Origin of the sequence: Arenibacter lacus (genome assembly GCF_008711145.1) — a bacterium.
GTDB classification, from domain to species: domain Bacteria; phylum Bacteroidota; class Bacteroidia; order Flavobacteriales; family Flavobacteriaceae; genus Arenibacter; species Arenibacter amylolyticus.
This window is the reverse complement of the sequence record NZ_VVIN01000025.1, coordinates 1-51,806: the sequence shown is the minus strand read 5'-3', so window position 1 is coordinate 51,806 and position 51,806 is coordinate 1. Positions and strand designations below refer to the sequence as shown.

The window sequence follows — 51,806 nt, the reverse complement described above, 5'->3', positions numbered from 1 at the left end:
TAATGTAAAACACTGATTATCTGTATTTTATGTTGGGTGTTGCAAAAAAGTGACGAAGACAGGAAAAAAGGCCCTAACCAACTGTCAGGACCTTTTGTTGTATATTTAATTGCTACTCAGCTTTTTTTTTTGACGTTCAACCCCTTCGGAAAGGGAAAAACAGATTGGCTTTTTAGCCCAATAGAAAGCTGGCGTACCATTAAGGACCTCCAGCCTGTTATTGTTTAACTGATTCCCATCAGCTCTACATCAAAAATAAGGGTAGCGTTAGGAGGAATTACCCCACCGGCTCCGGCACTTCCGTAAGCCAAGTTGGAAGGGATTACAAACCTTGCCTTATCACCTACCTTTAATAGTTGGATACCTTCATCCCAGCCTGGGATAACCTGTCCTACGCCCAATTGAAAGGTAATAGGTTCTTTTCTCTTATAGGAAGAATCAAAGACCTGACCGTTTAACAAAGCACCTTCATAATGCACTGAAACGTTCTCACCACTCTCTGGTTTTGCTCCATCGCCATTTTGAATAATCTTATATCTAAGTCCACTGTCAGTTTCCTCAAAACCGGCAGCTACCTTATCCATTTCAGCGGCCATTCGCTTTTTTTCCTCGGCCAATCTTTTTTCCCTAGAGCCTTCAAAAGTTCTAAAAGCCTCTACGGCGTTCCAATTTTCCGCATCGGCCCCTACTCGCTCTATGCTTAGCTTTTCTATCTTATCACCTTGTGCAATAGTATCAACTACCTCTTGTCCTTCTACAACGTGTCCAAAAACAGTATGCTTATTGTCTAACCAAGGGGTTGCAACATGCGTAATAAAAAATTGTGTTCCATTTGTTCCTGGTCCGGCATTTGCCATGGAAAGTACTCCTGGGCCATTATGGGTAAGCTCTGGATGAAACTCATCGTCAAACTTATATCCACCGTCGCCAGTTCCAGTACCTAGAGGACATCCTCCTTGGATCATAAAATCTGGAATTACCCTATGAAACTTTAATCCGTCATAGTAGGGTTTCCCTTGCGGTTTAACACTGTTTTCCAAGTTACCTTCTGCCAAAGCCACGAAGTTCCCTACGGTGCCAGGGGTTTTATCGTGGGTAAGTTTTACCAATATCTCTCCCTTAGAGGTATTGAATCTTGCATATATTCCGTCTTGCATATCGCTGTTTTTTGTGAGGAACAAAGGTAGTATTTTGTTTTGGAGTATAAAACAATTGCTTTTTTTCAAAAGCGACCGTATTTGAAGCAACAAAAAAGGGAGCTTAAAAAGCTCCCTTTATCATTCTAATCTTATGGTTTATTACCAAATTCGCACCCGCTCCTCTGGATCCAAATACATGGGATCACCAGGCTGAATATTGAAAGCTTCGTAAAAAGCATCTATATTTTGCAAGGGTTGGGTTGCCCTATACCTACCTGGGGAATGTGGATCAGTTCTCACTTGTGTCCGTAGGGCCTCATCTCTGGAAAGGGTTCTCCAGATAGTTGCCCAAGACATAAAGAAACGTTGTTCTGGGGTAAATCCGTCAATATTTTCTGGTCTCCCATTATTCTCAAAATATTGTTGAAGTCCGTCATAGGCAGCCAACACCCCGCCAAGGTCACCAATATTTTCTCCTAGGGTGAATTTTCCATTTATAAATACACTGTCTAACACTTCAATTTTATCATACTGATCTGCAAGGGCAGCACTGCGCTCGGTAAATCTGGCCAGATCCTCCTCTGTCCACCAGTTCACCAAATTTCCATTGGCATCAAATCTAGAACCGCTATCGTCAAAGGCATGCGAAATTTCATGGCCAATTACCGCTCCAATTCCTCCATAATTCACAGCCTCATCTGCCAAATAATCATAGAATGGGGGCTGTAGTATGGCAGCAGGAAAAACTATTTCGTTGTTTAAGGGGTGAAAGTAGGCGTTCACAGTCTGTGGAGACATCCCCCATTTAGTCTTGTCTACTGGCTCTCCAATTTCCGACATGTTCTTTTCCTTTCTCCATGTTTGCACTGCCATTACATTGTCAAAATAGCCGTTGTTTTCTGTGACCTTCATGTTAGAGTAATCTTCCCACTTGTCTGGATAACCAATCTTAACCGTAAATTTATCCAATTTCTCGATGGCTTTCTGCTTGGTTTCCTCGCCCATCCAATCTAACTTATTGATTCGCACTTGAAAAGCCGAAATAACATTGGCAATCATCGCTTCCGCTTTTTCCTTGGCTTCTGGGGGAAACATTTCATCTACATATAATTGTCCCAAGGCTTCACCAATAGATCCATTTACCATGGCCAATGCCCGCTCATCAGCAGGACGCTGCTCTTTATCCCCTCTTAGATAATTACTATAAAACCCCCAACTAGTATCCTCTATGTCTGTACTCAGCATAGAAGCCGCATTATTGAACGTGCTCCAACGCACCAAGGTCTTGATATCCTCCAGGGAGTTGCTTTGTAAAAACTGGTTAAGTTCCTTTGTGTATTTTGGCTGGGTCACAAGAAGGGTGTCTACTGGCTTGTTTATCCCCAAATCCGCTATAAATTTCTTAATATCCAAAGCGGGAATCAAAGCTTGGGTCTCTGCTATTGTTTTGGGATTGTTAAAGTTTCTAGCATCCCTGCTTTCCACCTTATCTAGGCGTGGCTTCGCCAGGGCAGTTTCCATGGCCAATATTTTCCTTGCGGAATTTTGGGCCGATGTTTCGTCATCCCCCAAAAACTGAAGCATTTTTACCATATAATTCACATACTCTTCGCGAATTTCCTTGGATTTAGCATCTTGATCCAAATAGTAATCACGATCTGGCAGCCCCAATCTGCTTGGAGAAAAATATGCAGCGTTCATGGTGCTGTTGTTTAGATCTGCTGATGCGTACAAGCTAATAAAAGGTGCGCTGGCTGCAGGATCTTTAACCAGTAAGGTTTGTAGTTCTAACATGTTCGCAGCCTTATCTATAGCATTTAAGGTAGGCTGAAGAGGGCTTATTCCCAATTGATTACGCGAGGTGGTATCCATTTTGGAATCGAATAAGAATAAGGCTTTTGCTTGATCTGTATCGGCTCCATATTTATTGCTTTCCTTAGCTCTGGCGATAATCCCTAATACATTTTCATCGGTCGACTTCCTAAGTACGCTAAAGCCACCCCAACTAGATCGGTCATCAGGAATTTGGGTTTCCTTCATCCAAGTCCCATTTACATAATCGTAGAAGTTTGTTCTAGGACTCACTGTAGTGTCCATATTTGCCAAGATAATACCTCTTGGCTCGGGGTCATTTTTGGGAGCGTTCTCCTTACAGGAGTTCATCACCGCAAGTCCCAGTAATGCAATTACAAATTTGTTTTTCATTGAGTTGTTTTTAAAGATCGATAAAATTAAGTAAAAAGCTGATACTAGAAATAAATGTGTTAATTGTTAGGACTTTCCAGCCCATAGGAATCAAATAAATAAACTAGACTCGCCATGGCAGCGGCTCCAAGTTCCAGTTCCCGTTTATTGATATGCTCAAAAGTATCATTGTCCGAATTGTGGTGATCAAAAATGCGGTGGGTATCGGGTTTTAAGCTGGCGAACACCATATCTCCATTATTTAACAGATTTATATCCAGTTTATTACTCCCTTCCTCAAAAAGATGAATCATATACGGCAGAAATAGCTGCTTCCAACCAAGCACTTGGTTAAAATTAGCCTGATTGGCCGCTAAGGAAAATCCCCTAGGCGAAAATCCGCCTGCAGTATTTTCCAAGGCCAAAATGTGGTTTTCCTTTTTCTGCACAGCATTTTTGGCATAGGCAGTGGTTCCGCCAAGTCCATCTTGTCCATTCATAAATAAAACCACCCGAACGGTCCGCTTTGGTCGGTACCCTGTAGCTTTTAATAAACGTAACACCTCCATACTCTGCACTACTCCTGCACCATTGAAATGGGAACCATCCCCTAGATCCCAGGAGTCCAATTGTCCGCCTACCATTACAATCTCATCAGGATATGTATTTCCCTTAATTTCACCAATTACATTATAGGATTTCACATCGAGCAATATTTTACAGTTTTGCCTAAAAGAGAATTGAATTTCGGGGTTCAATTTTAAAGAGGCACTCAGTAGCTCTGCACCATTGGTACTGATGGCCGCAGCCGGAATCCTTTTCTCCATAGGAGTATCTCCATAACTCATGGCAGCCGTATGTGGGTAGTCGTCCAATCGCAGATTTAACGACCTTACAATAACCCCAACGGCCCCATACTTGCCTGCTTCCACTGCACCGGAATAGTATTGATCCACGGCTTCCTTATAGGCTTCAAAAGTATCTATAATGGTAGGATCCATGGGTTTGTTGAAAAAAACAATCTTTCCTTGTATTTTGTCTTTCCCCATGGTTTTTAAGCCTTCTATACCATGTACCTCCACCACCTTGGCCTTTATTCCGCCCAATGGAGTAGCAACAGATCCTACCAAGGCTCTAACGGGCACATTGTTGGTAAATCCGGAACTACTCTCTAAATAGGCGAATTCTGGTAAACCCCTCACCCATTTCTGCACCGTGACCGGCTGCAGCCAAACTTTATCTAACCCCATGGAATCTAAGACAGATTTGGTATAGTTCACTGCTTTTTCCGCTTGTAGGGAGCCTGGGAGTCGCGCTCCAATTTGGTTGGATAGATAGTTGAGCCAAGTATATCCCTGGCCATTAGACAGTGCCTGGTGGTAAATGTCCCTAAGCTGTTCCTTGTCTTGTTGTTGCCGCGCCTGGATAGGCATACTAATTAACAGTACTGCTAACCAAAAATATTTCATTCGCTTTCCAATTGTTTTTTATAGATTTCTAAATTGGCCTTAATTTTATCGTCAAGTTCAGGCTCTTTAATTTCTTTATATTTTGTTAATTCTTCCAATAATATAGACGCTACAATTACCCTTGCCGCCTTCTTATTATCTGCAGGGATTATAAACCAAGGAGCATGCGGTTTAGAGGTTTTATTGATTGCTTCCTCATAACAAACTTGATACTTACCCCATAAAAGACGCTCCTTTAAATCTCCAGGGGAGAATTTCCAGTTTTTTCTTTTTAGTGCCAAGCGTCTTAATAGTCGCTGCCGTTGCTCTTCCTTGGATAAATGAAGAAAGAATTTAAAGATAATGGTTCCATTTTGGGCAAGATGTCGTTCAAAGTTATTGATTTGTTCAAAGCGTGTATCCCAAAACTCTTGATCTAGGTCCGACACCTTATCAATTCCCGGAATATTTTCATTTAGGATGTATTCTGGATGCACCCGTGTTACCAATACATTCTCGTAATGAGTACGATTAAATACGCCGAATTTTCCCTTGGCTGGCAAAGCTATATAATGACGCCAAAGGTAATCGTGTTTTAACTCTAGTGCGGTAGGTACTTTAAAACTATGTACTACTACCCCGCGTGCGTTGAAATCTTTAAACACTTCCCGGATTAAACTATCCTTCCCTGCGGTATCCATGCCTTGGATACAAATGAGTACACTGTATTTAGAATGGGCATATAGGGTATCCTGAAACGCCCCTAGCATTATTCTAATCTCCTTTAATGACTTTCGAAGTTTTTTATTGGAAGTTCCAAAATCATTATAGGTTGCAATGGATTCCAGGTCTATCTTCTCGGTTACCTTATAATTGGCAGATGTTATATTTTTCATATGTTGATGGTAATTAGTTTTACGACTGTACAACCACTTCGCCTAGTTCCATTCGTATATGCAACGGGTTTTCTGTCATACTCAATTCATAAACTATAGTTAGGTCCAGAAAAAAAGGAGTAGTTACAAGGGTAAAATATAAGAAATTATAGTGATGTACTCTTTATTCCTTGTTAACAAAACGATTACCCACCTTAAATGGTGGTTCTATTAAATCTTACAACCAGGTGAATTACCCAATAACCATTTTTTGGAAGCAGCTAACTTTCCAATCAGCATCTATATCCTCCCATTAACCTTTACATAATGGTAACTTATCTACAAAATCCCAATAAAGCATGAACAACACCCACCCAAATACTAATTATTTTACGAAACATACACCATAAAACACCCCTTATCGAATAAATAAGGCATTATATTGGGGTAAGACTATATTTATGGCGTTGTTTCCCCAGATATAACCAATAATAAACCTACGGTATGAAAACTCTTTTTCACCTACTTTGTGGATTAGTCGTCCTGGTTTTTGCTTCCTTCACCACCAGCAAACCATGTGACTATGCCGGGTCTAACATGGGCTACATCCTTACACAGACCAAAAAGGCTATATCTGCCGAAGACCATAAAATGACCAAATTCTTCACCTATAGGGCCCTGAATGCCCTAGAAAAATCCAAACCCAGTTTAGCTGAATGCGGTTGTGAACAAGGGACCCAATTAATTATTGAAGGCTTAGACAATCTTAAGAATGCTACTAAGGCAAGCACTCTTGCCAGTTCTAGAATCCTGTTAAATAAGGCACTGACTAATATAGAAGACGGAACAGAATCATTGGAGCAGCACGACACCCATAACTCGCAATTCAACAGTGACCTCTTAACTTTAAATACGTCCGAATCCATAGCGAATAACAAGGTATTAAAGAAATTGAACAATACGGAATTGCAGAAAAAGATAGACCAATCCTTGAAGCGCTTTAAGGCATCTTTAAATGAAGTGGTCCAATCTGTAGATTGCGAGATGGCCTACAATTATGCTAAGTCGGTCCAAAACCTTTCCGACAAAGAACTTGCGCTACCCAGTCTCAGTGAAGGAAAACGATATTACCATCTAAAAACCAGGGAAATAGTCACCCAAGCCCTGAAAGACCTTGGGGATTGTGCCAAGCTGGCACAGAGCTCAAAGAATCAGCCTGATGATTGATTTCCGCAGTCTAGCCCGCTAAGTTAAAGTGTCGCTTACACCCCCTACAATAGCGGTATAAAGACATTCTTTTTCATTCACCTACTGCCATGGGTCCTTGCTATTTACTGGCAAACATCTTTACATTTTCCTCGGTGACTTCTTTCCCACCTAGAATAATAAGTCTTTCCACTACATTTCGCAATTCACGGATGTTTCCAGTCCAATCGTAGCTTTGCAATAGCGAAATAGCTTTTTTAGAAAATGTTTTTTCCGCTGTCCCCTGTTCCTCTGCAATTTTTTTTGCGAAATGGGATATCAGTAAGGGGATGTCTTCCCGTCTTTCATTTAAGGATGGCACTTCTATAAGTATTACCGCCAACCGATGGTAAAGGTCTTCCCTGAATCTCTTTTCGGCAATTTCTTTTTTCAAATCTTTGTTGGTTGCGGCCACTACCCTTACGTCTACTTTTATATCCTTATCCGATCCTACTCTAGAAATTTTATTTTCCTGCAGTGCCCTCAGCACTTTTGCCTGTGCAGATAGGCTCATATCCCCAATTTCATCTAGGAAAATAGTTCCTTTTTGGGCGGCTTCAAATTTTCCGGCCCTATCTTTCACAGCAGAGGTAAAAGCGCCTTTAACATGACCGAATAGCTCACTCTCAATTAACTCTGACGGAATTGCAGCACAGTTAACCTCTATCATGGGAAAGGAACTGCGTTCACTTTTTTCATGGATCCAATGGGCCACCAGTTCTTTTCCGGTACCGTTGGCTCCGGTAATAAGTACCCTGGCGTCTGTGGGAGCAACTTTCTCTAGGATCTCTTTCACCTTTTCTATCTCCTTGCTCTCCCCGATCATTTCATAGTTCTTACTTACTTTTTTCTTAAGAATCTTATTCTCCACTACAAGTTCCTTACGGTCCAAGGCATTGCGCACCGTAGTCAGGAGGCGGTTTAAATCTGGTGGTTTGGAAATATAATCAAAAGCGCCCAAGCGCATCGTATTCACTGCGGTATCTAAATCGCCGTGACCCGAAATCATAATAAACGGAATTTCGGGCTTCAACTTTTTTGCAGTTTCCAATACTTCCACCCCATCTATTTTTGGCATTTTTATGTCGCAGAGCACAAGGTCGAACTCGCCCTTTTTAATGGCCTCTAGCCCTTGTTGCCCGTTTTCAGCCTCTTCTACCGTATACTTATCATTTTCCTCCGATAGAATTTTCACCAAAACCCTTCTAATAGCGGGTTCATCTTCAATAACCAAAATTTTTGCCATCGTTGTAATTTAAATTCCTATTCTAAAACCAGTCCTAAAATAAAAACTTGGCTCGTCATTCAAAGTAAAAATATCATTTCTTTCTTTATCCCTTAGCACACCATCCTGAAATAGGGTATGTCCAAAATAGCCATAAAGGAACATATTTTTTGCCAAGGTATATTGGTACCCCAAGGTTACCAAGGCTGCAGAACTGGAAATAGAGGAGCCTAGCCCAGAATCTGAACTGATCACCGAACTCTGGAGGTTTACATAATAACCATCTAAAATAAATTCTGTCTGCAACATATGGTTTTCACCTAAGTGATATTTCATTCCACTTTTTGGCGCCCCTACCACATAGGTCCAATTGGGATGAAACCGCTTTTCAAAATATATAACAGGTAGTGGTATCCTTAGGGCAACGGTAGAATTGTACGCTATTCCCAATACCAAGCGTGTTGGTTTGTCGGCCAAGGGCCTATCCATAATAGCCCCCACAGTTGCGTTTATAGAAACATCTCCCTTTTCCAACGGCTGTACAAGGGTAGAGGCGATACGAGGAGTAAGGACCCCCACAAAACGCCAATCTGATCGAAACTGATAGATATAGGCCATATTTATGTCCATCACATGAAAATTATTCAGAATTTGGTCGTTATAGGGCTCACCCCTCATTAAATCGAACGTAATCCTATTGTATTCCGCTCCCACAATAATATTATCTTCCTCTCCTACCTTTATGGGTAGGTTAGCTACGAGTTTTATTCTAGAAAGCTTGGCGTCCGCATTATTTCTGGGCATCAACATATACTCCAACCTAAATATATCTGGAGTCTGTGCCATTGCCATTTGGCTAATTATGCCCATTGCAAGGATAGCAACTATCCTTATCGATCTTTTATTCATTTTTGTAGTAGTGTAAAAAACTGGAAGAAATCTGGTGTCAATCCATTTTAGTATTTCAGCCATTTAAACAATTCCTTATAGGAAGGCTTTTTCCCGTACATAAGAATACCTACCCTATAAATTTTTGCGGCCACCCAAACAATGCCAATAAAGGTAACAATAAGCAAGGTAATGGACACCAATAACTCCCAAAGGGGAACTCCGCCTTCGCCAATGCCACCAGGAAGACGCATAAGCATCACAATGGGGGACGTAAGTGGAAATAAGGAAAACCCTACTGCGATAGGACCATGCGGATTATTAAATACGGAAAAGAACCCCACATAGATTGCCAGCATCAAGGGCATAATTATAGGAAATATAAACTGCTGTGTATCGGTCTCATTGTCTACCGCTGCCCCTATTGCAGCATATATGGAGCTATAGATTAAATACCCCAGGATAAAATAAATCATGAAAAAGGTGATCAGCAAAACCCATGGAATCCTAAGAAGCTCATTGGCGTACAATTGCATCGTAGTATCCGAATTGGCCATAGATGCTGCTCCACCTATGAGTCCGGGGGTATTTTCTGTTCCTCCGTTCAGCGCCGCAAGATCAATCCCAAAAATCAAGGTAAGAATTCCCAACAACAAGCTGGCAGAAATAATCCAAATTATAAACTGGGTGATACCCGCCAAGGAAGTTCCTATAATTTTACCCAACATCAATTGAAATGGCTTAACAGAAGATATAATAACCTCTACTATTCTACTCGTCTTCTCTTCGATGACGCTTCGCATTACAAACCCACCGTATATGATGATAAACATCATGATTAGGTATCCAAATCCTCCCCCGATAAAAGCTTTAATCTCATTGATTCCTTTTAGGTTTCGTTCTCCGGAAAAGGTGGCGGTATTAATTTCGAATTGCAGCTCCAATCGCTTAAAATCTGAGGCCGAAACCCCCAGTTCCTGTAGCCTTTCCATGCGCAGTCTATTTTCAAAAACCGACTCCAGACTAGCTACTACGGAAGATCCCGGAGCATCTTTGGTGAAAAACACGGCTTGCTCTGCTACCTGTTCTACGTCTGGATGATCTGGGAGGTATAATAGTCCGTACAAACCCATTTTAACAATAGAATCCTTTGCGGCCTCCAGTTCCACATTTCTAAAAGAAACATAGGAGGTATGGTCTGTACCTTGAAAGTCGTTGGAGAAATACCCACTTTCGTTCAATATCCCGATAACCCGTGTTTCATTGTCATTCACCTTGGCAAGATACACGATCAGGGCTACCATGGCTACCATAAGAATAGGACTCAAGAAGGTCATTACCACAAAGGATTTATTCCGCACCTTGGCCAAATATTCTCGTTTTATAATGAGTGCTAACTTACTCATGACACCTGTTGATTTTGGACTGTTCTTATAAATATATCATTTGCCGAAGGAATGGTTTCCGTAAAATTATTCACATTCGCCTTCCCAGAAACATGGGTTAAAAAGGCTCCTGTATCCCCCGAAGGCAGTTGTACGGTAAAATTTAATTGCTGCCCGTTATCCACATATTCAAAGGACAGTATCTGAAACTTCTCTTGAAGCTCTTCTAAGACCCCATTGGCATGCGGCACCCCCAAGCCTACCTGAAAAACATTGTTTTTATAGGCATTCTTTATATCGCTTAGCTTTCCATCCAACAATTTTTCCGATTTATGGATTAACGCGATATACTCGCACAGTTCCTCTACAGACTCCATCCGGTGGGTTGAGAATATAATAGAAGTACCATTTTCTTTTAGGCGTAGAATCTCATCTTTGATAAGGTTGGCATTAATAGGATCGAATCCACTGAAGGGCTCATCAAAAATAAGGAGTTTGGGTTGGTGAAGTACGGTAACTATAAATTGGATCTTTTGGGCCATCCCTTTGGAGAGCTCTTGTATTTTTTTGTTCCACCAATCCCCAATATCCAACCGCTTAAACCAATAGTCTAATTTAGCCTTAGCCTCTGTTTTGGACATTCCTTTCAATTGAGCCAAATAGAGGGCTTGTTCTCCCACCTTCATACTTTTATAAAGACCTCTTTCTTCTGGCAAATAACCAATCATGGCAATGTGTTTTGCCTCCAAGGGTTGGCCATCAAATAGTATGGTGCCTTGATCTGGATAGGTAATTTGATTGATTATTCGGATAAGGGTAGTCTTTCCTGCCCCATTGGGTCCCAATAAGCCATAGATGCTATTCCTAGGAATTTCCAATGATAGGTTGTTGAGTGCCAAATGATCACCATACCTTTTGGTAACCTTATCAGCGATCAAAATATTGTTCATTTTCACAATTTCCTCAAAGATATATAATTGCCACAGAAGAGGGTGGTAGGAAAATTATAAAATCTCTTTTCCCTGGTATTTTTTGGAACAATTAATACAGGGCGGGGTAAGATTAGCAGTGGCCAAAAAAAACAAAACCCACCCTTAACGAATCAAGGATGGGAAAAAAATTGCTATGAAAAAGAAGATATTGGTTACCCAACATCTTCTCAAATATACATTTTTATTTTAAATCCCCTTTAAGAAAACATATCCTTTACTTTTTCAAAAAAGGATTTATCCGATCTTGCAGGGTTAGGCACAAAATTCTCGTGTTCTTGCATACGCTCAAAAAACTCCCTTTGCTCCTTATTAAGTTCTTGGGGGGTCCACACATTTACGTGTACCAAAAGATCCCCACTTCCATAACCATTAAGGCTAGAAATACCTTTACCACGCAATCTTAGGATTTTACCTGACTGGATACCAGCCTCCAATTTTATCCTAACCTTACCGCCTACGGTATCTATTTCCTTAGAGGTACCTAATACCGCGTCCGAATAACTAATATACAGGTCGTAGTGTAGGTTATCCCCTTCCCTTTTTAGGGTTTCGTGCTCTTCTGTTTCAATAGCTACCAAAAGATCACCTGGGATACCATCCCCTGGGGCCTCGTTTCCTTTATTGGGAACTTTTAGCTGCATACCGTCCTCAACTCCCGCAGGAATATTGATACTTACGGTTTCCTCGGAAATTTTTAATCCGTGGGCATCCGCATCACTAGGTCGCTTATCGATGATTTGTCCGCTACCACCACAAGCGCTGCAGGTGGCTGCCGTTTGCATCCTTCCCAAAATAGTATTGGTAATTTTGGTTACCTGCCCTCTACCTCCACAGGTATCACAGGTTTTATAGGTTACCCCTTCGGCTTGGACTTTACGTTTTACTTTTACTGTTTTTTCTACGCCATTGGCAATTTCCTCTAAGGTAAGTTTAACTCGTATTCTTAAGTTGCTCCCCTTAACTCTTCTTTGGCCACCGCCTCCGAAACCGGAAAAACCGCTAAAGCCACCGCCGCCAAAAGCACCGCCGAAAATATCACCGAACTGACTGAAAATGTCGTCCATGTTCATTCCGCCGCCACCGAATCCGCCGCCGCCTTCAAAGGCTGCATGACCATATTGGTCGTAACGTGCCTTCTTATTAGGGTCACTGAGTACCTCATAAGCTTCGGCCGCTTTTTTAAACATATCCTCCGCCTTGGAATCCCCCGGATTCTTATCTGGGTGATACTTAATGGCTTTTTTACGATATGCTTTTTTTATTTCAGCTGCGCTGGCATTTTTTCCAATGCCTAAAATGTCATAATAATCCTCCTTCATACTCTATTTTTAGTTTCCTACGACCACTTTTGGATGACGAATGATTTTATCGCCCAATTGGTAACCCTTTTGGACCACGTCTATAATTTTTCCCTTTAATTTTTTCTCTGGGGCGGGTATTTGTGTTACAGCATCATGTATTTCAGCATCAAAAGCATCCCCTTCCTTCACCTCAACATTCAAAAGCCCTTTGCTCTTAAGTGTTTCCACCAATTTGTTATTGATGAGTTCTACACCTTTAAACATCGCTTCATCCCCAGATTTGGAAATTTCCGCCATGGCTCTGTCAAAATCGTCCAAAACCGGCAATAATGACAAAATCACCTCTTGTCCGGCCGTTTTAAACAATTCCATTCTTTCTTTGGAGGTACGTCTTTTATAGTTTTCGAACTCCGCAAACAAACGTAGAAACTTATCTTTTTCCTTGTCTAGGTCCTCCTGTAGCTTTTCTTCCAAACTAATCTCTTCCTTTAACTCCTCTTCCTTTAACTCCTCTTCCGAGGCAGTTTCCTGGGTAGCGGTTTCTTGATCTATATCCTTCTGACCCTCATTTTTTAGGATCTCATCCTCCATCTCTTCTGTTTTATTTTCCTTGCTCATTTAAAATACATTTAGATACTTCCGATTTCAATTGGCAAAAGTACTGCCAAATCTTTTAAAATGTCATATTGTCATATAAGTTTTCAAAAAAAACATCCGCACAATGCGGATGCAAACCTATCGTCTAATTTTATTGGAGCTATGAAACATATTCTTCCCGATAGGTAGAACCAGAACCACAATTTCGTTCCTTTTTATAAATCTCCCCCAAAGCGGTGCAGATATTGGTGTAGGTAAAATTAAATCCGGTATTTTCTATTTTTTTACTACTTACCCGCTGACTCGCAAAAAGCAAATAAGACATTTCCCCCAAAGCCAACTGCAGGGCTACTTTGGGTATATTGGGTAAGAACAACGGTTTTTCCAGTGCTTTGGCAATCTCTCTAGTAAGTTTGGCATTGCTCACAGGATTGGGCCCCACCCCATTATAAACACCGGTAAGCCCTAATTCCAATATATGAAGGAATATGCCTGCCAGGTCCTTTATATGAATCCAAGATTGCCACTGTTTTCCAGAACCGATCGGTGCCCCCAAATAATACTGTATAGGCTTTGCCATTTTAGGTAAGGCACCCCCTTTACCAGACAATACCAATCCGATCCTTACTTTGGCGACCCTGATATTAAATTTTTCAAACTTATCAACCTCCTGCTCCCATAAGCTTACCACCTCACCCAAAAAACTATCATCTACCGCTGTATCATCTTCTCTGTAGTAGTTAGACGGGGAGTCTGGATAGATCCCCATAGCAGATGCCGATACAATACTATCTATATCGTGATCTTTGAGTTTTTGGAGTGCCTCTGCCAAGGTTTTTAGGGCATCTAGCCTACTTGAGAGTATTTTTTTCTTATTGCTTTTTGTCCACCGTTGTGCGATACTTGCTCCTGCAAGATTCACTATGGCACTTACCCCCTCAAAGCAATTACTGTCTATTTCATTTTCGGCCGGATTCCAATAAAAACCTTTATAGCCCTCTTTAGAAACAATTTTTTCCCTGCTGGTAGTCAGGTAATTCACCGCAATACCCTGTTCCTTACACAACTCAGTAATTGCTGTACCCACCAAACCAGTAGCACCTGTAATTAAAATTCTCATAGCCTATTTCTAAACTTTGGGATAAAGGTATAGGTTTTTGGGCACGACGGGGGTCTATTTAGTGTAGGTTTAACAATCCAACCCCTTAATTCCTAAAGGTTTCCAATAAACAGAACCAATACTACCCTTCTTTTTTAGCGCGCAGCATCTCCCTTTTTCCTGGAGGACCAGGGAGTCTTTCCACGGCAAATCCCACTGAAAGCATGGCCCGCCTTACCGCGCCCTTCGCGGCATAGGTAACCAACACCCCATTAGGTTTTAAGGCCTTGAACATTATTTGAAAAATCTCTTCTGTCCACAGTTCTGGTTGCACCCTAGCCCCAAAGGCATCAAAATAGATTAAATCAAATTTTTCAGAATCGGTGATATCCTTAAAATCTGCCTGATGTTTTAAAAGGGCGAAGTTATCCCCAATCTTATCTGGAGTGCCCCAAGGAATTTGATGTATTTTTAAAAATTGAGGGTTGTACTCCTCAGCGTTCAAGGCGGCACTATAATCCAACTGCGCCAACTCTTCCTCCTTAACGGGATAGGCCTCTACCCCTGTATAATCTATTTTGAGACCGTACTTTTTCGCTTCCAAAAAGGTAATAAAGGCATTTAGTCCGGTGCCTAGACCAATTTCCAATATTGCCAGCTCCCGGTCTTTAAAGAGCGCGAGCCCATTCTTTATAAAAACATGATAGGCCTCTTGTATGGCCCCATGTGTAGAGTGATACTGCTCATTCCAGTCCTCTATTTGAATGGTTTTAGAACCATCTGCTGTTGTTATGATTTTTCTTTTCACCCTATTTTTTTAACAATACTCCATCTGCCTCAAAGGAAAAGGTTTTTTTGGGATCTACAATAGCCGCAATCTCCTCTTCCGTCTTACCACCATCCTCGGCAAAATGTCGTTGGTCTTCCACACCCATCTCCTCTACAAATGCCAAACCGTTCACTACCACTTCTTTACCAACAATGTCTTTGGGCATAAAAAAGCCATAATCCTTAAATTTTACCATCACCTCCTTTTCCTGTCCCAGTTGCAATTTCATCCAACAGCCTTTGGACTTGCACACCTCGGTTACCTTGGCTGTAAATCTGGTAGCCGTAGTGTCTGTCACCGCCATTTCCTGATATTTGGTCAACATTTCATTTGCATCATAGGCATCATTCCCATCCATGAGCGCCCCAAAGGCCTCAAAATTTTCTGTTTCTATGGTTGCTGTTTGCTCCTCAGCGGTTTTCTCCTGCTGTTTACATCCAAAAAAGACCGAAAAAACTATGATTAAAATGTTAAAATATTTCATTATCGTCAGTTTTTAAAACCTCATTACAAAATTGGTTATTTTTAGTTGATAAACGAAGCAACAAAGCTGTTTATTGTTTAATTTTATTCCTTTAAATAAAATTGCTATGCAAACTATTTCAGATACAATAACCGTAGAGAAAGTAAAAACTTCCAAGATTGAAAATGTAGATTTTAATAATTTGGAATTCGGGAAGGTGCTAACCGATCATATGATGGTATGCGATTTCAAAAATGGATCATGGGAAACCCCAAAAATTGTTCCTTACGGACCGATTAGCTTGGATCCCTCGGCCAAAATCTTTCATTATGGGCAATCTGTTTTTGAGGGTATGAAGGCCTACAAGGATTCCGATGGGAAGGTATGGTTGTTCCGACCTTTGGAAAATCAAAAACGAATCAATATTTCATCCAAGCGTCTTGCCATTCCAGAAATTCCAGAAGCGTACTTTATGGAGGGATTGAAAGCCCTTTTAAAAGTAGATCACCAATGGATTCCTACCGCAGAGGGCAGCTCCTTATATATTAGACCCTTTGTTTTTGCATCGGGCAAAGGATTCCATGCATCCCCAGCAGATGAATACAAGTTCATTATCGCTTGCGCCCCCGCTGGTTCTTATTTTGCTGGTAAGGTAAAAGTATTAATCGAGGAAAAGTATTCTAGATCCGCCAATGGCGGGGTTGGTTTTGCCAAGGCAGGTGGTAACTATGCCGGTCAATTTTACCCAACCCAACTAGCAGTAGATAAAGGTTATAACCAAGTAATTTGGACGGACGATAATACTCACGAGTATATAGAGGAGGCGGGTGCCATGAACATTTTCATCAGAATTAACGACACCTTGATTACGAGTCCGACTAGCGATCGAATCTTAGACGGAATCACAAGAAAAAGCCTTATTGAAATTGCCAAAGATGAAAATATTGAGGTAGCGGTTAGGCCAATTACGGTGAAGGAGGTTATAGAGGCATCCAAGAATGGAAGCTTAAAAGAAATGTTTGGAGCCGGTACTGCCGCGGTGATTTCCCCCATATCTACCTTTGGATACCAAGACCAAGACTACGATTTACCTAGCTTGGAGAACAGCTACGCTACTATTCTTAAGAAGAGAATAACGGATATCCAATACAACAAGGCGGAAGATAAATTTGGCTGGAGATACCCTGTTCAACTTTAACAGCTCTCCACCTCCCTGTTTCCCATAACAATGGAGGCTACGGACCCCTATAAAAGAAAAGAGCCACCCAGGACACATCCAATGGGTGGCTTTATTTTTTTGACTTAAACGTCTTGGAACCCCTATCTAGAATATCTTTCCCTCTAAAACTTGTGCTATATTGGGCTCCCTAAATTGAGGACCTTTCAACACTTTCCCATCTTCCCTATAAATTGGTTTACCATCCTCCCCTAGTTTACTCATATTACTTCTCTGAATTTCGTTAAACACTTCATCAATCTTATGCTGCATGCCATGCTCCAATATGGTTCCACATAAAATATATAGCATATCTCCCAAGGCATCTGCCACCTCTACCATATCTCCCTTATTGGCAGCTTCCAAATATTCCTTATTCTCCTCCTCCATAAGCTGGAAGCGAAGTTGATTTTTTTCCGGTCCCAAATCTGCCATAAGCGTATGGGAAACACCCAGTCCAAATTTTTTATGAAACAATTTTACCGCATTTAGTTTAGCTTGCATTAATTAGCGTTTTTTAGATTAGCTTTGCATAAAAATATGCATATGTTCAGTACAGGACAATTAATTTTTGCCGCCCTTTTTTTTATTTCATTCGTCATTATAATCGTTTACACCTATAAAAAAGACAAAGCCCTGCATCAAAAGTACTACAAAGGAGCTAAGTGGGTGGGACTTTTATTCTTAGTATTTGTGTTGATTCTTTTCATTATTAAGCATTACATAAAAAATTAACACTTCCCTTGCCACTCCCATAAAAGCAAAGTATCCTACTCTATTTCAATATTTTACAGCTACTATTACAATAAATCATTTAATTTTGCGTTATATAGCTAAATCTCAGTTCAATGGTCTTTTTCTTCGGTATATTTTCCTTTCTGGTCGTGATTAACGTGCTATTGTTTTTGGTAAGCTATAACCATGCCCCCAAGAAGAACGAAAAATCCACAAAAAGCATTGCTAAATCTACCCCGATAATTACTCCGCTAACTATGGATGTAAGCTACAAGAAGGCAGTATAAGCATTGTAACCCCACTCTTTCCATCTTCTTTTATATTCTCTACTACTTGGAAAAGTATGCTGATGAAAATACTTCTTTAGAGCTAATTGAACGTTTTTTTTGCATCTATCGACCTATCGGGTCCGTCTTTTTTTAGTTACTTTGACTGTCAATTAAAACAACATTCCGGATGAAACAACTATTACTTGTGTTCTTGGGAGGTGGCACTGGCAGCATCTTACGGTATCTCATCAGCAAAGCGTTAAATAACTCCATCCCCCACTTTTATCTAGGCACTTTCCTTGTTAATGTTTTAGGATGTTTAATCATAGGATTCGCCCTTGGCCTTTCTGCAAGGAATAATTTATTGAGTCCAAATCAGGCACTCCTACTCACCACTGGATTTTGCGGAGGCTTCACTACTTTTTCTACCTTCGCCCTGGAACAGCAAACCTTCCTGAAAAATGGCGACATACTCCACTTCATCATTTACACCCTTACCAGTATTGTATTGGGAATTGGGGCAGTAACCCTTGGTTTTTGGTTGTCTAAAAGCTATTAATAAGGTATAGTTAACCTCCCTTTCTAGGCAGTATCCAGTTTACATACGAAGTGAAATTTTATTACTCAGCCGCTTCCCTGCCTGTTTCGTTCGGACTGGCATAGCATTGTTATTGGCAGTTTTCGTCCTACCCACCCTGAGTTTGCCGTGAGAAAAGGAGAAAGACCAGCTACCTATACACTTCCTTTTAAAGCACCTCAACATCATAATAGCTGTTGATATTTAGTTGTTCTTATGCACTTGCTGGCCATTTATAGAATGGATACTTCTCAACGAATACCACAAAACCTTCCACATTCCTAAAGAAAACAACTCATTCTAAAAACATTCCCTCTTCAATCACTGCAATCCCTATCAAAAACTAATACACCTACACAAAATAACCCTACTTATTTTATCACACCCCTATTACAAGTGGGGGTCATTTTCATTATATCATAAAAATTCTCAAACATACCCCATTTAAATCAGGGGGTATTTCATTTTATTCTACTTTTAAAAAACAAAATCAAGATAATTATGAAGAAAATCGAAGCAATTATTCGGAAATCAAGGTTTGATGACGTAAAAAAAGCATTGCATCAGATCGAGGTCAATTTTTTCAGTTACTGGGATGTGACCGGAGTAGGAAACGAAAAACAGGGACATGTGTACCGAGGGATCTCCTATAGCACTACGGATATACAACGCAGGTATTTATCCATTGTGGTATCGGACGAATTTTTAGAGCGAACCATCCATACCATTTTAGAAACGGCTTATACCGGGAATGTAGGAGATGGAAAAGTATTTGTCTCGGAAATCCAAGAAGCCTATCGGATTAGGACCAAAGAGCGGGGACACGCAGGAATCAACTAAATAATTAAATAACCAAAAAATACAACTACAGGATGGACACAGGAATATTTACAGCAAACAATGTATGGATGATGATCTGTACGGCACTCGTATTTTTCATGCATTTAGGATTTTCACTACTGGAGATTGGGCTGACTAGACAAAAGAACACAATCAACATTTTATTTAAAAATATATTTATCATCTGCACCGGCCTGATTCTTTACTACTTTATAGGATTCAACCTGATGTACCCTGGCAGCTTCAATGGGTTTCTAGGCTTTTCGGGTTTTGGTTTAGACGCTCCCTTAATGAGCAATGGCAGTCTAGATCTAAGTTATAACGAAGGCTATACGTACTGGACAGACTTCCTCTTCCAAGGAATGTTTGCAGCCACAGCGGCTACCATTGTTTCTGGGGCAGTTGCCGAGCGGATAAAACTTGCACAATTTATGCTATTTACGGTACTCTATATCGCCTTTGTGTACCCCATAGTAGGTTCTTGGCAGTGGGGTGGTGGATTCTTATCTACTCTTGGCGGAGAGGAAGCCGGCTTTCATGATTTTGCGGGATCTACCTTAGTACATTCCGTTGGCGGATGGGCCGCATTAATGGCCATCTACTTATTGGGGCCTAGAATAGGAAAATTTGGAGAAGATGGTAAGCCTAACGCAATTCCTGGACATAATATTCCATTGGCTACAACAGGCGTTCTTATCCTATGGTTAGGCTGGTTTGGTTTTAATGGGGGCTCTGTATTGTCTGCAGACCCAAGCAGTACTTCCATAGTTTTGGTCACCACGTGTCTGGCTGGTGCCGCAGGTGGAATAGGTGCTTTTATCCTCTATTATATTCGCTATAAGAATTACGACCTCACCATGATGCTTAACGGAATTTTAGGGGGATTAGTAGGCATTACCGCTGGGGCAGACCTTATGTCGCCCTCCCAGGCTATCCTAATTGGTTTCGTTGCAGGATGCATTATTGTATTTGCAGTGGCTTTGGTAGACCGCCTAAGACTGGACGACCCAGTTGGAGCCGTTGCAGTTCATCTAATTTGCGGAATTTGGGGAACCCTAGCAGTTGGGTTAATGGGAGCCAAGGCGGGCTTCAACCAATTTTTCTATCAGCTTGCAGGCGTAGTCATCATTGGCTTGTTCTGCTCTGCCATGGCGTTTGTGATGCTGACTATCATAAAAAGAGTATGGGGCATAAGAGTTTCCAAGGTAGAGGAAATGGAAGGCTTGGACAGCCACGAACACGGCATGGATGCCTATGCAGATTTTAATCTAAACCGGCATTAACAGAAGATCTAAAAATAAAACGGAGCGTTTTGCAGAACGCTCCGTCAATAATCTTTCCATTTAAAACATCAATAAATTTAATCATCCGTCGCAGGATATAAACCATTGAATTATGAAAATAATTATCAAGACAAAGTACGTAAAACATTTGCTATTTTCCATAGCATCGCTCCTTTCCTTGCTTACATTTTCACAGGAAAAGGAAGCTGATTCCAAAAAATTCTCGCTTTCTGGAAGTGTGGATGCTTACTACCGAGTAAACCTAAACGGGGACAACGGATTTAACACCACTTCCAATCTCCCCCATGCCGCGCCTGGAAGCTCTTTTGCCAATTTGCCCGGTTTTTCCCTAGGAATGGCCAATGTGATAGCCACCTACGAAGGACAGAAAGTGGGCTTTGTTGGCGATTTGGTTTTTGGCCCTAGGGGCACGGATGCCATTTTTGCCTCTCCCCTCTACTCGGCCACTGGAAACATTGTAAACCAACTATACGTTTATTGGAAAGTACATGAATCTGTAAAATTAACTTTTGGAAATTTCAATACCTTTTTGGGGTATGAGGTAATTTCTCCCACCGGAAATTATCAATACAGTACTTCCTATCTATTTTCTTACGGTCCCTTCTCCCATACAGGTCTTAAGGTAGATTTTGCTCTTTCCTCAGATTTCACCCTAATGCTAGCGGTTATGAATCCCACTGATGCCACCGAATTAAACCCAACAGGAAAATATGCCTTTGGTGCCCAATTGGGGTATAAAGGACAATTTTTAAATATACTTACCGATGACGGGGCCTTTGAAATTGACTTCACAGGCGGATTTAACCTTACGGAGGAATTTTACCTGGGCGTAAACGCCGCCGTTTTTGAAAAGGACGACTTGGGCTTTGCAGGAGTAGCACTTTACCCTCAATACACCATTGATGAGCAATTCTCCCTAGGATTAAGAGGTGAATATTTCGCGGAAAGGGGTAATTATGGCGCCATAGGAACAGAAACAGCAGACTCCGATGTACTGGCAATGACCCTAACCGCTAACGTTAAGTTGGGAAATTTAACCCTTATACCAGAATTAAGACTGGACAGTTCTTCCGAGGCATCCTTTAACTTCTTGGATGAAGACTTATTACCTCAAAAAAGCCTATCCTCTTTTGTACTTGCAGCAGTCTATGCTTTTTAGACCAAAAAAGTAATAAGGGCCCATCGCATGGTTGATGGGCCCTTATTTTTCATCTTATTTATTAAAAGCTTTCACCCCAGCCCTAATATGCGTATCCAATCTATTTTGTTTAGGCACCAAGGGACAGGAATATTTAGCATTATAGGCACAGTAAGGATTATAGGCCTTATTGAAGTCTAATAGAATGGTATCTCCCTCCGGGATGGACAAGTCCAAGTACCTACCACCCTCATAGGTTTCCTCCCCATTGGTAAGGTCGGAAAATGGCAGGAAGAGATAATCCTTATAATTGGCTTGTTGAATTAGTTCTGTGTTTTGATAAACCTCCAACTCGTGCTCCTTACCATTTAGCTCAAAACTAATTTTTGCATATACCACCTCCTCGGTTTTATCACCGGTATTGGTAGGCATCAGGAACGGTAAGGCTTCGGGTGTCCTAGTGAATTTTGCCTTGACCTGGTAAGTGCTGTCCGGTGCAAAAAAGTCCAACCCCTCAAAATCCTTTCTAAAACGATCGGGCAAGGGGGATGTTTCTGGATTTCTAAAGGTCGCGTTCAGATTCTGCTGAAATCTAACGACATCTGCCCATTCTCCAGCATTGGCGATCAATTCATTTACAGCTTGCTCATCATGATATCTTTTGTTTTGTTTACATCCCAAAACCAATACCAACAAAATCAAACTAACTCTCCACATATCTCCGTTTTTCCTGCAAAAATACACAACTTTTCCGCTTAAATAAATCAGAACACCACTAAAACCTCTGCCCCTAGGGACTCAATAAAATTCTATAGTGTTAGGGCGACAAACAAAATCAACCTACAAGCTCAACTTATTGCTGCATTCATTTAGTAAGACTACTCCTCTATGACTTCGTAGCGGGCCTTTTTTAGATACTTCTCTACTATTTCATTGAATTCTGGCGTTATCCTCAATAAGGCTGTATTTTCCAACTCATACAATTTTTCCTTGTCCGTATAGCCATTCTTAAGCAGTTCTTCCAAATAAAATAAGGAAGTACCATAATCATCTATCTTGGCACTGTAAGAAATAATTTTCAGATAATAACTATACTCTTTGGGCTGCGTAATGGTCTTCAGCATCCATAATAAACTTAAGGCATCGTAGTCTACCTCTTTCTCTGACTCCAAAAGATCTATTTTATCTTCAATAAGCGCATTCACAAACCCTAGGAGTCGCTTCCCCATTTGCTGCTCTGCAAGGAGCTTACTTTTTTCATACTTTTTAAGCTCCTCCATTTGGTACATCCACCATCCAATATTCTTGAAGTTATAGGTAGCAATATCCTCTTCTAGGTAGTAATGGTAATCTTCCAAAATAAATGATTCTTTTAGCAACGCACTGTTTTCATTGCGTTTCATAGCCTTATACCCCTTATCTCTTCTCAGCTCTCTTTTTATTTCCTTTAAGGTATCTGTTTCCCTGAGGGGGCCAAAAGAAGCCTCCATTCCCTCCAAGTAGGCATAGGCCTCCAACAGTTTATTGGAATTTATAAGCGCATTTAGCTCGGCAAGATTCTGCGAATAGGTTTTATTGATGTAGAGACTATCTTTATCAGCATATCCTTTTTCCATTGCATACAAGGTCCACCGTTCCATTGCAGTTCTAAAATAGCTACTTTCTGGCCACTGGTGCCCCCCATCGAAGGCCATTAAAAGATTGGGGAATTTTAATTTATCGAACTTGGATTTGGTTGCCAACATATCTTGATAGGCAAAATCTTCCCTCCCAACAACCCCGATAAAATAAAAAGGCTGGTTAACTTTCATTACCTCCAAGCTTTGAAATACTGCGCCACTGGAAAGCACGCCCGATATTCCATTGATAAAAAGGGGCAATACACTAGCAAACTGGCCCCCTTGGGCAAATCCTCCTACATAGGTTCTATTTTTTTTGATAGGTAATAAATTGACTACCGTATTAAACAATCTCCCTGCAATCATAATGTTTTGCGAAGTAGATAGCGTATCACTCAGATTATCGGAGGCAGCCAAAATATAGCCTTGGTCTTCTGCGGCTACCCTAAACATACTTAAGGCCTGCTTTCCTTTTCCCTCCATATCAAAGACAAAGAGAATTGGCCAATTCTTTCCCAACTCAAAACTAGAGGGCAGATACAGGGAGAAAGTTTCAGAAATGGAATCCTTTACCGAAATGGAGTCCATTACCACCCCTTTTTTGAAAGTTATCTCTTGTGCATTGCCACCAATCACTGTTCCCAGGAACAGCAGTATAATTAATTTCCTCATAGACGAAACCTCATCAAATATCTAGCCAAATTATTAAATCCCACCCAACAGAACAACTATTGGGAGCACTCTAAACCACCTAATCGCACCTTTAGAAGCATACGCCTCCCTCATCCGATTATTAAAGAAAACAATAAAAACCATGGTATCAAAACCATACCACCTAGCTTTCTATAAAAAGCCAACATTTACCTTTAAAAGCATCTTGTTATTTCTATTCACTTTTAATAAGCCATACAAAAGCATATTCGTTGAATTTCATGCTTCATTTTCACCAAGGTATAAGTACTACCTTAAATATTGCGCAGAGCCCTAACCAAAAACTGAAAAGCAAGTTCTTCTAGTTTTCAACTCCTTTGATTGGAGCATTAGATACCACATCGGACAATACGATATGGGTTCTAGTTTCCCCGTATTGGATAAGCTTATCGATAAACATTTCCAAATGAAACTGATCCCTTAATACCACCATCATTATTATATTTTCATTTCCAGTAATTCGGTAACAGTTCACCACTTCTTCAAATGAATTTACGGCCTCTAAAAACGGTTTCAACTTCCCCATAAAGGCACGCAAGGTAATGATGGCCTTTAATTGATAACCAGCATGGGAATGGGAAACCACAGCCTTGTAGCCGGAGATGATTCCCACGTCTTCCATCTTCTTCACCCGCTCCCCTACTGCAGGGGCAGTGAGTCCCACTTTCCTACCTATATTCGCGAAAGATTCGCGGGCATTTTCCTGTAGGGATCTTAAAATCTTCCAATTAAGCCTGTCTATTTTTGCTTTCAAAATAAAATTGATTGATAATTTTTGCTTTCGATAGCTAATTTACGCTTTTACCATACAATCCAAAGTCCTTTTCAATTAATTCCACGTAACTTTATAATATAAAAGTTGTTGAATTTAAAATGACCTACAAAAATCTTAGTTCGTTGCCTATTTACCGTAAATCTCTGGACCTCTTACAGATGAGCAGGGAAATTGCGTCTTATGTTACCCATAACAAAGATTTGCTAAAGCTTTATCAATCCAACAGCTTACGCGACAATATTGCCGATTCCCTACTTACCGATTCCATTCTTATCCCGCAACAGATTGCAGCTGCCGAAAGGTCTGAATCCTATGCTGCGCGGATGAGAAGTGCCACCTTTATTAATATTATTATCAAAAACATCAATTCCTATTGTATAGGATTGGAAAAAGATGGGGTGAAGGAAAAGGAATACCTAAACCTGCTTCGAAAGGAGGTTAAAAGCTTTAGACGCTTGTACAAGGTATGGAGGCGCTCCATGCGTCGCCTATAAAAAGACCCTAGCCCCTTAGGCATGGTCTATAATGCTAGCTCAAGACTACATTATTTAGATACCCAGCAACCATTTACATATTTCGCCTGTACTGTCCGCCCACCTCAAAGAGGGCCTTGGTTATTTGCCCTAAGGAACAGTATTTGGTTACTTCCATTAGACATTCAAACATATTTTCGTTTTTAATGGCCGCCTGTTGCAAATGCTTCAATTGAGCATCTACCTTGTCTTGGTTCCTTTGATGCAAATTATTAAGGGTCTCTATCTGATTCTGCTTCTCTTCTTCCGTAGCTCTTATCACTTCTGCAGGTAAAATAGTGGGCGACCCTTGATCACTTAGGTAGGTATTTACCCCAATTATAGGAAACTCTCCACTGTGCTTTAGATACTCATAGTAAAGACTCTCTTCCTGGATTTTAGATCGTTGGTACATGGTCTCCATGGCACCCAGCACCCCGCCCCGTTCGGTTATTCGATCGAACTCCATTAACACGGCTGCCTCTACCAAATCTGTTAATTCCTCAATTATAAAAGAACCTTGCAGCGGGTTTTCGTTTTTGGCTAGTCCCAATTCTTTATTAATAATCAACTGAATAGCCATAGCCCTACGCACCGACTCCTCTGTTGGAGTCGTTATTGCCTCGTCATAGGCATTGGTATGCAGCGAATTACAATTATCGTAGATAGCGTATAAGGCCTGTAAGGTGGTCCTTATATCGTTAAAATCAATTTCTTGGGCGTGCAGGCTCCTACCTGAAGTTTGTATATGGTACTTTAACATCTGCGCTCGGGGTCCTGCCCCGTATTTCCTCTTCATAGCCTTGGACCAAATTTTCCTTGCCACCCTACCTATTACCGCATACTCGGGATCTATTCCATTGGAAAAGAAAAAGGAAAGGTTGGGTCCAAATTTATCAATATCCATTCCCCTACTTAAATAGTATTCCACATAGGTAAAGCCGTTGGCCAGCGTAAAAGCCAGCTGGGTGATAGGGTTGGCCCCTGCCTCGGCAATATGGTAACCAGAAATGGATACCGAATAAAAATTGCGGACTTTATTTTTGATAAAGTATTCCTGTACATCCCCCATCAATCTAAGGGCGAACTCCGTGGAGAATATGCAGGTATTCTGCGCTTGATCTTCCTTTAAAATATCGGCCTGCACCGTACCTCTTACCTGGCGTATGGTCTTGCTCTTTATTTCACGATACACTTCTTCTGGCAAAACTTGATCCCCAGTAACCCCTAATAACATGAGTCCCAAACCGTTGTTGCCCTTGGGCAGCTTACCGTGGTATTTAGGCCTTAAATTTTCCTTTCCACTAAAGAGGGAGGCAATTTTTTTCTCTACCTCATCTTCAAGTCCGTTCTCCTTGATATATTTCTCACAATTTTGATCGATGGCCGCATTCATAAAATACCCCAATAACATGGGCGCCGGCCCATTGATGGTCATACTTACCGAAGTCATAGCATCGCTTAAGTCGAATCCTGAATACAACTTCTTAGCATCGTCCAAGCAACATACGGAAACCCCGGCATTCCCGATCTTACCGTAAATATCGGGTCGTTTATCCGGGTCGTTACCGTAGAGTGTTACCGAATCGAAGGCAGTAGACAACCTTTTTGCGGGAAGACCAAGACTCACATAATGAAACCTCCTATTGGTCCGCTCCGGACCGCCTTCCCCTGCAAACATCCTTGTTGGATCTTCACCAGCGCGTTTAAAAGGATACAATCCGGCCGTATAGGGGAACTTTCCAGGTACATTTTCTTGCAGCATCCAAAGTAGGAGGTCTCCCCATGCTTTGTATTTGGGAAGTGCTATTTTCGGAATTTCGGACTGTGAAAGGGAGGTGGTATGGGTGGCCATTTTAATTTCCTTTCCCCTCACCGTAAAAACATACTCCGGGTTTCTGTACAAACTTACCGTATGCTCCCAATTTAGAATCAATTTCCAATGCTGAGGGTCTAAGAGTGTCTTTAATGATTGAAATTGATCTATCAACAATTGGATCAGTTGCTTTTTCCCTTCATCCTCAACCAAAGGGAGTAACTTTTCTACATCAATCCCCGCCTCTGAAAGCAGTATGGAAGTATTTCTTAGGGCTTTGCTCCCCAAAACAGAAACCATTGCTGTATATACACCATATAGTTGTTGCGCCAGTTCTGATTGAGCTTTGGCATTACGATCGTACTCCCTATTGTTATCTGCAATTTCGGATAGGTATCTAGTTCTGGAAGGAGGGATCACTAACAGCCTCTCCTTGTTCCCTTCCGCATGCACAAAGTTAGATTGCAAGTTAGATTCCGTTTTCTCTTTAATACGCTTCATAATAGAACCGTACAGGTTGTTCATACCAGGATCGTTAAATTGTGAGGCGATGGTACCAAACACAGGAAGTTCTTCCTGGTTTGCCTCCCACAGGCCATGGTTACGTACAAATTGTTTCCTTACATCTCGGATAGCATCTAAGGCGCCTCTTTTATCGAACTTATTGATAGCCACTAGATCCGCAAAATCTAGCATATCGATTTTCTCCAATTGAGTAGCGGCTCCAAACTCGGGCGTCATCACATAGAGAGACACATCACTGTGCTCTACAATAGCGGTATCGGATTGCCCAATTCCTGAGGTTTCCAAGATAATCAGGTCGAACCCAGCACCTTTAAGCACCCTTACCACTTCATCTATATGTTTGGAAAGTGATCGATTAGATTGCCTTGTGGCAAGGGAGCGCATATATACCCTAGCATCGTTAATGGCATTCATACGGATACGATCTCCCAGCAGGGCACCTCCTGTTTTTCTTTTAGAGGGGTCTACTGAAATTATCCCAACAGTCCGCTCCTTAAAATCCATTAGAAATCTTCTGACAAGCTCATCTACCAAACTAGATTTTCCTGCCCCACCTGTACCAGTAACTCCCAACACTGGTACCTGTTTGCCATCCCCTTTTAAAATTGGGGCATACTTTTGAAAATCGGCATTTCTATTTTCAGCCAAACTAATTAACCTAGCAATAGTGGGCACATGCTTTTCCCGCAACAAATCTTTTACTTCTTCGGGATCCTCTGGCTTTAGCCCTGGCGTGGGGAAGTCGCTTTGCTCCACCAAATCATCAATCATTCCCTGGAGTCCCATAGTCCGACCATCATCTGGGGCATAAATCCTTGTTATGCCGTAATCCATCAACTCCTTTATTTCTTGGGGAAGGATAACGCCACCACCACCGCCAAAAATTTTTATATGCGCTGCCCCACGCTCCACCAATAGGTCGCGCATAAACATAAAGTATTCGTTATGACCACCTTGATAGGAAGTAATAGCAATGGCATTCACATCTTCTTGTATGGCACAATCTACCACCTCGGAAACACTTCTATCATGCCCTAGATGAATTACCTCAACTCCTGTGGCTTGCATAATTCTCCGCATCATATTAATGGCAGCATCATGACCATCAAACAAGGAGGCCGCCGTTACAATACGCACATTATTAACAGGTTTATAGGAAGGCTTTTTTTTCATTTTCAATCTATTTTACACACTACGAGCTAACAAACACCCATTTCCGTATATCTGGGCTGTAGTATTACTAATAACCAAACAGCTTCAACCCGGTATTAATCCATTCGCAAAACACAGGTATCTATTCCATCGCAATTTAATGAATTCGCAATAATAAAGACCCTAAAGCTACAATATTATAAAAACTGCCGTTACTGGACATTTTTCGGTCTCAAAATCCTAATTTTACTATTTTTAAAACCATACCACTTGAAAACAACCATTCTTATTCATTGTCCCGACCAGGCGGGAATTATCAGCAAGGTTACTGGTTTCATCTACAAGAACGGGGGAAACATTATTTACATAGATCAACATGTAGATAAAGAAGCCGGCGTCTTTTTCATGAGACTGGAAAGCGATTTTGAAAAGAACATTCCAGTAGTTCAGAGCTTAAAGCAACGCTTTGAGGAAGAATTGGCGCTCCCCTATCAAATGGAATGGAGCCTCCACTTGGGATCTACCAAGCCAAAAATGGCGCTCTATGTTTCCAAATACAATCACTGCCTTTACGACCTATTGAGCAGGTTTCACTCCGGGGAACTAGCAGTTGAGATTCCCTTTATAATGAGCAATCATCCAGATCTGGCCCATATTGCCCAGCAATTTGACATACCCTATCACCACATTCCCCATATAAAGGAAGACAAAAAAGCTTCGGAAGAGGCACAATTGGAACTTTTAGATAAATACAAGGTAGATTTTATAGTGCTTGCACGTTATATGCAAATTATCACCCCCAGAATTATAGACCAGTTCCCAAACAAAATCATCAACATCCATCATTCCTTCCTACCTGCCTTTGCTGGAGCCAAACCTTATCATGCCGCATTCCAAAGAGGGGTGAAAATTATAGGTGCCACCAGTCACTATGTTACGGAAGAGTTGGATGCCGGACCTATTATAGAGCAGGATGTTACCCGAGTAACCCATGCACATAGCATAAAAGACTTTATCTCCAAAGGTAGGGACCTGGAAAAAATTGTACTCTCTAGGGCCGTTAAACTTCATGTAGACAGAAAAACCATGGTATACAACAATAAAACAGTGATTTTCTCCTAGGGCGTATTCAATGGCCACCTAAAAATCCTTTTAATACCTTACGCATACAGGACCATTTACCTATACTGGGAACAATAACGATAACGAAACAACCATAAACAATGAAGAAAATAATCCTATTTATAGTCCTATGCCAGTTTTTAGGATGTGCGGAATTACAACAGGTAGTAAACCAGATACCCCAAGGGGGCGGTACGCTAGGAAATAACGAAATTGCCCTTGGACTCCGAGAGGCTTTGGATATGGGCATCCAAAAACAGGTTGGCAAACTCACGCAACAAGATGGTTTCTACCAAAATGAATTGGTTAAAATACTATTGCCTGAAGAATTACAAAAGGTAGACAAAACCCTAAGGGATATTGGACTCTCCAATTTAGCAGACGAAGGATTAAAGATCCTAAACAGGGCAGCTGAGGATGCTGTTAAGGAAGCTACTCCAATCTTTGTAGATGCGGTGAAAGGGATCACCTTCACAGATGCCAAACAAATATTGATGGGACCGGACAACGCAGCCACCCAATACCTTGAGCAGACTACACAAACCCAACTCTACGATGCATTTCACCCAGTAATAGAACAATCCTTCACTAAGGTAGGTGCAGACCAGATATGGAACAACTTAATTAACCGGTACAACTCCCTTCCCTTTACCAATTCCGTAAATCCAGACCTAACAGATTACGTGACCCAAGAAGCACTACAAGGCGTATATACCATGATTGCGGTTGAAGAGCAACAAATTAGAAACCAAGTTTCTTCAAGAACCACCGCATTGCTTAAGCGGGTTTTTGCCTTACAGGATCAATAGGCTAAGGGAATATCCATATTGCCGGAGGTGGGATATAAAACCACTCCGGCACACTTAATTCTAGTAAAAAAGGATCGCTATAGCCTGTCTAGACAGCTTTTCGCACCTTTGATAATTAGGGCTTCTGGTCCTACCTACTCTTACAATAGCCACTTCAGGCATTCTTTATGCCCTGTCCAGATTTACAAAATACTTATCCCATACAACCCTCACCATCATGCTTTTAACATTCAACTAACAGCAATGAAATTGCCCAAAGCGACATCAAATTAACTTTTTATTGGGAGAATTTGGGGCATTATTAATTAATTTAAAAAGGACTAATTCATCAATCACACCTTCCATTACTATGCAATCGCTATGGGTCATACCAATTATGCTACTATTTTCCATTTCCTTCAATTACCCTACCCAAACCATAGTTACGAGCAACGCCAACCAAGCTGATTTGGAAATATCTCCCCTTCAATTTCAAGCTACCATCCCCCCTTCTATACCCTTATCCCAAAATGTCACCTACTCCCCCTTACATCAACTAGGCGCTTGTCCCCATTTGAGAAGGAACCTATTTAGGACAACCAACCAACCAAAGTTAGTCTTGATGTCTGCTCTTACCATATGGGTTATCAGTTATATTCATATTTCCCCCTTCCCAGCTTCCCTATATAATTCCTTTAAAATCCCGGATACTCAACTAGACTCCACCTCCCCTTCTATCACTATACCCGCTATAGAAGTAACCCTTTTCTCATTTATCTACTTATTTATTGCGCTAATCGGTTTTTTTGTTGCTATCATAATAAATTTCAATCCAACGATCAATACTATTGCAAAGGCACTAATCAGCAGTTTTATATTTATCCATTCCTTTTTTATTTTCCATATCTTCTTCAGCTTAACTAATTTCCAGTATCATTTTCCCAACTCTTATAGAATGTCTACCATATTTTCCTTCCTATATGGTCCGCTGTTATATTTCTATTTTAAAAGGATTACCCAAGATTACAAGTTTAAGGCTTGGGACTTGTTGCATTTATTACCCAGCCTTGTATTGGCGTTTTACCTGGTTCCCATATACTTATTGACTAAAGATGAAAAGTTAGCCTTACTATTAGCAAAGGCTAGCGGAGAGTTTACGCAGACCAAGGATTTTGAGGTAATCACCTTGGTAGCCACCAAGCTTTTATCCTTGGTGGTTTATGGTATTTTAATCGCCAGATTATACTTAAAAAGCAAATACAAAACCCTGTATGACCAAGAGCACCTAAGATGGCAAAAGTACATTTTAGGTATACATATAGTATATGTAGTGGCATACGCCATATATGGCTTTATGATTATCAACAACTTATACTCTAACCTACTATTTCATGCTCAAATAATAGCGATGGCCCTAATGGTGTTATATATCGCTTATTCTGCCTATATACAACCCAATGTTTTTAGTGCGATGGAATTTACCACAGGCTATCCTTTTCACAAGTATGAAAAATCTGGATTAACGGATAGTTTATCCTTAGAGCTAAAATCTAAAATCCTACAGCTCATGGAAAATGAGAAAATTTATAAGGAAAACAACCTCAATTTGGAGCAGTTGGCAGACAAGTTGAACACTAACCGCCACAACACCTCTCAGGTAATAAACGAACACTTTAACCAGAGTTTCCATGAGCTGGTGAATACTTATAGAATAAATGAAGCCAAACAACTTTTAAAGGACGACCAGGAAAAATCCTTAAATATTATTGAGATCGCTTATGAGGTAGGATACAACAACAAGGCAACTTTTAACAAAGCATTTAAAAAACATACGAACCTTACCCCAAGCCAGTTTCAGAAAAAACAACTTTCCTCCCGTAATTAAGGTGGCGGTATTATCTAGCCAGAAGCGTAACTTATCCAAAGGTATACCCAAGGAGTGCTCCTTTTCATTCAGTTTAATATTCCTTGATTTAGAAATATAAAATTCCCTAAGCAGAGAGTATAGATCGATTAGGAATCGGACCGAAACTTCCAAAAGCAAATCATGGAATACAACAATGAATGGATATTAGGTTACAGACATCACAACCTACAAAAAGGAAATGCTATGATAAGAGCTAATAAATGGGATGTGAAAGATGTGTACTTAAGAGGTAAAATGCTTACTTCCACCATCTCGTTTATTGCAAAATTAAAATATGGAAATTTCACCGTAAACACATCGTAAGACTACATCAAGCAAGGGAAGCCGGTTAAAAATAAATGGTTAACCCCTATCGGATTGGTAAAGGTTGATAAGTGTTTACCTACATTTGTCTTAAAATCGATTAATTTGTTCTGCAGTAAAATAAGTTGTAATGCAGCCCTGATTTACTCTACAAAAAAAAAAGACATTACCATTTGTCTTGTTTTTTAAGATAAATTATTTGAATTAGCGTTAAAATAATATTTTCGGGGCTGCATTTTATTTTTCACACCCACTAGTAGTCCTACCGATCTTTACGTCTGCAAAAAACATCCTGATTTTTTAACGGTCATTTAAGAATGTTACAAAGCTGTTCCCATCTTAAATATGTAATTTTGTGACTTTATTGGTGTAATTTATTATGGGCATAAAACAATTCCCCTTATTTTTTTGCATATGGACCTGCATTTTATTAATGCAACCTACATGGGCAACCAACACCATACTGACGAAGAATTCGGATTGCAGCCCTATTGAAAATGGACTAATCACCCTTTTAAATATAGAGAGCCTAAGTGCTGAGGAGTGCTTTGAGTATGGGAAATGCGAGTACTCTCACCAAAATTTCAGCAACGCCTATACCTTTTTTCTATCAGCTCAATTAAAGGGACATAGCAGCACCGCATCTTTCAATAAATATTTTGCCGCCACCAAAGCGGCCTTAGATTCGCTACAAAAAACTAACAGTCCGCAACTTAATCTACCTGCGACTAAAATTGGACCGAGCAACCAAATAGGTACGGAGAAGCTAACAACAAAGAGCACGGTAGCTCACGACAACTACCTTCATTCCCTTCAAAATTATTTAGTTAACTACATTTCCCTATTGGTGGCAATAGGCGGTATATTTATAGCTATCCGATTGTTGATTAGGTTTCGAAAGGAGGACACCCACAATATATTTTTAGCGATTTTCCTAATAGGTATCTCTATAATGATACTGGAATTAGCCATTTATTGGCTAAATCACTTCAACTACCACCCTAGGGTTTACTTCTTTAAGATGCATTTTTTCTTATGGGCCCCGTCCTTGTATTTATACATACGAAAGAAATTAAGCATTGGAACCAAAACCACTATTAGCGAGTTACTAAAACACTACGGCACCTTTTTTGTTTTTTGCCTACTACTTCTAATAGCGGTCAATACAGACGGCAACGGATCCAGCAGTGATTTCAATCAGATAATTACCCAGATTCTTCACAGTCAATTCATAAAATCTATCCATAGCACACTTTACCTACTGCTTCTGATTGCACTTTACAGGAAGCATAAAAGCATCCTAGATCCCACCAATAAAAAATGGCTTTTTCTCGCCATAGCCTTCTTGGGATTGCTAATGCTTATCCTATACTCGCGTGCTATTTTTAGCCATATAGAGAGCTTTGACTACATCTCCAAGTCGTTTACCGCAATGATCTTATCCCTCTTTGTATGTCTATGCGGCATCATGTTTTTCATTAAACCGGAAATCATCACCGAAACGGAGGTTTTAATTCCAGCAGAGGACAATGTAAAGTACAGAAATTCTGGTCTCACAGAAGCTATGACCAGCACATTAAAATCCCAATTAGTGGAGTTGGTAGAGTCCAAAAAGGTGTATTTAGACAATGGGATCACCTTAGAAAAATTAGCGAAGGAACTAAACACAGATAGATATAGTCTTTCTCAGGTAATAAACCAGGAGTTTGAAAAAAACTTTTATGAGTTTATCAATGATTACCGGGTAGCGGAAGCAGTAAACATCATTGAGAAGAATCAAGGCAAAATTAAACTGGTTGCAGACCTAATATACGAATCAGGCTTCAACAACAAGGTATCCTTTTACAAGGCCTTTAAACGTCGCAAACACATGACTCCCACCCAGTATATTAAGGCCAAATACAAACAACCCAAACCAAGGTAAACCAGGGATCAGCCCAACAACCTCTGTATTTCATAGCAACACCTCCATCCTACCTATAAAGTAACACTTTCACTTACAAAAATCACCACCCATACCACTGCATAGCTTCTCTAAAACCAGCACGCCTAAGACCTAATTTGGACTACTGGCACCCTACAATACATTTAATCGCTCCAAACAACCGATCCTCATTATCACTAAATAGGCAATCCAAAGCTCCTTCATACAAAAACACCCATTTAAACCAAGGAAATAACCTGCTCCACCCCTACACCATCAACACTACCTAAAAACAACGACTAACCCTTAAAGCAACTCCCAAAAGGGGTATCACCTCCTTAACCACCTGTACTAATTTTGCTATAAACAACATATAAAGACCCATTAGTCGGCTCAAAAAACTCAAAAACCATAGCTTTTTTAAGCAAAAGTTAATTAAATCTTAAAAACCGTTAAAAAGCGTATAACTCCCACAATCACCTATGTATCAATTACTTCCTAATCGCGTAAATGTAATCTTACATCGGGAGAAAGATAATCTAGGTCGGAACTGAATGTAAATATAAACGTCTTACTTTAGTTTGCAGATTGGATCTAATGACTAGGCCTTATAAAAATCTTATGTTTTCAACCAATTATTTGGATTAGCTACCGAAAAACCACCTAGTCATTAGCAATCCAAAAAAGCATTAACTAACTCAAATTAATTTTGTATGAAAATTAAGTACTTTTTATTCTTAAAGCTTTTTCTGGCGTCATTGGTAATGATGGCACAGGAAAAAACTATTACCGGAACGGTAACTGACAAGGATGATTTGCCACTCCCCGGGGTTTCCATAGTTATATCTGGAACTACTAGTGGGACACAAACCGATTTTGACGGTAACTATACCATAAACGCTGCCGTAGGCGACGTTTTAAGATTTAGTTATATCGGGCAGACCACGGTAAGCGTCACCGTAGGAGCTGCTAACACCATTAATGTAAAAATGGAAGAGGACGCACAGGCCCTAGAAGAAGTAGTGGTTACTGGAGTTGCCGGTGCTACGGATAAAAGAAAACTATCTGTAACAGTTGCCTCCGTATCTGCCGACGATCTGGAAAAGGTTCCGGCTAGTTCAGCTGCCAGTGCTCTACAAGGGAAAGTTGCTGGTGTATCCGTAAGCAACCTTGGACGCCCCGGAGAAGGAGCTACCATTATAATGAGAGGAGCCGCCAACCTATACGGATCACAGTCACCTTTAGTTATCATGGACGGTGTTTTCATTGAAGGCGGAATGGCCGACATCAACGTAGATGATATTGCCTCCTTTGAATTGGTAAAGGGAGCTTCCGCATCCTCACTATATGGATCACGTGCAGGTAATGGGGTTATTGTAATTACCACCAAAAGAGGAAAGATTGGAAAGACATCTGTTACCGTAAGAGCAGAGACTGGTATTTCTAGAGTGAACAATTTCATCGACACCAACCAGTCGCACAACTTTGAACTAGCTTCAGATTGGGAAAACTTTAAAGGACAATACACCAAATACGAAGGCGTTACCTATCCAGCTGATTACCAGAGCGTTTATGCCAACTCGGGTCCAACTGCAGTTACTGGCGATCGTATCTTGAAGGCAGACGGTTATGCCGATAATCCTTTTGGTGTATATAACGATTTCCAGGATATCTTCTTTAAGACCGGTATCAATAGAACACTATACACTTCCATATCCTCTGGAGGGGAGAATGTAAGGACCTTCTTCTCCGCAGAAAACACTGATATTGAAGGAGTACTTGCCGAAACCGAAGGGTACGAGCGAAGCAGTATTAGAGCCAACATTGATTACGACATTTTTGATTGGTTAACCTTTAAGGCGAGCAACAACTTTGTACGAGTTGTAGATAACAGCCCAGGAGGAGGAACTGGTATTTACAGAACCATGACCAGATTAAATCCAGACTCCAACGTATTGGCTAGCAACCCTGACGGCCAGCCTTACTACTATTTACCAGACCCGTGGGAATCTGAAATTTCCAACCCACTTTACGCTCTGTACAACAGAGATGCTAGATCGCAACAACAGCGATTCTTAGGAGGATACCTACTAAACGCCAAGTTTACCAACTGGTTAAACATGGACGTAGAGTATTCTTTTGAAAACAACGCGTATAGATTCTCTAGCAATAACAAGTACGAAACGTACACCACTACTGGAGATCAAATTGGATTTGGATATAGCAAAGGATCTTTAAGCAAGAACAATTTCTTGGAAATTTCCCAAAAGGTACAGGCCACTCTAAACTTCAAGAAAGAATTTGGAGAACTAGATTTTATGGCTAAGCTTAGTTATTTAGCTGAGGACAGATCCTATGACTACAATTCCATTACTGGTATTGATTACAAATTTAAAGATCTACCAACTATTGATAACTTTGAAACTAGCAGTATTTATGGAAGCTCTGACTACCAAAGCGAAAGAGCACAGAATATGTTTGCTATTGGAGGTCTTGTCTACAAAGACAGATATATTGTAGATGGTCTATTTAGAAGGGATGGATCTTCCCTATTTGGATCTGAAAACAGATGGAACAACTACTACAGACTTTCTGGTGCCTATAGAATCTCTGAGGACATAGACATCCCAGGAGTCCAAGAATTAAAAATAAATGCTGCCATCGGTACTTCCGGACAACGCCCTGGATTTGACTGGCAGTATGAGCAGACCAACATCAGTCAAGGAAGCCTTTCTTCGGTAAGAAGAAAAGGAAACCCATTCTTGAAGCCGTCTTTAACCACGGAAACTGAATTTGGTTTAAATGCCAGCTTCTTAAACATGTTCGATTTACAGTTTGTTTACTCGGACCAAGTTGTATCGGACCAGTTTATGATTGTAAACCTATTCTCCCCTGCAAATGCTGGAAAAGCAACACAATGGCAGAATGTGGGTGACCTAGAGTCCCAGACTTACGAATTCTCCCTAAATTCCAGGATTATTGATCAATCCAAACTAAAATGGAGAGTTGGCGTAAACTTTACTACTACCGAAACCATGATTACCAAGTTAAATGCACCGGAGCAAATTGTTGGCCCTACCGATGGAGCTAATGACGAAGGAATTATGTTCCTAATTCGCGAAGGAGTAGAATTTGGAAGCATGTTTGGTAGAAGCTTTGTTACAGATCTGGCAACTATGGAGAAACAATTACCAGCCGGAGCATCTATTTCTGATTACTCAGTAAATGCGGACGGAGTGGTTGTAGAAACTGCAAACATTGGGACAAACAATGAAAAAGCTATCATTAAGGTAGATGAGGACGGCATTCCTGCTTTTGAAAAAATAGGAAATCAAAATGCTGATTTCAGAGTAGGATTAACCTCCAACCTAACCTACAAAAACTTCGATTTCTATATGTTATGGGATTGGAAAAGCGGTGGAGATATCTACAACAAGAATGCTCAGTGGAACACCATTGCAAAAAGAAACGTTATGGTAGATCAGGCAGGAAAGCCAGCTGATCAAAAGAAAACCGTAACTTACTACGAATCTCTGTACGATGTGAACCAAAACAATAAGTTCTGGGTAGAGGACGGTTCTTTTGTAAAGCTTAGGGAGCTATCCTTAGGATATACTCTTCCTGAGAAATACATCAGTAGAATTGGCTTCTTTGATGAAGTGAAATTAAGTTTGATTGGTAGAAACCTATTAACCTTTACAGATTACTTAGGTTGGGATCCGGAAGTTTCTAGATATGACGGCAATACCCAACAGTATTTCTCTCTAGATTATGGCGTATACCCAAATCAGTCTTCCTACTCCATGTCTATCCAGTTTAAATTTTAATAAATAAACACATGAAACATATTAATAAAATAGCATACCTATTACTGCCAATTTTCTTTTTGGTAAGTGCTTGCCAAGACTTCGAAACAGATTTGGAGGTGGTTAACCGTGAAAATCCAAACGATGAAATATTGGCTTCAGATCCTGTTGCTCTGGAATCTACCGCAGGAAATATTCTTCAGAGCTGGTATAGAACCGTACACAGCACCAATGGTCCAGCAGCAGCATTAGCCACTATGGCAGACGTTTCAACAGCATCTTGGGGTAACTTTGGAATGAGAGATCTTTCCAGTGAACCAAGAACATCCTTTAACAACTCTACTGGCTATAGCAATGACGTTACGGACACTTACTTTAACTCCCTATACTCGTTGTTAACAGACTCTAACACCATTGTTGGAGCGGTAGAGGCTGGAACCGAATTTAGCAACCCAAAAATGGTTGAAATGATGGGTAAATTGGGACAAGCCCTCTCGATTGGACATTTAGCATTAGTCTTTGACAGAGTTTGGATTTACGATGCCAATGGCCCTGTAGGGGAAAACGAGACTGGAGAGACTGACTATGTAAACGCCATGGAATACGCTCTTCAAAAATTGGATGAAGCGATCGCCATTGCAGACGCTAATACGTTTACCCTACCTGAAGCTTGGTTACCAGGTGTAAATGCAACTAGTGAAAGAATGTCCGAGATCATGAACAGTATGGGAGCGCGTATGCTCGTTGGCAATCTAAGAAACAGCGCCCAAAAGAGTACTTTAGATTGGAACAGGGTTTATGAATATGCCGATAATGGTATAACAACTGACTTCGACATATTAATGGACGATATTAACTGGTATGCATTAGTTCCACAGACCTACCTGGTATATCCTGGTTGGGGAAGAGTGGATATGAGAGTTATCAATATGATGGATCCAAACACTCCTGCCTATTGGACTGATGACATCAACACCTTACCGGAATCTACTTCAGCTGACGCAAGGTTAGCCACTGACTATGAATACCTTGCCTCCAACAACTTTAGCCCAGATAGAGGTAAATACCACTTCAGCACCTATAGGTATGCAAGGTTAAACGAGTACATTACAGAATGGACCGTTCCAGTAACGGAAATTTCCAAATCTGAATCCGATCTTTACAAAGCGGAAGCATTATTACACATAAACGGTGGAGACGCTGCAGCTGCAGCCGCCATTGTAAATGCAGGTACAAGAACCACAAGAGGGGAGCTTCCTCCAGTTTCTGCTAATGCAGACGAGGTATACGATGCTATACACTATGAGCGTATGGTAGAATTTGCCTATACTGGAATGGGGATATCCTTCTTTGAAATGAGAAAGGAAGACCTATTACAAAAAGGAACTTTGTTACACTTCCCAGTTCCTGGTAAGGCATTGGATGCAATTCCAGAGCCCTACTACACCTACGGTGGAACCAGTGGAGTAGCTGGAGAAGACTATTCTAATGGAGGTTGGAGATAATCCAATTTAACACCATAAAAGTAAAAGACCGTCCAAGCAATTTGGACGGTCTTTTTATATTGGGAGAATTGTTGCCGTTATAATTTCAAAATAGATAGGTCATAGATAATTTTACAGCAATTAATATTAACATCACAATTAGACAAGAGCTAGATCTTAAATATAATTGACTAATAGATTTTTATGATCAAACGCCATTAGACCTGCATATAAAAATTATCAGCTAAAAATCCTTCCTACTTCCCTATTCCCCGTCCAAAAAATCATATAAAAAACAAAAATATTCTAATAGGCAATAAGGAATATATCTACACTGCCATTATATAATAAATAGTTTTATTTAGCAACCACTTAACCTATATGCGTTCAAATTCTCACCATAATCTCCTTAAGCGAACCTCACCTTCCTCAAATTAACAAAACAAAAAAAATCAGCTTTACACTCCCCAACGAACTAAAATCCTTATAAAAACCTAAAGTCCGTTAATTTTATCATAAATACACAAATCAACAACAGGCAAACCACAAATAGCTGATTTTCAGATAATTCACAAAACAAAGGTTATAACTTAAAATCGGAGCAAATTTAATTTGCATCGGAGATCATCAAATATCACTTTCTCTATTGTTAATTTGTCTTAAGGAGGCTATAGACCCTATTCATAAAAAGCAGTAGCACACAAACAAAAAGCGAAAGTTTGTGGATTTAAAGAGACAAACAATCGCTCTGCAAAACAGTTATAGTATTAAATAACTAAAGTTTCACAAGTTCATTTTCTAACCTTTATTAATTCAAATTAATTTCTATGAAAATTAAGTATGTTTTATTTTTAAAACTCTTCATGGTGTCATTGGTACTGATGGCACAGGAGAAAACCATTACGGGTACGGTTACCGACATGGATAACTTACCGCTACCAGGCGTATCCATTGTTATAACTGGTACTACCAATGGCACACAAACCGATTTTGACGGTAATTACACGATCAACGCTACTGTGGGTGATGTATTGAGGTTTAGCTACATTGGCCAAACCACGGTTAACGTAACTGTAGGGGCATCCAACACCATAAACGTACAAATGGAAGAAGATGCTCAAGCCTTAGAAGAGGTTGTAGTTACTGCCCTTGGAATTTCTAGGGAGAAAAAATCTTTGGGGTATTCTACCCAAGAAGTTTCCGGGGATCAATTAACCGAAACAAGAAACTCTAATGCGCTAAACTCCTTAAGTGGAAAGGTTGCCGGGGTTCAAGTTTCAAATTCTACCGGTAGCTTAGGAGGTTCATCCAGAATCCTTATTAGGGGTGCTGGTTCCATTACCCAGGAGAACAAACCCTTAATAGTAGTAGACGGAATACCTTTAGACAATAGTAACTACAACAGTACTGCCACGCAAACTGGTGGTGGAGGTAGGGATTTTGGTGATGCCGCAGCAGATATTAACCCAGATGATATAGCCAGTATGAACATCCTAAAAGGTGGAGCTGCAGCTGCACTTTATGGATCCAGAGCGAGTAATGGGGTTATTTTGATTACCACAAAATCTGGTAGAACTGGAAAATCTGAAGTAACGGTTAATTCCGGAATTAGTTTTGAGCAGGTAAATGTTCTTCCCAAAGTACAAAAACTGTATGGTGGAGGAGCTGGAGACGCTACCACTATAGAGCAATCTGGATTTGGGCAAGCAACCATCAACGGAACAACTTATGATGTTGTAGATTACGGAACTGATGAGTCTTGGGGTCCTAGGTACGATCCCAATAGATTAGTGCTGCACTGGGATGCTTTTGATCCTGAATTTGCAGATGACTATTTAAAACCAAGACCTTGGATTTACCCTAATAAAGGAAAGGACGAATTCTTTAATACAGGATATTCCATAAACAATGGGGTTTCGTTTTCTCAAGGGTCGGAAAGCTCAACCATAAGACTATCTATTAACAACACCCAGACAAAGGGTATTGTACCCAACTCTAGTTTAGACAAGACCTCCGTTAATTTTAATGGAACATCTAAATTAAGTGATAAGTTAAAGATTGACGCTTCTGTAAACTTTACCGTTACAGATGGATTTAATAGACCTGCAGCCGGTTATACTGGTGAAGGAGTGGTACAACAAATGTATCAGTTTGGCCAAACCCAACTAGATTATGACCGATTAAAAAAGTATAAATTGGCCGATGGTACTCAGAGAACTTGGAACCGAGTTTCTGCATTGGATGGAAGTATTCGTTACTCTGACAACCCTTACTGGACCTTATATGAGAATACTGCCGAAGATAAAAGAACTAGATGGTATGGTAGTATAGGTGCTACCTATAACATAACGGACGATCTTTATGCAGTAGGTAAAATATACGGAGATACTTATGATTTCCGCATCAATAACCGTCGCGCCGTAGGCTCTCAAGCTCAGCCATTCTACACTGAAATTGCTAGGGATTTCCAAGAAATAAACTACGAAGGACGTTTACATTACGACAAGCGCTTTTTAGATAACAAGTTAAGTTTAAATTCCTTTATCGGTCTTAATAGGAGAGATAATGAATTCCATAGACTAACAGGAATCACTTCAGGAGGACTTGTAGTTCCAGGTCTATACAACATGAGTAATTCCAAGGACCCTGCACAGGTAACGGAATTTGACTCAAGAAAAAGAGTAAATAGCGCCTATGGTTCTGTTTCCTTAGGATATGATAGCTTCGCTTACCTAACAGTGACCGGTAGAAACGACTGGTCATCCACGCTACCTGCAGATAACAATTCGTACTTCTACCCTTCTGTCAGTGGTAGTTTTGTGTTCTCTGAGTTTACAGATGCTTCTTGGTTGACTTTTGGAAAGCTTAGAGGGGGTTATGCCGAGGTGGGTAGTGACACGGATCCATACCAATTAAGCAACACCTTCACCGGAAGCATTCCGTTCTTAGGAGATGTACCCTTTAACTTAGACACCACTAATAGAAACCCCGATTTACTTCCAGAATTGAAACAAACCTGGGAAATTGGATTGGAGATGGCACTTTTCCAAAATCGAGTTAGCTTTGATTTCACCTATTACAACGAAGAAACAAGCAACCTAATAACTCCGGTTCAAATTGATCCATCTTCAGGTTTTAGATCCAGATTTACCAATGCAGGAAGATTACAAAACAAGGGTATAGAGGCCTTGGTGAACATCACTCCAATACAAACTGAGGATTTTGCTTGGGACTTTACTTGGAACTTTGCCAAGAACAACAACAAATTACTTGAACTGATAGACGGAGTAGAGACGCTTCAAATTGGAAGATTTCCGTTTAATGCAGTATCTGTGAATGCAGTAGTAGGACAGCCCTACGGAATCATTAGAGGGACCAACTACGTATATGACGATGAAGGGAACCGCGTAGTAACTGCAAGCGGTAGTTATGCTGAAACCCAAAACGTAGAAAACCTTGGCTCTGTAATTCCAGATTACAATATGGGCTTTAGAAATAGCTTCACATACAAGAATGTTAGCTTAGGCTTCCTAATAGACGTTCAAAAAGGCGGAAAATACCGTTCATTAACCAACTTGTTTGGAATGTACTCTGGTATTTTAGAAGAAAGTGCAGCTAACAATATTAGGGAGGAAGGAATTGTTTTACCAGGTGTTACAGGAACCATTACCTACAGTGAAGATGGAAGTTCTTATACCGTAACCGACACAGCTCCTAACCAGAAAGTTATCCCTGCACAACAATATGGAACCGACTTCTACTTTGGTAACGATGCACAGAATGTTTTTGATGCTGACTATGTAAAGCTTAGAGAAATTACACTAGGATATAAGCTACCTAAAAAATGGCTTGGCGAGACCACAGATATCACCCTTAGTGCTTTTGGTAGAAACTTATTTGTATGGGGACTTGACAATGAGAATTTCGACCCCGAAGTTGCAACTGCAGGAAGTGGAAATATTCAAGGATCTGAAGGTGGTTCACTTCCTTCCACAAGTAGCTATGGTTTAAACGTTCAATTAAAATTTTAATATAAAATGAAAAATAAATTCAAAATACTTATAGCGTTAGCGCTCTTCACTGGTCTCTACTCTTGCGACAAGGGCCTTGAAGATCTTAACGAAAATCCAAATCAACCAGAGGTGGTTCCCACAAGCAATATCTTTGCCTACTCCACCAAAAGGTTTACAGATTTCAGTAGGGACGCTTTTAACTCTGGAAGACTTACGCTTCCATGGTTACAATATTGGGGACAGACTGCCTATGCGGACGAGGACCGTTTTCTATATCGCGAAACCTCCGCTCAGAGCATTTATGACAACACTTATCTAGTAGCAGTTAATCTAAAGTCTATCATTGACCAAAACTCGAATGAGGAAACTAAGGATATTGCAGCTGCTTATGGGAACAATAACAACCAAATAGCAGCCTCAAGAATTATGTTGTCCTACATGTTCTATGAGTTGACCAACTTTTTTGGAGATGTGCCTTATTACTCGTACGGAAGTGATAATGAAACCTTCCAAGCATTGGACGTAAACAACACTTCTACACCTGTTTTTGCAGCCCAAGAAGACATTTACGACGATATTCTTAAGGAGTTAAGGGAGTCATCGGATATGATTAACACTAATGAGCCAGTTTTCACCAGTGGAGATAACATTTTTAATGGGGATGCTGTGAAATGGAAAAAGTTTGCCAATTCTTTAATTCTGAGAGTTGCCAACAACCTTAGAGGGGTAGACCCAGGGAAAGCTAATGCGGCCATAGATGCCGCTATCGCAGCAGGTGTTATGGAGTCTAATGACGACAACGCAGCGCAAGCATACGATTCTGCCGATGCTAATGCCTCCCCGTTTTGGGCAGCATTTATTGAAAGGACTGATTTTGCTGTTGCAGCACCCTTTGTTAACCTACTTAAAGGTGAAACTGGAAATTTTGGTCCAGACCCGCGACTTTTCCAAATGGCAGCACCGATTGATGCGTCAATAGGCGATATAAAGTCCGATACCTATGAGAAAAGCACGGATTACGATGATTACCTTGGAATTCCATACGCGTTTAGAAATACCAACTTTTTAGACCGTACCACTTATTCCTTTATGAGTAGTAATATTCTAAAGCCAGACTATAAGGAAGTCCTTATGGAGTATGCAGAAGTTCAATTCATCATTTCTGAGCGTAACGGTTTTTCCCAGGAAAATTACGAAAATGGTGTTCGCGCATCCATGGAAAGATGGGGTGTACCTTCCGATGAGATTGACACCTTTGTAAATAACCTACCCCCGGCAACGAAAGAAAACGTACTAAACCAAAAGTACATTGCCTTATATATGCAGCCGCATCAAGCGTATGCCGATTACCGAAGAACCGGCTTCCCCAATACCTTGGTGATGCCTGGTGATGAAGTTTTTCTACCAGCAGCTCAGGTAAATGGATTACCACCAGAAAACAGGGTTCCATCTTATACTTTTGAAGCGGGACCTGTAAACCCTTCGGTTACCGAGATTCCATTTAGATTGAGGTATCCACAAATACTTCAAACCCTAAACGGTACCAATAGAAACGCTGCCGCTGCAAAATTATCTGAAGGCGATTTAATCACCAGTAAACTTTTCTGGGACGTTAATTAATCAATACCCAGTTTGGTAGCTTTACGAACCATCCTCTTTTTAAGGGGATGGTTTTTTATTTGAACCAAACTCAGATTATAGCAACAACCTAGGGACACAGTTCCAAATACATAACAACTTAATTTGCTAGGGAGTCATTTTACGCTAGCAAGTCATAAAATAAGTTATAAAACCAAACGCCACCCACCCAAGGCAGCATCCAAAATTATTGGAATTCAATTAAACTTGGTCAAAGAAGGCAGTCAATTCCAATTAGAAGCGTGCACCATAAGCAGATTTAGCAAAACAAGGTACTCCCCTACCCTTTAAACAGACTCACGGAGGACACCTACCAACATCCCCACAAAAGACGCTACCAGCCCCTTTAATTATCCCTAACACACATAAAACTAATTGTCGCACTATCTAATGGGTTGACCTTATTCCCAACCCCACCAAAGAATAAGCCTTAGCACTCCGAATTTCCTCAACTTAACCTAAATGGCAACCTACTATCCTTATACCCTAGAAACCCTTTAAAAAAGATTTATAAAACCAACCCAAACTAAAAATAAACAGCTTAACCTATCTTATCAGCCCCCATCCACATGCATGGGTATTTAGAAAAAAACAGAGGATAAATGAGATGCCCATAGGCCAAAAACAAATCAGGATATGCAATAAACCTCATCACACCTTTACTTTTACAAAGAAAACCTCAAACCACTGTTTACCAAGTCTTTGAAAAATAAAAAGTAGTTAACCAAAATCAGGTTAACCTTATTTTAGGTCGGCATTGAGACATTATCCTTTCCACTGCGCTTAATTTGCAGATTTGGCTAAAAATATGGGGCAAAGAGACGTTTTAGTTCCCTGGGACAAATCCCTAGCTACAACTCAACACGTCAGGGAGAAAACCTTGTATTTACAGACCGAAAACACATTTTTAATCTTTAACTAACTCAAATTAATTTCTATGAAAGTTAAGTATGTTTTATTCTTAAAACTTTTCTTAGTGTCATTAGTGATGATGGCTCAGGAAAAAACCATTACCGGAAGTGTAGTGGATCAGGATGGCCTGCCATTACCTGGTGTAAACATTGTTGTTTTAGGAACAACCAATGGTACACAAACCGATTTTGACGGTAACTACGCCATCGTTGCAAGTGCCGGACAAACCCTATCCTTTAGTTATATTGGTCAAAAGACCTTGACTATTGTTGTAGGCAGTAGTGATGTAATTAACGCCACTATGGAAGAAGATGCTGAGGCTTTGGAGGAAGTAATTGTTGTAGGATACGGAACCACTACCAAACAATCTTTCACTGGATCTGTAAAGCAAATTGACTCTGAACTCTTAGAGCGTAAAAGCGTTTCTAACATTTCACAAGCCCTAACCGGTGAGTCTGCTGGGGTAAGAGTAATTAACACCTCTGGGCAACCAGGTGCAGCCGCTACTATCCGTATTAGAGGATTTGGATCTGTAAATGGAAACAGAGATCCTTTATACGTAGTAGACGGTGTTCCTTATAACGGAAATATCAATGCCCTAAATCCTAGCGATATTGCATCCACTACTATCTTGAAAGATGCATCTGCAACCGCTATTTTTGGTGCCCGTGGGGCTAACGGGGTGGTAGTAATAAACACTAAGAGCGGTAAAAGCGGTAACAATTACATTGAAGTAGAAACCAAAACTGGACAAAACTTTAGCTTGCTACCAAGATATAGCACTATTAGTTCCCCAGAGCAATACATCGCATTAAGTTGGGAAGGATTAAAGAATAGAGGAGCTGCCCTTGGCAATGATGAAGCTGCATCCATAACTTATGCTAATGACAACCTATTCTCAGCAAGAGGAATCTCTCCAAATTACAACATGTGGAATGTTGCTAATGGGGGCGAGTTAATTGATCCAACTACAGGATTAGTAAGAGACGGTGTTACTCGTAAGTACAACCCGGAAAACTGGGAAGATTACGCTTTTCAGCCTTCTACTAGAACAGAAGCTAACTTAAAAATTAGTGGCGGTAACGAAACCACCAACTACTTTAGCTCTATTGGTTATTTAAACGACAAGGGATACTCTATCAATTCAGATTTTGAGCGTTATTCTGCCCGTTTAAATGTAAACCACAAGGTTAAGGAGTGGTTGCACGGATCCATGAATTTGGGTTACACGGTTTCTGAAACCAATAACGGTGGACAGTCTAGCGACTCTGGAAGTGTTTTCTGGTTTGTAGATAATATTCCTTCTATTTACCCATTATTCCTAAGAGACGCAGATGGAAATACTATCCCCGACCCTTATTACGGTGGCAATGTATACGACTATGGTCAAGGTAGAGGTTTTGGCGCTTTAACCAACGCGATCTCCGATGCTCATAACAGCATTCAAAACAGGTTTAACCACGAAATTAACTTCAACACCTCTTTAAACGTTAAGTTTACAGACTACCTTACCTTGGAGAATAGGTTTGGAGCCCAGTATTACAACAGCTCCTATGACGAACAAAATGGTCCCTTCTACGGACCTAGTGCCACCAGTGGTGGATCTATCTGGAAAACCAAAACCGAAGTTTTCTCTTATAATATGTTGAATCTATTGCGTTTTAAAAAGCGTTTTGACAGACATAACATAGAAGCTCTTGTAGCTCATGAGAACAACTCTTGGGAAAGAAAATATCTATCTGCTTACAAAACGAAGTTAGTAGATCCTTTTGGTACTGAATTGAACAATGCGGTTGTTTCTTCTCCAGCTAGCTCCTACACTAGGGATTACACCTTGGAAAGTTATTTTGGACAGCTTAATTACGACTACAACAACAAGTATTTCCTTTCTGGAACTGTTAGAAGGGATGGATCTTCCCGTTTCTTGAAAAACAAATGGGGTACCTTTGGTTCTTTAGGTCTTGCATGGGCAGTGATCAATGAGGACTTTATGCAAAACCAAGACGTATTGAGCAATTTAAAGCTTAAAGCAAGTTACGGTCTCATTGGAGAGCAAGGCGGAGTTGGATACTATCCTGGATACGACTTGTACGAAGTAGCCAACTTAAATGACCAAATCTCTTTGTCTTTTGACTCTAAAGGAAACCCTGATTTAACTTGGGAAACTTCAAAAATGTTCCAAACCGGAGTTGAATTCGGTATTGGCAATGTGGTGGATGTAGCCGTAGATTACTATATTAAAAATACGGATGATTTGATTTTTGACAGAAGAGTAGGTCCTTCTATTGGATATTCACTTATCAAAGTGAACGATGGAGCGCTACGCAACAAAGGTTTGGAGTTTGATGTAACTGCCCACCTGGTAAATACAGATGACTTTTTCCTAGATTTCACTGTTAACGGAGAGCTATTGGACAACGAATTGACAAGAATGCCAATTGAGCCAGCAACTGGTGAAGAGAAAATCATCGATATTTCCGGAAGATTTGGAAGATCTAAGGGAAGTAGCCTTTACGACTTCTATACACGCGAATTTGCAGGTGTGGATACCGATAGCGGAGTAAGCACATGGAATGTGTACTACTTTGACGAAAACAACGATGGTGTTTATCAGCCAAGCGAAAGAGTAGCTTCTATGGCGGATTATGTTGCAGAATTCCCAGACAGAGCCAATGCTCTTTCTATGACTACAACCGAAACGTACTCACAGGCTACCCAAAAATATGTTGGTAAGTCGGCCATTCCTACTGTAAGAGGTGCCTTTAACATTAGCACTGGTTATAAAGGGTTTGACCTTAGCGCTCAGTTCTTGTATAGTGTAGGTGGTTATGCTTACGACGCGGCTTATGCCAGATTAATGGGCAATGACCAAGCAGGTGGTAACAACTGGCATACAGACATCCTAAACAGATGGCAGAAGCCAGGTGATGTAACCGATGTACCACGTATCTCTAGCGACTACGATAAGAACGTAATCTCTTCCTCTACGAGATTCATTACCAAGTCTGACTTCCTTAACTTAAACAACATCCGATTGGGCTACACCATCCCCTCTGTACATGTTGAGAAATTAGGAATGTCTAACATTAACCTTTGGGTATCTGGAGACAACCTTTGGTTGCTATCCGAAAGAAAAGGCTTTAACCCATCTACGGATGAGGCTGGTACTTCTGATATGTATCGTTACTCTCCATTATCGACCTTTACTTTTGGAGTAAGAGCTAAATTTTAATCAAAAAATAAAATTGACTTATGAAATCTAAATTATATATAACCATTCTTGCTACCGGCCTATTAACCCTAGGCTGTAGCAAAGATTACCTAGAAACAAAGCCCACCGAGTTTATTTCTTCCGATCAAATTGCGGATGCTTCTGAGTTAAACCCAGGATTGCAGGCAGCAAACGTTACGGGAATATATGAGACCATGTACAAAGTAGGTACAGGTGGAACTAACTTAAACCACGATGACTTTGGTCAGAAAGGGTACGACATCTACGGAGATATGTTGTCTTCAGACATGGTCTTAGGAGGAACTACCTACGGATGGTACAGTACATTGGCAGACATGACCTCTACCATGGACTACACCAACATCAACAACTATAAAGTTTGGAGATACTACTACAGAATTGTCTTTGGCGCCAATAACGTTATTGATGGTCTTGGTGGCAATGATGCCGAATTGGAAGTAGCTGAAGCGCGTCACTTTATGGGACAGGCAAAAGCTATGCGTGCTTACGCATACTTTTACCTAGCCAACTATTTTTCTAAAGGCTATGACCCTTCTGCCTTAATACTACCAATCTATACGGATACCAAGGCTCCTAACCAGCCATTAAGCACCGCACAAGAGGTGTACGACTTAATTATCGCTGACTTGGAAGACGCAGTAACACTTCTGGATGGTTTCACTAGAGCAGCGAAGAATGAGGTAAACCAGGATGTTGCCAGGGGTCTTTTGGTCTATGCCTATGCCGCTATTGGAAAGAACGCAGAAGCCGCTACTGTAGCCAACAAAGTAATTACCGATGGCAACTTCACCCTTATGAGCAAGGAAGAGGTTACCGGTGGCTTTAATGACGCTACAACTTCCGGATGGATGTGGGGTGTGGATATCACTTTGGACAATGATTTGGACTTGGTTTCTTGGTGGGGCCAAATGGACCTATTCACCTATAGTTATACGTGGGCTGGAGATCCTAAAGTGATTGATGTTGACCTTTATGAGGCTATTCCTAACAACGACGTTAGAAAATCACAATTTGAGGATCAAGATGGCACAGAAGACAACACCCTACTATACCCTACAGGTAAATTCTACGCTCCAGAGCGTAAAATAGGAGGTCAAAGAAGCGTTACTACGGATTACGTTTATATGAGAGTTGCAGAAATGTATCTATTACATGCAGAGACTGCCGCAAAATCTGGGAACGAAGCTGCGGCTAAAGCCTCCCTTAAAGCTTTGCTAAAAGAGCGTTTAGACTCGGAGTTAGAAACTCTTTATGTAGATCTACTAAGCGGACAAGCTTTATTGGACGAGATTTATTTACAGACAAGGATAGAGCTATGGGGAGAAGGAAAGAGCTACTTAGCAATGAAGAGAAACAAGGCAACTATTACTCGTGGGGCTAACCACCTTTTCGCTGCAGGAGAATCCATTTCTTATGACGATGCTCGTTTAAGCTTTGAAATTCCACAGAGTGAAATTCAAAACAACCCTAACATTAACTAAGCAGCACTAAGTTGATGTAGTAATACAAACGCTTGTCAAAATTATTTTTGACAGGCGTTTTCTTTTATACGTAGCTATATAACTAGACAACCATTTAAATGATGCTAGGACTTCATAGGACAGCTCCTGCTATTTTATTGAACACATGATAAGGGAACAAAGCAAGGGTAAGGCAAAAGCCGCTACAATAAGAAACCTTTAAATTAGATCTTATAAGGAACTACACGCCCATTTCATTAATTACAGAACAATGGCAAGGCAATGAAAGGAAAAGAGTAGTAAGGAAGCACACTACC

At 40.6% G+C, this 51,806-nt stretch carries 36 protein-coding genes; 18 read left to right on the top strand and 18 right to left on the bottom strand.

The annotated features are described in order from the left end of the window. Positions 1 to 224 precede the first annotated feature (224 nt). From F1E73_RS09285 to F1E73_RS09270, 4 genes are all read right to left on the bottom strand, one after another. Positions 225 to 1,157 (bottom strand): peptidylprolyl isomerase, encoded by a 933-nt coding sequence (locus F1E73_RS09285; protein ID WP_086478423.1) that lies wholly within the window; start codon positions 1,155 to 1,157, stop codon positions 225 to 227. Positions 1,158 to 1,298: 141 nt separating this feature from the next. After that, positions 1,299 to 3,344 (bottom strand): M13 family metallopeptidase, encoded by a 2,046-nt coding sequence (locus F1E73_RS09280; RefSeq protein ID WP_086478422.1) that lies wholly within the window; start codon positions 3,342 to 3,344, stop codon positions 1,299 to 1,301. A 59-nt stretch (positions 3,345 to 3,403) separates the two neighbouring features. Next, complete coding sequence (locus F1E73_RS09275) at positions 3,404 to 4,792, bottom strand: M28 family peptidase (protein WP_086478421.1); 1,389 nt, start codon at positions 4,790 to 4,792, stop codon at positions 3,404 to 3,406. Next, positions 4,789 to 5,667 carry a PPK2 family polyphosphate kinase gene (locus tag F1E73_RS09270; RefSeq protein ID WP_150451752.1) on the bottom strand — a complete coding sequence of 293 codons (879 nt, stop codon included), beginning with the start codon at positions 5,665 to 5,667 and terminating at the stop codon, positions 4,789 to 4,791. The genes F1E73_RS09275 and F1E73_RS09270 overlap by 4 nt, the downstream gene beginning before the upstream one ends. A gap of 483 nt (positions 5,668 to 6,150) precedes the next feature. Here F1E73_RS09270 and F1E73_RS09265 point away from each other — a divergent pair, with 483 nt between their 5' ends. Continuing rightward, positions 6,151 to 6,873, top strand: coding sequence for a hypothetical protein (locus F1E73_RS09265; protein ID WP_086478419.1), 723 nt, complete (start codon positions 6,151 to 6,153; stop codon positions 6,871 to 6,873). A 100-nt stretch (positions 6,874 to 6,973) separates the two neighbouring features. Here F1E73_RS09265 and F1E73_RS09260 read toward each other — a convergent pair whose 3' ends face one another. From F1E73_RS09260 to F1E73_RS09220, 9 genes are all read right to left on the bottom strand, one after another. Next, the gene (locus tag F1E73_RS09260; protein WP_086478418.1) at positions 6,974 to 8,137 is read right to left on the bottom strand and encodes a sigma-54-dependent transcriptional regulator; all 1,164 of its coding nucleotides are present in this window, start codon (positions 8,135 to 8,137) and stop codon (positions 6,974 to 6,976) included. Positions 8,138 to 8,146: 9 nt separating this feature from the next. Further along, on the bottom strand, positions 8,147 to 9,025 hold the full coding sequence (locus F1E73_RS09255; protein ID WP_140157777.1) for a DUF6268 family outer membrane beta-barrel protein: 879 nt from the start codon (positions 9,023 to 9,025) through the stop codon (positions 8,147 to 8,149). A gap of 47 nt (positions 9,026 to 9,072) precedes the next feature. Beyond that, a complete protein-coding gene (locus F1E73_RS09250; RefSeq protein ID WP_150451751.1) occupies positions 9,073 to 10,410 on the bottom strand; it encodes an ABC transporter permease in 1,338 nt (445 codons plus the stop codon). Further along, the gene (locus tag F1E73_RS09245) at positions 10,407 to 11,339 is read right to left on the bottom strand and encodes an ABC transporter ATP-binding protein (RefSeq protein ID WP_150451750.1); all 933 of its coding nucleotides are present in this window, start codon (positions 11,337 to 11,339) and stop codon (positions 10,407 to 10,409) included. The genes F1E73_RS09250 and F1E73_RS09245 overlap by 4 nt, the downstream gene beginning before the upstream one ends. A gap of 239 nt (positions 11,340 to 11,578) precedes the next feature. Continuing rightward, complete coding sequence (gene dnaJ / locus F1E73_RS09240; protein WP_086478414.1) at positions 11,579 to 12,700, bottom strand: molecular chaperone DnaJ; 1,122 nt, start codon at positions 12,698 to 12,700, stop codon at positions 11,579 to 11,581. A gap of 9 nt (positions 12,701 to 12,709) precedes the next feature. After that, positions 12,710 to 13,300 (bottom strand): nucleotide exchange factor GrpE, encoded by a 591-nt coding sequence (locus F1E73_RS09235; protein ID WP_086478413.1) that lies wholly within the window; start codon positions 13,298 to 13,300, stop codon positions 12,710 to 12,712. Positions 13,301 to 13,439: 139 nt separating this feature from the next. Continuing rightward, positions 13,440 to 14,399 (bottom strand): TIGR01777 family oxidoreductase, encoded by a 960-nt coding sequence (locus tag F1E73_RS09230; RefSeq protein ID WP_086478412.1) that lies wholly within the window; start codon positions 14,397 to 14,399, stop codon positions 13,440 to 13,442. Between the two features lie 121 nt (positions 14,400 to 14,520). After that, the gene (gene mnmD / locus F1E73_RS09225; protein WP_086478411.1) at positions 14,521 to 15,186 is read right to left on the bottom strand and encodes a tRNA (5-methylaminomethyl-2-thiouridine)(34)-methyltransferase MnmD; all 666 of its coding nucleotides are present in this window, start codon (positions 15,184 to 15,186) and stop codon (positions 14,521 to 14,523) included. Between the two features lies 1 nt (position 15,187). After that, a complete protein-coding gene (locus F1E73_RS09220) occupies positions 15,188 to 15,691 on the bottom strand; it encodes a DUF4920 domain-containing protein (RefSeq protein ID WP_150451749.1) in 504 nt (167 codons plus the stop codon). A 106-nt stretch (positions 15,692 to 15,797) separates the two neighbouring features. On the opposite strand from F1E73_RS09220, the gene F1E73_RS09215 reads away from it, so the two are divergent. Continuing rightward, positions 15,798 to 16,868 (top strand): branched-chain amino acid aminotransferase, encoded by a 1,071-nt coding sequence (locus tag F1E73_RS09215; protein ID WP_176328536.1) that lies wholly within the window; start codon positions 15,798 to 15,800, stop codon positions 16,866 to 16,868. 126 nt (positions 16,869 to 16,994) lie between these two features. On the opposite strand, the gene F1E73_RS09210 is transcribed toward F1E73_RS09215, so the two are convergent. Next, positions 16,995 to 17,390, bottom strand: a complete 396-nt coding sequence (locus tag F1E73_RS09210; protein ID WP_150451748.1) for a pyrophosphohydrolase domain-containing protein — start codon at positions 17,388 to 17,390, stop codon at positions 16,995 to 16,997. 687 nt (positions 17,391 to 18,077) lie between these two features. Here F1E73_RS09210 and crcB point away from each other — a divergent pair. The 4 genes from crcB (at position 18,078) to F1E73_RS09185 (ending at position 21,770) form a co-directional block, all read left to right on the top strand. Further along, positions 18,078 to 18,449, top strand: coding sequence for a fluoride efflux transporter CrcB (crcB, locus tag F1E73_RS09200; protein WP_086478408.1), 372 nt, complete (start codon positions 18,078 to 18,080; stop codon positions 18,447 to 18,449). A gap of 519 nt (positions 18,450 to 18,968) precedes the next feature. Beyond that, positions 18,969 to 19,307: a P-II family nitrogen regulator gene (locus tag F1E73_RS09195; protein ID WP_086478407.1), complete on the top strand. Its 339-nt coding sequence runs from the start codon at positions 18,969 to 18,971 to the stop codon at positions 19,305 to 19,307. 32 nt (positions 19,308 to 19,339) lie between these two features. Beyond that, a complete protein-coding gene (locus F1E73_RS09190; protein ID WP_086478406.1) occupies positions 19,340 to 20,590 on the top strand; it encodes an ammonium transporter in 1,251 nt (416 codons plus the stop codon). 112 nt (positions 20,591 to 20,702) lie between these two features. Beyond that, complete coding sequence (locus tag F1E73_RS09185; protein ID WP_150451747.1) at positions 20,703 to 21,770, top strand: outer membrane beta-barrel protein; 1,068 nt, start codon at positions 20,703 to 20,705, stop codon at positions 21,768 to 21,770. Between the two features lie 54 nt (positions 21,771 to 21,824). Here F1E73_RS09185 and F1E73_RS09180 read toward each other — a convergent pair whose 3' ends face one another. The 3 genes from F1E73_RS09180 to F1E73_RS09170 all read right to left on the bottom strand — a co-directional run bounded on the left by F1E73_RS09180 (position 21,825) and on the right by F1E73_RS09170 (position 24,833). Then, positions 21,825 to 22,466, bottom strand: coding sequence for a DUF1684 domain-containing protein (locus tag F1E73_RS09180; RefSeq protein ID WP_150451746.1), 642 nt, complete (start codon positions 22,464 to 22,466; stop codon positions 21,825 to 21,827). 161 nt (positions 22,467 to 22,627) lie between these two features. Further along, on the bottom strand, positions 22,628 to 24,040 hold the full coding sequence (locus F1E73_RS09175; RefSeq protein ID WP_150451745.1) for an alpha/beta hydrolase: 1,413 nt from the start codon (positions 24,038 to 24,040) through the stop codon (positions 22,628 to 22,630). Between the two features lie 340 nt (positions 24,041 to 24,380). Continuing rightward, positions 24,381 to 24,833, bottom strand: a complete 453-nt coding sequence (locus F1E73_RS09170; RefSeq protein WP_086478402.1) for an Lrp/AsnC family transcriptional regulator — start codon at positions 24,831 to 24,833, stop codon at positions 24,381 to 24,383. 119 nt (positions 24,834 to 24,952) lie between these two features. Between F1E73_RS09170 and F1E73_RS09165 the strand changes: the two genes are divergently transcribed. Beyond that, positions 24,953 to 25,348: a hypothetical protein gene (locus tag F1E73_RS09165; protein WP_086478401.1), complete on the top strand. Its 396-nt coding sequence runs from the start codon at positions 24,953 to 24,955 to the stop codon at positions 25,346 to 25,348. A gap of 73 nt (positions 25,349 to 25,421) precedes the next feature. Here F1E73_RS09165 and F1E73_RS09160 read toward each other — a convergent pair whose 3' ends face one another. Next, complete coding sequence (locus tag F1E73_RS09160) at positions 25,422 to 28,880, bottom strand: methylmalonyl-CoA mutase family protein (RefSeq protein WP_150451744.1); 3,459 nt, start codon at positions 28,878 to 28,880, stop codon at positions 25,422 to 25,424. Positions 28,881 to 29,129: 249 nt separating this feature from the next. Here F1E73_RS09160 and purU point away from each other — a divergent pair, with 249 nt between their 5' ends. The 11 genes from purU to F1E73_RS09105 all read left to right on the top strand — a co-directional run bounded on the left by purU (position 29,130) and on the right by F1E73_RS09105 (position 51,510). Beyond that, a complete protein-coding gene (gene purU, locus F1E73_RS09155) occupies positions 29,130 to 29,981 on the top strand; it encodes a formyltetrahydrofolate deformylase (protein WP_150451743.1) in 852 nt (283 codons plus the stop codon). A 101-nt stretch (positions 29,982 to 30,082) separates the two neighbouring features. Then, on the top strand, positions 30,083 to 30,790 hold the full coding sequence (locus F1E73_RS09150; protein ID WP_150451742.1) for a DUF4197 domain-containing protein: 708 nt from the start codon (positions 30,083 to 30,085) through the stop codon (positions 30,788 to 30,790). A 934-nt stretch (positions 30,791 to 31,724) separates the two neighbouring features. After that, a complete protein-coding gene (locus F1E73_RS17600) occupies positions 31,725 to 32,654 on the top strand; it encodes a helix-turn-helix domain-containing protein (protein ID WP_176328535.1) in 930 nt (309 codons plus the stop codon). Between the two features lie 162 nt (positions 32,655 to 32,816). Continuing rightward, positions 32,817 to 32,999 carry a hypothetical protein gene (locus F1E73_RS09140; protein ID WP_150451740.1) on the top strand — a complete coding sequence of 61 codons (183 nt, stop codon included), beginning with the start codon at positions 32,817 to 32,819 and terminating at the stop codon, positions 32,997 to 32,999. A gap of 433 nt (positions 33,000 to 33,432) precedes the next feature. Next, positions 33,433 to 34,923: a helix-turn-helix domain-containing protein gene (locus tag F1E73_RS09135; RefSeq protein ID WP_191088999.1), complete on the top strand. Its 1,491-nt coding sequence runs from the start codon at positions 33,433 to 33,435 to the stop codon at positions 34,921 to 34,923. 713 nt (positions 34,924 to 35,636) lie between these two features. Beyond that, the gene (locus tag F1E73_RS09130) at positions 35,637 to 38,750 is read left to right on the top strand and encodes a SusC/RagA family TonB-linked outer membrane protein (RefSeq protein WP_150451738.1); all 3,114 of its coding nucleotides are present in this window, start codon (positions 35,637 to 35,639) and stop codon (positions 38,748 to 38,750) included. 11 nt (positions 38,751 to 38,761) lie between these two features. Further along, entirely contained in the window at positions 38,762 to 40,234 is a 1,473-nt protein-coding gene (locus F1E73_RS09125) for a RagB/SusD family nutrient uptake outer membrane protein (protein WP_086478392.1), read from the top strand. Positions 40,235 to 41,040: 806 nt separating this feature from the next. After that, positions 41,041 to 44,244 (top strand): SusC/RagA family TonB-linked outer membrane protein, encoded by a 3,204-nt coding sequence (locus tag F1E73_RS09120; RefSeq protein WP_086478391.1) that lies wholly within the window; start codon positions 41,041 to 41,043, stop codon positions 44,242 to 44,244. 6 nt (positions 44,245 to 44,250) lie between these two features. Next, on the top strand, positions 44,251 to 45,846 hold the full coding sequence (locus F1E73_RS09115; RefSeq protein ID WP_150451737.1) for a SusD/RagB family nutrient-binding outer membrane lipoprotein: 1,596 nt from the start codon (positions 44,251 to 44,253) through the stop codon (positions 45,844 to 45,846). Positions 45,847 to 46,801: 955 nt separating this feature from the next. Further along, a complete protein-coding gene (locus F1E73_RS09110) occupies positions 46,802 to 50,008 on the top strand; it encodes a SusC/RagA family TonB-linked outer membrane protein (RefSeq protein ID WP_086478389.1) in 3,207 nt (1,068 codons plus the stop codon). A 20-nt stretch (positions 50,009 to 50,028) separates the two neighbouring features. Further along, positions 50,029 to 51,510 (top strand): RagB/SusD family nutrient uptake outer membrane protein, encoded by a 1,482-nt coding sequence (locus F1E73_RS09105; protein ID WP_086478388.1) that lies wholly within the window; start codon positions 50,029 to 50,031, stop codon positions 51,508 to 51,510. Positions 51,511 to 51,806: the final 296 nt, after the last annotated feature.

Excerpts from the sequence above, each read along its gene's own strand:
- F1E73_RS09285 (WP_086478423.1), bottom strand. The coding sequence starts at position 1,157 with ATGCAAGACGGAATATATGCAAGATTCAATACCTCTAAGGGAGAGATA.
- F1E73_RS09280 (WP_086478422.1), bottom strand. The coding sequence starts at position 3,344 with ATGAAAAACAAATTTGTAATTGCATTACTGGGACTTGCGGTGATGAAC.
- F1E73_RS09275 (WP_086478421.1), bottom strand. The coding sequence starts at position 4,792 with ATGAAATATTTTTGGTTAGCAGTACTGTTAATTAGTATGCCTATCCAG.
- F1E73_RS09270 (WP_150451752.1), bottom strand. The coding sequence starts at position 5,667 with ATGAAAAATATAACATCTGCCAATTATAAGGTAACCGAGAAGATAGAC.
- F1E73_RS09265 (WP_086478419.1), top strand. The coding sequence starts at position 6,151 with ATGAAAACTCTTTTTCACCTACTTTGTGGATTAGTCGTCCTGGTTTTT.
- F1E73_RS09260 (WP_086478418.1), bottom strand. The coding sequence starts at position 8,137 with ATGGCAAAAATTTTGGTTATTGAAGATGAACCCGCTATTAGAAGGGTT.
- F1E73_RS09255 (WP_140157777.1), bottom strand. The coding sequence starts at position 9,025 with ATGAATAAAAGATCGATAAGGATAGTTGCTATCCTTGCAATGGGCATA.
- F1E73_RS09250 (WP_150451751.1), bottom strand. The coding sequence starts at position 10,410 with ATGAGTAAGTTAGCACTCATTATAAAACGAGAATATTTGGCCAAGGTG.
- F1E73_RS09245 (WP_150451750.1), bottom strand. The coding sequence starts at position 11,339 with ATGAACAATATTTTGATCGCTGATAAGGTTACCAAAAGGTATGGTGAT.
- dnaJ (WP_086478414.1), bottom strand. The coding sequence starts at position 12,700 with ATGAAGGAGGATTATTATGACATTTTAGGCATTGGAAAAAATGCCAGC.
- F1E73_RS09235 (WP_086478413.1), bottom strand. The coding sequence starts at position 13,300 with ATGAGCAAGGAAAATAAAACAGAAGAGATGGAGGATGAGATCCTAAAA.
- F1E73_RS09230 (WP_086478412.1), bottom strand. The coding sequence starts at position 14,399 with ATGAGAATTTTAATTACAGGTGCTACTGGTTTGGTGGGTACAGCAATT.
- F1E73_RS09220 (WP_150451749.1), bottom strand. The coding sequence starts at position 15,691 with ATGAAATATTTTAACATTTTAATCATAGTTTTTTCGGTCTTTTTTGGA.
- F1E73_RS09215 (WP_176328536.1), top strand. The coding sequence starts at position 15,798 with ATGCAAACTATTTCAGATACAATAACCGTAGAGAAAGTAAAAACTTCC.
- F1E73_RS09210 (WP_150451748.1), bottom strand. The coding sequence starts at position 17,390 with ATGCAAGCTAAACTAAATGCGGTAAAATTGTTTCATAAAAAATTTGGA.
- crcB (WP_086478408.1), top strand. The coding sequence starts at position 18,078 with ATGAAACAACTATTACTTGTGTTCTTGGGAGGTGGCACTGGCAGCATC.
- F1E73_RS09195 (WP_086478407.1), top strand. The coding sequence starts at position 18,969 with ATGAAGAAAATCGAAGCAATTATTCGGAAATCAAGGTTTGATGACGTA.
- F1E73_RS09190 (WP_086478406.1), top strand. The coding sequence starts at position 19,340 with ATGGACACAGGAATATTTACAGCAAACAATGTATGGATGATGATCTGT.
- F1E73_RS09185 (WP_150451747.1), top strand. The coding sequence starts at position 20,703 with ATGAAAATAATTATCAAGACAAAGTACGTAAAACATTTGCTATTTTCC.
- F1E73_RS09180 (WP_150451746.1), bottom strand. The coding sequence starts at position 22,466 with ATGTGGAGAGTTAGTTTGATTTTGTTGGTATTGGTTTTGGGATGTAAA.
- F1E73_RS09175 (WP_150451745.1), bottom strand. The coding sequence starts at position 24,040 with ATGAGGAAATTAATTATACTGCTGTTCCTGGGAACAGTGATTGGTGGC.
- F1E73_RS09165 (WP_086478401.1), top strand. The coding sequence starts at position 24,953 with ATGACCTACAAAAATCTTAGTTCGTTGCCTATTTACCGTAAATCTCTG.
- F1E73_RS09160 (WP_150451744.1), bottom strand. The coding sequence starts at position 28,880 with ATGAAAAAAAAGCCTTCCTATAAACCTGTTAATAATGTGCGTATTGTA.
- F1E73_RS09150 (WP_150451742.1), top strand. The coding sequence starts at position 30,083 with ATGAAGAAAATAATCCTATTTATAGTCCTATGCCAGTTTTTAGGATGT.
- F1E73_RS17600 (WP_176328535.1), top strand. The coding sequence starts at position 31,725 with ATGTCTACCATATTTTCCTTCCTATATGGTCCGCTGTTATATTTCTAT.
- F1E73_RS09140 (WP_150451740.1), top strand. The coding sequence starts at position 32,817 with ATGGAATACAACAATGAATGGATATTAGGTTACAGACATCACAACCTA.
- F1E73_RS09135 (WP_191088999.1), top strand. The coding sequence starts at position 33,433 with ATGCAACCTACATGGGCAACCAACACCATACTGACGAAGAATTCGGAT.
- F1E73_RS09130 (WP_150451738.1), top strand. The coding sequence starts at position 35,637 with ATGAAAATTAAGTACTTTTTATTCTTAAAGCTTTTTCTGGCGTCATTG.
- F1E73_RS09125 (WP_086478392.1), top strand. The coding sequence starts at position 38,762 with ATGAAACATATTAATAAAATAGCATACCTATTACTGCCAATTTTCTTT.
- F1E73_RS09120 (WP_086478391.1), top strand. The coding sequence starts at position 41,041 with ATGAAAATTAAGTATGTTTTATTTTTAAAACTCTTCATGGTGTCATTG.
- F1E73_RS09115 (WP_150451737.1), top strand. The coding sequence starts at position 44,251 with ATGAAAAATAAATTCAAAATACTTATAGCGTTAGCGCTCTTCACTGGT.
- F1E73_RS09110 (WP_086478389.1), top strand. The coding sequence starts at position 46,802 with ATGAAAGTTAAGTATGTTTTATTCTTAAAACTTTTCTTAGTGTCATTA.
- F1E73_RS09105 (WP_086478388.1), top strand. The coding sequence starts at position 50,029 with ATGAAATCTAAATTATATATAACCATTCTTGCTACCGGCCTATTAACC.